Genomic DNA, 57,671 nt, shown 5'->3' on the forward strand with positions numbered 1-57,671 from the left:
AGCCCGAAAGTGTCATAAACTCACACAGTTTCACATTTGCAGCCCGTAATTTCTGGGGTTAAAGGCCAAAAATGTGAGCCTTTCCGGCGGCGTGGTTATCTGACCCAGCCTTTTCGATGCCGCCTCCTCCCCCATAGTCACTACCGAGTAGCCACCAAGCCTGCATCCGCGGACTGCAGCTTGCCGTCAACCATCTCCACGATTCGGTCGGCACCGTGGAGCTGCCCCAGGTCGTGGGTGATGTACAGGGTGGCCACACCCATCTTCCGCGTCACATCCATAATCAGTCGCGTCACCGCCCCTGCACTCTTCTGATCCAAAGCCGCGGTCGGTTCGTCGACTAGCAGCACTTCCGGCTCATTCATCAGTGCGCGCGCAACATTGACGCGTGCCTGCTGACCACCGGAAAGCTGGCTCACGCGACGTTCTCCCAGCCCAGCCAGTCCGACTGCCTCGAGCAATTCATCTGCGCGCTTCTCCGCTTCACGACGGCCACCCGCGGGCCACCCGAAAACACGGCCCAATCGCCGCATTGCGATGAGCTGCTGCTTGACCGTCAGCGCTGGCAGAAGATTCGGCTGCTGGAAAACGATGCCGATGTGTTCGCGACGAATCTTGGCAGCATCCGCGCCGCGAGCGCTCAGATCAATGGCCTTCCTTTCCGCACTCTCGTCCGCGCCTGCACCGTTCGCGTCCTGCTTGTTGGAGTACAGCGTGACATGTCCGGTATCGGCACTCTTCAAACAACCTGCGATGGTCAACAGAGTCGACTTGCCGGAACCCGATGGTCCGACCAGTCCCACTACCTCGCCTGCCCGGATCTTCAGCGAGATGTCATCCAAAATGGTGCGTTTGTTGTCGCCATCTTGGACGGTCAGCGAAATGTTCTTCAGAGCGAGTGCCACGGGAGCCTGGTTGTCGATGTAGGTAGTCATTTTGTCCTGAATTCCTCAATTCCTCAGTTGAAGGTTGTGCATGATTAACGCGATGTGAGTGTTCTGTGGGAAGCCGCCGTGCTAGGCCGTACTAACGAGCCACTACGCATTCGCCAATGCGGTGGTCGGATCGACGCGGAATACCGGCACCAGTGCCAGCAGCGCACCAACTACGCCGGTCACGGCCAGAATGAGCCCCGGCACGACGGTCGTGGAAGCATCGACCACAATTGGCATGACGTCGCCGCTCTGCAGAGCCCAGCCCGCCGCTGCAGTCACCGCAACACCGCCACCGACTCCGATTGCCAGCACGGCCAGGACCTGCGCCAGAGAGTCAGCCACCAGCACGGAGCGGGACGCACCGAGCGCCGAGGAAATGGCCACACCACGCAGTCGTTGAACGGTCCACACGGTGAAGAACGCGCCTACCACCAGCGCAGAAATCACATACAGCATCGAGGTCATCGCGTTCAGCGAGGTCTGCTCACCCTGGTAGGAAGCCGACAGGTTATTGCGCTCGCCGTCGCGCAGAATGGTTCCTTCCGAGACATTCGGCAGCTGCGCCGCGGACTCGTCGACAACCATCGCCGCTGGCACCATCTGCCCCGGCGTCAGGTCTTCCATCACGCCGCGCCCGGCATAAATGACCGCTTGGTGGTCCAACCACTTATCTCCCGCCACGCGCGCAACGGTGGCCTCGTGCTCGCCCATCGCGCCAGACAGGGTCAGCGAGTCACCTTCCGCAATGGCGGTTTCACTGACGCCGTCGGTGACGGCCACCTGGTCGTCGTTAAGCGAAAAGTCGGAGATGACGGTGACGGGCGTTTCATCGACGCGCGCACGACTGACGTAGACATCGCGGACATTTGCGCCGTTGTCGCTCGCCCATGTCTGGACGCTCTTTCGCGCCGTCTCGCCGATGCTTGACGACGACAACGACGTAGCCCCCTCGGAGACGACGACGGCATCGTTTTTGCTGTAGACCTCGTCAAGTGCGGAGACGGACTGGGCGGACAGGCCTGCAGCCAAAGCCGAGAGGAACGTGACCATCACAGCAATCATCCCGACGGTGATGGTGATCAGTGCGGCACGGCCTGGAGCGGCTCGAAGTTCTTTCATTGACTGGTACATATTCATTATGGTCGTGGATTCAAAGGCGGATTTAATCGCCATGGAGGTTGAACTTCGTCTCCAACTTTCGGTTGATGTTGACAATTCCGGCTCGTCAGCGGTGTTTTGGCAGGCGGAACTGCCCTAAGCTCGAGAGCGTGGATACTCCTGAGACTCTGAACCGCAGCTGGCAATTACTGCGGTTTGCCCTGGATGTTTTGGTGCTGGTGCTGCTGGCGGTATGCGTGGTTCCGGATCCGCAGTGGCGAATCATCACCTATGCGGCGTGCTTTCTAGCGGTGTACATCGCAGGTTCCATTGGGCCGATTGGGCGGGCTCGGCATGGCAACGTAGCCAACGAGGTCGCGCTGACTAAGCCGCGTGGCCTGCTGTTGGGCTGGCTTGTGATTCTGCTGCTGTGCTGGGCGGCGTTGGCGTTTGCAACGCTGGATGCCTCGTTCCTGGTTTTCCCACTGTTTTTCGTAATTCTGCAGGTAACCGGCGGTCTTACGGCCGTAATCATGGTAGCAGCGACAACGGCGACGGCAATTGGCGCTATCGCTATTCATACTCCGCTGACATTTGGTGGTGTCCTTGGCCCCATTCTGGGCGGGACGTTTGTACTTACGGTGGGGCTGGGGTTCCGGCTCCTGCAGAAGGAGACTATCGAAAAGACCAAGGCGCTGGAGGAGCTCTCAGCCGCCCGCGCCCACTCGGAAGCACTGTCCCGTCGTGCCGGTGAGCTGGACGAACGCGCACGCCTCGCAGCCGATATTCATGACACCGTGGCGCAGGGGCTTTCCTCCATCCAGCTGCTACTGCATTCGGTGGAGTCCCGCATGAAAAGTGCTTCCACTCAGCATGACCAGACCTCGGTGGATTCGCTACAGCTCGCCCGCAAGGTTGCGGCCGACAATCTCGCCGAGACCCGGCGCATCATCGCAGCACTTCAGCCGGCTCCCCTCGAAGGCGCAGACCTATCCGGTGCGTTGGAGAAAGTCTGCTCCTCCACGGTGCTGGGCGATGCTGTCAGCTTCTGCGTCGACGGCACACCCACGCGGCTGCCGGCCACCGTCGAAGCAACCATCATCAGGGTGGCCCAGGCGAGCTTGGCGAACGTCGTCAAGCATGCACACGCCACACGTTGCCGTGTCACCCTGACCTACCAGCCCGACGAGATTCTGCTCGACTGCGTCGACAACGGCATCGGCTTCGACCCCACCGCACCAACTAACGACGACAGCGTGGGGATCGCCAACGCGCGCCGACGCGTGGAGAAGCTCGGCGGCACCTTCACCATCGAGTCGGAACCGGGGCGTGGCTGCGGTGTCAGCGTCAGCATCCCGCACGAGCTCGCCTCTTAAAGTCCCGCGCCTGGTATGCAGGTAGGAAACGACCATTCACATCACCCGAGGAGTTAGCCAGGTGACCATGCCCATCGGAGTCCTCATCGCCGACGATCACCCCATCGTCCGCGCTGGTCTTCGCGCAGTCGTTGAATCGGCGCCGGATATCGTCGTGGTTGGCGAGGCGGCCAGCGGTGACGAGGCGGTCGAGAAGGTGCGTGCATCGCTTGACGACGACTCTTGCGACCACATCGATCTGGTACTCATGGACCTTCGCTTTGGTGAGGCCCCTGGCACTGCTACCCGCGCAGGCGGAGTTGATGCCACCGCAGCCATCCGCGCACTGGCCGGGCGCGGCGCAAAGGCTCCAGAAGTGTTGGTGGTGACCAATTATTCTTCGGACTCGGATGTGCTCGGCGCTGTCACCGCAGGCGCAGTTGGTTATCTGCTGAAGGATGCCGCTCCGGAGGAGCTCATCGATGGTATCCGTCGTGCCGTTCGCGGCGAGACCGTGCTGAACACACAAGTGGCCGGGCGCTTGATGGGTCGGATGCGCAACCCCAATACAGCACTAACCCCGCGCGAACTCGAAGTGCTCGAGTTGGTAGCGCGGGGTATGTCGAATAGAAAAATTGCAGAACAGCTGGTGCTCACCGAAGCGACTGTGAAATCGCATCTGGTACATATTTTCACCAAGCTAGACGTCAGCTCCCGCACCGCGGCTGTTGCTCGGGCGCAGGAGCTGGGAATGTTGGGTGATTAGGAAACGGACTAACCCGCGTGGCTTAAATGATGGCCTCACTTAGAGGACATGGACTACCAAGAGCTGGTCTCGTCGGCGTTGCCCTTCTTCCAGGTCTCCCACGGGATGTTCCAGTCACCTAGTCCATCAACACCGGAGAGCGTCTCACCAATCGTATTCTTCACAATCACGATGTCACCGCGCTTAGTGTTGTCCAGGAACCACTTAGCGTTGGCGTCAGTGACGTTGATGCAACCGTGAGACTGGTTGACGCTGCCCTGTGCCCACGTTGACCACGGTGCACCGTGGACGTAGATACCGGAGTAAGACATCTGCGTTGCATAGTTAACCGGCGTGACGTAGCCACCGTTTTCCAGAGACAGGCCGTAGGTACGGGAGTCCATCACCATGGTCTCGTTGCGATCACCGATGATGTACTGGCCATTCGGAGTCGGGTGAACATTCGACCCCATAGAGATAGGCATGGAGTTTACGACTTCACCGTTCTTCTTAATGACCATGGTCTTCGTCGCATCATCAGCGATAGCAATGACTTCATCACCGATAGTGAAGCTGGTTTCGGCGGACTCCGCACCGTACATATCGTCACCAAGATCCGTGCCGTAAATATCGGACTTCACAGTAACCTTGGTCCCCGGCTTCCAGTACTCCTTTGGACGCCAGCGCACCTCACTGTTATTCAGCCAGTAGAAAGCGCCTTCCACCTTAGGCTCGGTGGTCACCTTAATTGCTTCCTCAGCAGCCTTGCGGTCCGAAATACTCGCGCTGAACTTCACAGCAATAGTCTGACCGACACCCACGGTGGAACCATCCAGCGGGGACAGATAACCATTTACCTGAGAAGTCGGCTCGACGGTGGTGAAAGAAGTAGCCAGCTTTTCTGTGCCCGAGGTGGCGTTAATCTCATAGGTCTTTGAGTAGCCCAGGGGTTCTGCAGTGGTCCACTTGGTACCACTGGAGTCGAGCTTGCCCTTGACCTCTTTGCCCTCAGGGTTGGTCATAACAACCTTGTCCAGGCGATGTCCCTCTTCCACCTGAACCGAAATCGGGTCAACCACCGAAACATCGGTGGCGTCGTCCTTCACACTGGCGACAAGACCAACGTCTGGCTTCTCCGCCTCTTGCTGCTCGGCATTATCTCCGCCGACGGTACAAGCAGCTAGCGAGATGGTGGTCGCAAATGTCACCACCGCCATCGACAGGCGCTTAAAAGATTGCCGCATGATCGTGCTTCACTCCAACAGTGCAATTATTAAGTAGTAAGTCCCGGGGACACACTGCGACACACAGCGGAGTCCTGCTACAGCCCCTGGTGCGCCCTCGAAAAAGGTCAGACTACCCTGCAGCGGCACTAGCCACCGATAAAACGCTCGCCCTAACTGAAAAGCCTTATTGACTGCCCAATCGCAGTCATCAACCCCTCACAGGGCGCAGCACGCAAAGTAGCCCAACGGTTCCTACAGTTAACCCTCTGGAAAATTGCTGTGCAACCCCAAAAAACCGGGGCACTTCAACCGACCTGGGAAAACAGCGCCCCCTTGAAGCTGCGTTACCGAAAAGTAATCAGTTCGCTATTCAAAAGTGCCACCGGACGCTTCCGGACGTTACTGAACACTGTCGAACGTAACTCCGACATCTATGCACACTCCCAACGTTGATGGCATTGATACAGGCCCTACCCCACTTTGAGGATTTCCAAACTTTTTTTGAACTTTTTTCAAACGGTTGCGCAAAACCTTTCAAAAAACATGCAAAAACACCGACCAAAAAACAGGGCCTGACCAGCCGATTTTACAAACAATCAGAAACCTGGTTATATATCTTCTCGTTGCCGGCGAGGAGCTCACACAGAGAGCACCAAGCAGGAAACAGTAAGCGCCATTAGCTCAACTGGCAGAGCAGCTGACTCTTAATCAGCGGGTTCGGGGTTCGAGTCCCTGATGGCGCACAATACAGACCGGGAAGGTAGAAATACCCTCCCGGTCTTTTTGTTGCACAACAAGCGCAGGTGCCAATTTGCACCCCTCGCTCGCACCCCACGCCTGACTCAAACAAGGGTTAGATACGCAAAAGCGCACGGCCCCAGGTAACTACCCGAAGCGCGTGCGCTAACTACCGAAAAACTACTTAGCAGCAGTCTCAATCATCTCGCGAATGCGGTCGATTTCCTTGCTGCGGTTACGGTTGCGACGAATGCCCATTGCGATGCCGCCAACAACAAGTGCGGCAACGACACCCAGTGCTGCCTGCACCTTCGGCTCATTCAGAGCATCGAAAACACGGGTCTTTGCGTCATCCGCAACGTTCTTCGGATTCGTTCGCACGGTTAGCTCATCCAGAGTACGGGCGAGCTGGTTACGGTTACGCTCAATATCGCGCTGGATATCTTCAATGCTGCGAGCCACGTAAACTCCCTAAAAAGTTGAATATCTAAAGTGATTGTTCGCCTAAAAGACTAACACTTCCACTACAGCAACGTGGGCGAGCACGGGGAAAAACTCAACGCATTGCTTCAGAGTCGACACGCACCGCTCCAGAGTCGATACGATGAAGCCATGACTACTTCTTCCTCCAGCGACAAAGAATACGGCCAGAACAACATCCGTCTGGAAGCTGGCGATCCTGCCCCAGCGTTTACTCTGTTCAACGACGCCGAAGAGCAGGTTTCTCTGTCGGACTACGCGGGCAAGCCCGTGCTGATTTACTTCTACCCGCGGGCCAACACCCCAGGTTGCACCACTGAGGCATGCGACTTCCGCGATGAATCCGCTGCCCTGAACGATGCCGGCATTCCAGTCGTAGGTATTTCTCCGGACAAGCCGGCGAAACTCGCAAAGTTCCGCGAGGACCACGGCTTAAACTTCACCCTTCTGTCCGATCCGGACAAGGAAACCATGACCGCGTTCGGCGCTTTCGGCGAGAAGAAGAACTACGGCAAGATTGTCCAGGGCGTCATCCGCTCGACTTTCCTGGTCAATGCCGATGGAGAAATTGAAAAGGCCTGGTACAACGTTCGCGCCAAGGGGCACGTCCAGCGCGTACTGCGTGACTTGGGTGTGGAATCACAGGCTTCCGAAAGCTAACTAGCCGCAAGGCCTACTCTGACCCTGGCCCCAAACTCTCCTCCCACATCATCCCGATTAGACGGTTTCGTAGTAGTGACTCAATCCCAGGACGCACCGAATATTCTTCGTCCCCGTCGCACTCCGGCTCAGCAACGCAGCCGAGAGCGGTACGCACGCATGCTCAGCTCGGCACGCACAGTGCTCATCGAGCACGGGTTTGAGTCTTTCACTTTCGACGAAGTCGCTCGCATCGCAGATATCCCCATTGGCACGCTCTACCAATTCTTCGCAAACAAGTATGTGATGATCTGCGAGCTCGACCGTCAGGACACTGAGGCCGTCATCGAGGAAGTCTCACGTTTCGGAGAAACAGTCCCCACCTTGAAATGGCCGGAGTTTCTCTCGGAGTTCATCGATCACCTGGCAAAGCTCTGGCGCGAGGACGTTTCTAGAAGAGCCGTATGGTTGGCTGTTCAATCAACGCCCGCCACACGCGCAACTGCAGAAGATACGAAGTCACGCCTGGTCAACGAGATTTCAAAGGTGCTGCGCCCGCTGGTGCCGTCGTCAAGCGATGCGGAACTGAACTTCATCTCCGACCTCATGATTAACGCCACGTACGCCCTGCTGAATTATGCGGTGGACCATCCGGGAAGCGATGCTGAGCGGGAAGCTCATTACGAGCTGACGGTGCAGGAAATCAAACGCATGACAATCTCTTATCTCATGAGCGTCGCGGAGGCCGCAGACTAGAGAGCGCCCCTCGCCCACCTCGGCAGGGGCATTTATTGCCCTTATCAATACGCGGAGGGTAGGCTTGCCTTAGTTTACGCTTTACTCTGGTCAGCGCGGTGGGATTTCCTGTTTTTCGCCGCGCCTGCGCCGGAACTCCCAAACAGAATCAGAGGTTCACATGTCCACGACGCAGGGCGCTTTCCGACGGAGCCTGCTTCCCCGCTCTATTGTTCTAGCTTCGGCAATCGTAGTGAGTACGGGATTTTTACCCGCAGTCCCCGCATCGGCACAGTCACTGCCATCGATTGGACAGCTCGGCGGTTCGCTCCCCGGCATCGGCGACCTTCTCGGCGGCAGCACCGATCAGTCTGAGCGCCAGCTCTCTGTGACCCCTGCCACCGATCTGTCCGACGGCGCCACCGTGACCATCAAGGGAGTCGGCTACCCCGCTAACGCAAATATTTACCTGGCCCAGACAATCGAGAAGCCAAAGTCGGGCTACCCTTCGACCTACGGCGAAGCGGCCAAGGTGACAGTCGGCGCTGACGGAAGTTTTACGCAGGAGATGAAGGTCGCGACCAGCTTTGGCGATGTCGACTGCACCTCCACCCAGTGCTACGTAGCCTCCTTTACTGCGTTCCCTAATCTTTCTGACCGCAGCAATGACCAGTGGGTCCCCATCACCTTCAAGGCGGGTGCTACTTCCCAGGCTGCTCAATCACAGGGTTCCACCAGCGCGGCACCGAGCGGTGGCCAGAGCACTGGTTCGGGCTCCCAGTCACAGTCGGGCTCGCAGTCACCGTCGCAGTCACGGGGTAACGCATCGGTGAGCCTGTCCAAGACCTCAGACTTGAACCCGAGCGGCGACACCATTCGAGTTGAAGGCAAGGGATTCAAGACCTCTGGACCGGGCATCTACGTCGGTATCGCGCAAAATGACCAGATGGATGTGACCAACGCCGATTCCTTCGGCCCGGATACCCAGTTTGTGTCTACCTCTCGCGGCAACTTGAAGTCCGACGGCAGCTTCAGCGTGGATCTTCCGGTCAGCGCGAAGTTCGGCACGGCAGACTGCATGCAGAACGCTTGCTCGGTCTACACCATTGCTGCTCACGGTTCTTCCGACCGCAGCCAGGACACGGCGACCGCGGTATCGTTTGCCGGCGGAGCTGCCAAGCAGGACGCTACCCTGCCCTCCGGCGGTGGCTCCTCACAGTCCGCAGGCAGCGCAAGCTCCGGCACCAGTGGCAGCACAGGGTCTAGTGGAACGAGTAGCACCAGCGCTTCCAGTGGCTCCAGCAGCTCCAACGGCAGCAGCTCCTCGACCGGCACCCCGTCGGTAAGCCTCTCCACCACGGAACTGAACCCATCGGGCAGCACCGCAATTACTGTCTCCGGCAGCGGATTCAAGACCAGCGGCAACGGCATCTACGTCGCAGTGGCTGAGAAGAACAAGTTCTCCACCACCAACGCTGATGCTTTCTCCGCCGCTGAGTTTGTGCGCACCTCCCAGATGTCCTCCGACGGCAGCTTCTCTACAACGCTCAATGTCGAGGCCGTCACCTCGGCCGCCAACTGCGTCGAAAATGACTGCGCGCTCTACACCTTTGCTGCTCACGGTTCCTCCGACCGCAGCCAGGACACGGCCACGGACCTCAGCGTCGGCGGCTCCGCCAAGGAACGCGAAGAAGCTGTGAAGACCGGTGCCTCCAAGACCGGAGAGTCCAAGGCCAGCGGCTCCTCCAAGGCATCTGGCAAGGTTTCCGCAAAGTCCAACGCTTCCGGCAATGGCCTCGACGAAGTTGATGTGCAGACTCAGCAGGCCGCGACCAACTCCCCGCTCCAAACCGCCGCAGTCGCCGGAACCGGCGCAATCCTGGGCGCGCTAATCTTCGGTGCCGGCATCCTGGTCGGTCGCCGTCAGAAGTCCGTCGATTAGCGCGGTGCCGGACTAGTCCAGGCGTACGACGGCGATTGCGTAGTCGCCGTCGTGCGAGATGCTTAACGACGGCCCCAGCTGCCACTCCTGATCGTGGAAATGGCGGCTCACAGCACCGTGGAGACTGATGCTCACGCGACCGTAGGCATCCGGCTGCACCTCTATTTCCCGCCAGTCCAGCTGATCGCGCGCAATCGGCGGTTGGCTGCCGAAGAGGGTCTGCGACCAGGCCTTGATGAAGGCTTCCTTCGCAGCCCAGCGGCCCGCTAAGTGACGCGCCAGCGCGCCGCCGACTGCTCCGCGGCGCCTAGCTACCAGTAGCTCCGCAGGTGTGAAAACAGCCTGCGCGAACTGACTTCCTGGCATATTCAGCTGCTCTTCGAAGCCCGGAATATAGACGAGGTCTACGCCAATCATGGCTGGAGGACACCATCGATCAGACGGGCGCCGTCGGAAAGCAGAACTGCCTTTTCCAATGCAGCGGGTGAACCGAACCGACCACCGTCCGCCAGGTTTCGCTCGCGTGGACGCTCGTAGAGGGCTTCTCCACCGTAAATAGCCTCATCAATGCGACGCAGACCAGCCGCTTCGCGGTTGTACGCCGCGGACCGCCAACGCTCCGCAGCCTCAGCGCCATCGTGCTGCACTATCGCTTGGTAGAAAGCTTCCGGATGCACGACTGCCACCAGTGCCGAGACATGTCCGAACCCGAGCGAGGTAACAAAGCCAGCCTTCAGCGGCAACGTATTGCCGAAATTGACTGCCTTCGTTGGCCATACCAGACGCGAATGCGCAGCCAATGCGGGATCGACGCAGTCCAGCGATCGATTACCTGGCACAATGCCGCTGCGCAATACCTGGGTCAGACCAATGATCTGGAACGCTGCAGCACCACCCTTAGCGTGTCCCGTCAGCGATTTCTGAGAGACCACCAACAGCGGGTTAGAGCGCTCGCGACCGAGTTCATCTGCAATGCGTTCATGCAGTTCGGACTCATTTGGGTCGTTGGCATTGGTCGAGGTGTCGTGCTTGGACAACACCGCGACCTGATCCGCAGTGACATCGAGTACTGCAAGTGCGCGAGCCAATCGAGACTTCTCGCCGCCCTGAGCGGCCGCTAGCGCACCCAAACCCGGCGCCGGAATGGACGTGTGCGCGCCGTCGGCGAAGGACTGGGCGTATGCGACGACACCGAGCACGGGGAGCCCCATGTCACGAGCGATGTCTCCGCGAGCCAACAGCACCGTGCCACCGCCTTGCGATTCCACAAAGCCTCCGCGTCGACGATCGTTCGGCCTGGAGAAGTACGCTTGGTCGATGCCTTTGTTTTCCATGGTGGCGGAGTCAGCTGTGGCGGCCATGTCGCCGAAACCTGTAATTCCCTCTGTGGATAGGTCATCGAAGCCACCTGCGACAACGAAATCTGCCTTACCCAGGGCAATCTTGTCGACGCCCTCCTCCACCGACACCGCTGCCGTCGCACAGGCTGCGACAGGGTGAATCATCTGCCCGTAGCCACCGACATACGACTGCATAACGTGGGCGGCAATAACATTTGGCAATGCCTCTTGCAGGACGTCATTGGCTCGCGGTTGCCCCAGCAGGCCGTCGATGTAGAGACTGCGCAGCGACTCCATCGCACCAATACCTGTGCCCTGTGTCGACGACACTCGCGCCGGGTTGACCGCTTCCAGCAGTTGCGCTGGGCTGAAGCCCGATGACAAGAAGGCATCGACAGTACAGACAATGTTCCACAAGCTCACGCGGTCCAGATTGTCCATCATGTCTGCCGGAATACCGTATCGTGCCGGGTCAAAGCCCTGCGGAATTTGACCGCCAACATAGCGGCTCATCGCCATTCGGCGCGGAACCTGCACTGGTGTGCCAGCAGCCCGTGTCACAAGCCACTGCCCTGTCTCGGCATCGAAGCTCGCAGTGGTGTTGTCCGGGTTGGAACTGACAAAAGTCTCCGCTGCCGCGCGGTCACGCACAGCAAAGCTCAACGCACGATCCAGGTAGACCGTGGTCAGCTCAGTCATCGTATTATCAACCAAATCGCCATCATCGGCGTAACGACGCACACCAACTCGCGCCAGCACTTCATCGCGGTAACGCGAAGCAATGTCGCTTTCTGCCAACGGTTGCCCGTCGGCGTCGCGCCAGCCACCCTCATAGGAAATCAACCCCATTGACCAGGCTAATTCCACAATTCCTGCTGCAGAAATATCATCGACTTCAGCCTCAAAGCGCGTCCGGGAAGAACCGTACGGCCCAAGCTCACCGGCGCCCACGATGACCACCATGTCCTCCAGAGCCGCTGCGATGTCACCAAAGGTCGGTGTTGTCTGCGCAATTGGTCGGCGAGGGCTTGGCAGGCCGCTCAAAACACGGCTTGACGACGGCTCCTGCGAGCTCGCCCCGCTAGAGATCTCAGAGTTTTGAGCTGCTGGGGCAGCCGCCTGTGCAGCCTCCTGCGCCATTTGCGCAATGTTGAGGTCGACGTCACCCAATCCGCCGGTGAGATCGGCCTGAATCGGGCGGGTTTGTGCCTTCTTCCGAGCCTCCGAGCTCGCGAGCTCAATGAGTTCAGCTGCCATTTCTTCGGTGGAGAAGGTGCGTACTCCCTTTGCTTCCACTGCAGCAACCAATGGGTCGTTTCCACCCATCAGGTTGGTGCCTCGAACCCAACCAATCTGTGCATGAGCCAGAGTGGTGCGGGTGCGCCAAGCGTCCTCCACATTCCAGCGCGCCACCACTGCATCGAGTGCGGCCTTGGCTTCACCATAGGCACCATCACCGCCGAAGCGACCACGGTTCGGTGAACCCGGCAGCACCACATGCAAACGATGGTCCAGATTATTGTCCCCGCCAAGTGCTGACATCCCTGCGATGAGTCGTTCCACCGACCACAGAAGCAGACGCATTTGGGTCTCGGACGCAGGACCGGCGTCGGCAAGCGAACCCGAAACCGTAGGCGCCGCGAACGGGAATAGCAACGTCGGTGACAGTGCAGGCTTGGTCACAACCACTTCCGCACCAATCGTCGTAGTCTGCTCGGTTCCGATCCAGTCGATAAGGGAATCCAGGTCCTGGAAGCTGGACAGGTTCGCCGGTACCACCCACAGCTTCGCCTCGCCCTGCGCATGCATGCGGTAGAGCTGCTTGTAGAAGCTCAGGCGCTCATGTCCCAGGCGTGAGGTAGTGACAACAACGGTTGCTCCCTGAGACAGCAACTGTGCAGTCACAGCGGAGCCAATCGAATTTGGCGATGCACCGGTAACAACTGCGATGTCGGCATTCATCGATAGTTCGTCCACATTCGTGATGGACTCATCCGCCAGCTGTCGGTAGATACTCGCCAACTGTGTTCGCCCTGCCGCGTCTGCCTTGGCAGCCCACCACTGTGCCTGCTCGACTGCGGTTTCGTGGATACTGCCCGGCGCGGTGTCAGCCACGTCTTCATCAGCGGCTGCCCAGAGGCGTGCTAGGTCATCGCGGGAGGTGGCCCAGCGGTCGTCGAGCAGCACTGCCTTGGTGGGCGTAAACGTCGGGGTGACCAGCTTCGGCCAGTCCGCACCGAGTTCAGCAGTGACGAGATTTACCAGGTTGCTGTCGGCGTCTTCGGCATCGAAGTCAATGGCACCGGTAATCTCGTGGCCGAGTTGCTCCAGAATCGTGCGTGCAGCGGTGGCAAGAATTCCTCGTTGACCAGTCAGTTTATCTGCAAACTCAGTGAGTGCAGCCGAGTCGACCATCCCAGCACTACTGTCGCTTGCCGACGGCTTAGCGACAGATACACCTCGCTGCGAGGCGACCGCGAGGATTGCTTCATCGATCAGCTGGTTGAGTTCAGCAGTACTGGTTGGGGCGGCCGGTGCCAGATGCGCAAGATCACCGCCGCGCAGGGATGCGCCCTCGCGAGTACCGAGCATCATCTCGGCGCTAACTGCGGTTGCCCACCCCTTGCCGAGCTGCCATTCATCGACCACATAGTCATCGATGTAATTCGCGCCTGCACCGGCAGGACCGGTAATCCGGCGAATACCGTCGGCAATGGCTTCGGAGAGAATCGGACCGAATGCCGAATACCCACTGGCCAAGCTATCAATCTTGTCCTTTAGATCAGCCAGTTCCGCATCTGCGGCCCCTTCGATTGAACCGAGGTCGAATTCCACTCCGAGATCGAGCAGCAGTTGATTGCGTCGAGATGAGACTCCATCGACCAGAGTCTCAATGGAGTCGGCGGCGCCGAGCTGGTCGGGGCGCACCTTCGTCCATTGGCAAATAAGAACTTCCAGCGCTTCTGCCGGGCTGACTGCGATATCAGCAACTTCGGCAGCCGGAGTGGCAGCACTCGTGATCGTGGTTGCCTGTTCGGTCGCCGCGGATTGGTCTGCGGATACCGCCGGCGCCGCTGATCCTGCTTCTCCCGATGCTCCTGCTGCTCCAGATAGGGTCTGCGCCGCGTCCTGCTCTGGTGTCACCTCCGACTCGGGCTCAGTCTTTTCCGGCTGAATTTGGTCGCGCATAAACGCTGCATCAGCATCACGCTCGAGATTGAGCACTCGAATGTCACGGCTTCGGTGGCGGGGCAACTGGCAGGTACGGGCAGCCAGGTTTGCCAGTGTGGGCGCTGTACCTACACCGACTTCAATAATGTGGCTGACACCGAGATCCTCAAGCAACAGATCCTGAGTTTCGACCCACCTCACCGGTGAGCAGAATTGCCAGGCCAGCAACTCGACCAGCAACATGCGGGCCAGGCGCGCCGGGTTTTCAGCAGCAGTATCAAAGTCGGCAAGGATGTTTTCCAGAATGTCTGAGTCGACGACTGCAGCCATCTGGCGGACGAACTTCTCGGTCAGCTCAAAAGAGGTCGCGGTGAGATTCGGGATATAGCGTCCCACCAGGCGTTCTGGAGCGATTTCCGCTGGCAGCAGCCGCTCCAGGTGTTTACGGAAGGAATCCACACCGTCGCGTAGGACACTGGAGTGGAATGGCACATCAATACCTGGGATACGCACGTATCCCTTGCCGTCCGAGCTGCGGCGCTCGCACTGTTCAGCCAGTGCCGCAAGGCCCGCGACGGTGCCGGCGACGGCGTACTGCTTGCCTGCCAGGTTGAGATTTACGACTTCGAGGAACTCACCGGTTTCCTGCGACAACCGATTAACAAACTCAGTGACCTCGTCCTCGCGTACGCCGATCTTGTCCGGACGCAGGGCGCACAAACCATAGTTGGACCTCCCCTGCTCATCACGTTCGACCAGTTCATGCATGGTCAAACCGCGGCGGTAGACAACCTCCAACACGGCATCTGCGTCAAGCGCACCAGCGAAAGCCGCCAGCGCGTTGTACTCACCGACAGAGTGTCCCGCAAAGTGAGCTGTTTCATCCAGCAGCCCTGCTTCACGGAGCTCCGCAACCTGCGCCAGCCCCAACGTCGCCATCGCAACCTGGGTGAACTGAGTCAGATTCAGGACACCTTCTGGGTGGAAATAGCGCACACCATCCACAACCACCTCTACCGGGTTGTCCCGAACAATAGCCAGTACGGAAAAGCCAAGCTTCTCTCGGGTCATCGCATCCGCCTGGTCCCACACGCGGCGGGCCGCTACGCTGCGAGTCCGGGCAGACAGCCCCATCCCCTGTGATTGAATCCCCTGGCCAGGGAAGACATATGCAGTCGTCGGTGCGGCAATTACAGCAGTGGCAGTCAGTACCAGCTCGCCCTCTACTGTGGCCGTGACTTCACGGACTTCACCGGCGCCTGGACGGTCATCAAAACCACGGCGTTCGACAGAGAATTTCACTTCCTGACCAGGTAGAACCGGACTCAGCATAGTCGCAGTGAACTCAATCACCCGATTGCCAATGCCGGCATCCGACGTGGCAACAGCCGCATGCTCGGCCATCGCCGACAGCCACATTCCATGGACAATAACCCCTGGTAGACCAGCTAGCGCTGCTGCCCGGGAATCGACGTGGATAGGATTGCGATCGCCCGTGACACAGCTAAATGGCTCCATCGCCTTAGGCGCTTCCACGGTCAAGGCACCGCGGAAACTCCGTGGCGTATCCGTGACCGTTGGAAATGGCACAGTATTGGTCCGCGCTGTCTCGCCGCCGTTTCGGCCACGAATGGCAAAGCGTTCACTCAAGGTGGCGAGCAGCGTATCGCCATCACGAACCTCCGCGCGCACCACAACTAGTCGCCCTAAGTCCGTATCAACGGCCTCGTCGACACGCGCACTAATCCGCAACGTTGTGGTTTCCTGCAGCAGAGCTCCAATCATACGAATGTGATGCTCAAGGTGAACAAGCGCGAGCATGCCCTCAACAACATCAATGCCGGTCTCAGTACGCGCCTGCGCGACTGCCGCAAAAATCGCTGGCCAAGCATGCCCGACCAACGCGTCCGGCACCGTCGCCTGTGACTCATCGCCGGCAGCTGCAATAGTGACCGCATCGTAGTCAGCCATCGCCATCGGATCCCACACGGATTCCCACTCCGCGACCCCATCGACGATGTTTGCAAGCTCACCGCCAGCCGCGATTCGCGTCAGCTCCCGCATCGCGGCTGCCGCATCCTCATGCTTGACGACGGGCACTGCGCCCACCGCTGCACTCTGGCACAGGCGAATTCGCAGTTGCGTATTCTCCCCCGCAGCATCGGGCAGCGGAACGGTCAGCTGTGCCCAGACGAGCTCCTCCCCGCCCTCATCATTGCTGCCATCAGCTCCAATGGTCTCCAAAATGGCACCAGTACCTGGGTGCTCCAGGCGTTGTGAACGAGAGACATCACTTGCGTCAGATACACATACCCACTCATGTTCCGCGCCAAGTGCCAGCGCCGGATTCGGCTGCTGTCGACCAGCCCACCAAATCACAGGTGCTGCGAGCATCCGGCTGAGGGCGTCAACAGGTGCCTCCGGCAGGTAGCCGGTATCCGTCAATGCCTGTGCAGTAGCTTTTTCAAACCGACCCAGAATTTCCGCTACTGGCTCATTCGCGCGGGTAATGCCCGAAACAGCCTGCGGCCCTGGGATGATGCAGACTTGATCCGCATCGTAGCGAGAGTCATGCGCCTGCCATAGGGAGTCCGATCGCCACCAGCGACGAACCTCATCATCGATAACCGGAACGAATGGCACAGGTTTGCCAGGTGTGCGGCAGAGCTCAGAGATAAAGAAGGTGACATCTGCTGGGTGGAGCTGGGTATCCAGATCCAGCAGGCCGGACAGTCGCGAGATTTCGTTCTGCGGCTGGGTGTGCAAGCTGTCGCCGTCGGCAAGCGCGTCAAACGTGCCCGCGTCGACTGCATTCAGTCGTGCCTCTACGCGGTCGACGAGTGCGACGAAGCGCGTCGACCACGTTGGATCGAGGAACGTCCCTTCGGGCGCACACAGTTCGAGATAGCGGTTCAGCACCTCGGCATACGTCATGGTGCTGACATCTCCGAAGTACGGCTTCGCGGTGGCGTTAATCGCCTCGATGATCTCTGCGCGTCGTTCAGTCACCTTAGTGAGGTCACCTGCGACTTCGTCAAGCAATCTGCCTGCGCGTGCTGCGGCGTTATCAATTTCGTGGATATCAGCACCCAACTGGCTGCGCCCCGACGCCATGCCATCCATGGCGCTACCAGCGGGAATCCAGTTGTCAGTGCCGACGGTGTCGACCAACATTTGTTTCACGGACTCAGAGGCGGTCGACTCCTTGGCTGCCATCGCAGCTGTGCCGATGATGACAGCATCGACCGGCATCGGCGCCAATCCGTACCGTGTCGACCACGTGCCCATCAGATAATCACGGGCCTGTTCTGGCTTGCCGATACCGCCGCCAACAGCAAGCACCACATCTCGCTTGCGGATCTTTGCGTAGGTGTTAATTAGCAGGTCATCGAGGTCTTCCCAGGAATGGTGGCCGCCGGCACGCCCACCTTCAACCTGCATGATGATTGGATACGGTGTGCCCTGCTGCGCCAAGGTGTCTGCAATTTCGAGCACCGACTCGATTTGTGCGATTGTGCCCGGTTTGAAGGAGATATGCGGAATCCCGCCCTCACGCAGCTGCTTTACTAGCTCAACTGCCTCGTCCACCTCGGGGATTCCCGCGGAGATGGTGACTCCATCAATCGGTCGCCCCGCTGCCACTGCGCGCGGGAGCAAACGGCGGCTTCCAATGTGCAAACCCCACAGGTACGGATCCAAAAACATGGTGTTGAACTGTGCACTGCGCCCCTCCTCGAGCAGATCGGAGAGTCGCGCCACATTAGCCTCGAAGATTTCCGGCGTGACTTGGCCGCCACCGGCCAGCTCCGCCCAGAACCCCGCATTCGCAGCAGCCGCCACGATCTCAGGGTCAACGGTTGTCGGGGTCATACCGCCGAGCAGAATTGGCGAGCGCCCGGTCAACTTGGTGAACTTCGTCTCGACACGGGGCTTGTCTCCAGTGACCAGACGCGGCGCAAACTCCAGCCACGATGTCGGATGCTCAATGTCGCTCTCAGACAGGACGCCCCTACCCGCAGCTGTCGCCGCAGGAATCACCGCCACGCCATAGCCTTCAGCGTTACGTTCTGTCAGCTTGACGACGCCTGTGTTCGGCCCCAAATCCAAAATGGTGGTTGCTCCTTGGTCGATGAGCCCCCGTACCTCGGCGCTCCAGTCACTGGGGTCAACCAAGATTGCACGCGCAAGCCGGTCCGCCGTTTCCGCATCTAGCCCAATGCGCTCAGCTCGCTCCACTACCCATGCCACAGCAGGTACCAGCGCTGGGTGATGGAATGCACCACTAACTGGCAGAACTGTACATTCGACTTTCCGACCCTTCGGCTGCTGCGTTGTGAGCTGCTCTGCCAGCTGGTCTAGTTCATCCTGCTTGCCGATAACTACGCTGGTAGTCTGCGTATTCTTCAGACCGATGACACAGCCCTGGGGGAGGAAAGGCTCCAACTCCTCGACCGTCAGGCCAGAGATACTCATCATCGGCGCGCGCCCAAATCCGGCTACTCGGCTTCCGCGCGCACACGCCACACCGATGAGGCGAGCTAGCGCCAGAAGCTCTGCTGCCTTCTCTGGGCGAGCGACAATCTCAGCGGCAAGAACACCTTGCGAATGACCGGTTACCGCTACCGCTTCGGTGATATTAATTCCCTGCTTTTCCAGCAACTCGACAATGCCCAACTGTGCCAAGACGATGCCCGGGACGCTGACCGCAGGGTTGGTTGTATCTCCGGTAAATGGCTCGTCTGTAACGAGTGAGATTGCCCAGCCGAAGGGGTCGAAACCTGCGGGAAGCTGGCCGATGAGATCGTCGTCAAGCGGTGCGAGCAGTTCCTCAGCGCGAGTGAAAACTTCCCGTAGTTTCTTTGAGTTGCCACTGGCCATGACGCTGGAGAGAGTGTCCAGCCATGGTTGCGATTGACCGGCGAAAGTGACTGCAAAAGTGCCCAGGTCTGGAGCAGTTACGACGTTGGTCTGCAAAGTGGCGAGTTTTTCGTATTTCACGTGGCTGAGGTCCTTGTCTTGTGGAGTACGAAATGAAAACATCTTTTGTTTCCAAATCCTTGCCAGGACACTATGCCATAAATCATGAGGAATCCATCATGTTTTTCTCGCGCAGTTTCGCGGCGCCATCAACGCGAAGATAATTTGCAGCCCCAAAACGAGAGGCTGAACACGGCTGCGAAATCAGCGAGCACAACGCTTCGAAAGCGCAAGAACTTCGCAGGTAGGAAACAGTGTTCCCCTGTCGAGAAGTTGCTTGCGCTTCACCACCCTGGCAGCGCCGGCGGTGGAAAATAAAACCCGGAAGACCGAGCCAATTTATGCCCAATCGGTGATGAACATCACACCCGGAATGCGTGTCAATGGGCGCCGAGAACGCTCAATCTTTCCTCGATTAATCGCCTAGCATATCCAGAATTGTGGACTCCGCTTCTTCTAAGCGCCGCTCTGACTCTTCAAGGTCCTGCTGCGACTTACCATCGCGCTCGACCTTGCCGTCGAAGATTGCGCAGGGATCATCGTTGACCACAGTGTCGTCGGGAACTATGCCACGACGCGCCATGTACTCATCCAGATGCATCGAAATGCTCATGTTGCCTCCCTGCTTCCACCTTACGATTCAAGATACGATTCGATCAGCGTCATTGTATCGACAGATTCGATTGCCCTACGCAGTGGAATGAGCGGACAGAGGTTTCCCAGAATGGTACTCACGCGCGCTGTGCGGCTGCCCCGTCTTGCGTTCCCCTTATCGATGCGAAAACTGTCGCAGGTCTACGACCGGTCTGGCGGCCAGGGTTTTCCATCGGGGAAATACCGGTCAAATTTCCAGCCCAGACGGAACGGAAGCACAAACTTAGGAGGGCAGTTGTTGGCCTCCCACATTGTCTCCGGCTTAGCTGCGTGTTCAGCCACCTTACGGTCGGTGTACACCCCGTGACATATAGGGTCGTAGTAGTCTGGCTCGTCAATCTTGTGGGCGGGCGTACCACTAAATACCCCGTAGAGAATCTGGTCGCGACTATTGACCTCGACCTCGAAATCTTCCCAGGTACCAATCATGTCGCCAGGTTGTGCACGCCACCAGTCGTCTATCTTGCGGGCGGTCTCCTCGGACTCGACGAACCCGCCGAGAGGTTCAGTGTTATCCGGATAGCGGGGATAAACGACGCAGACAACAATTTTCATAGTCATGGTTCTACACCGTGCACGGGAGATTAGCGACCTTGGAATAGCTTCGGGCGGGAAATGGGCCAGATTTTGGGCACGCGGCCTAATGAGGGCGGAAAATCTGACGGGGTGGAGAACGAAGATACCCCGTGACCTGCATAGTCACGGGGTATTTATGTGTGCGCCTGGGGAGACTTGAACTCCCTGCTATCCCCTGGTGCGGGGTGACAGAACCTTACTTACCTGCGCCTATACCCATTCTAGGTCACTGCCAATCACTCCCACTACAACCCCGAGGTTGCAGTGAGGTTGTAGTGGGGTTGCAGCGGCAGTCTCCCTTATCCCACGCATAGAAAAAGGGGCCGGGAAAATTCCCGGCCCCTCCTCGGCAGTGCCTACAACTACAGCCGCCCCGCGTCGTCGGGCGCGACACCCCGCGCGGGCACAGTTGCGTAGCCGTCGCCGCTCGTATCTACCTCCCGCGCCGCGCCTGGCGGCTGCGCCGCGTCCTGCGCCCGGTACACGGCAACGGTGAGCAGCCCCGCGATAGCAAGGCAGGTCACGGCTACCAGCGCAATCACTGCGGCCAGTGGTTTGTCGAAATTCTCCATGGTTACATGCTCCTTTTCATTCGCTGCACGGTAGAGGGACTAACGCGCAAAATATCGGCGATTTCTGCCGTGCTTTTTCCTCGTTCGTCGAGCCAGCGCACAATGTCGGTGCGCTCCTCGGTTATCAGCCGCGGGCGCATTACACACCCACCTTTCCCCAACATTCGTCGCCGACTCCACGCGCCAAGCTGCGCGGGTTAGTCAGTGGCTTGCCACAGATAGAGCAGCGCGCCACGAAAGCCGTGCCATAACCGTTGGGTACCTCCTCGGCGGGGTGCCGCAGGCTATCGAGCGCCTGGGTCACCTCCTCGTCGCGGCCACGCCCCCGCAGCGCGCGACGTACGGCCCAGTAAGGAGCCAGCTCTAGCGGCACTGGCCCCTCGTCGATAACCCAGCCGCGCTGACTGCTAGGTAGGTCGAGGTCGCGGATAACGGCGGCCTGCTCGCGTACCCACTGCTGCACTGCCTCGGGCGGCGCTGTGCGGAGATAACGCAGCGTATCGTCACCGTAGGTAATCGGGGGTAATCCGGTGGTCATGGTCAAAACCTCCTGCTGTCAAACTGATTTTCGCTGTGTCAGAACTTCGCCGCTTTTACCTGCATGTTTGCCAGTGACCTGCGGAAATGTCCTGCCACAGCACCATTCTAAACCCGACCCGCTTTCTTAACAAGAAAGTTAAGTCATAACACTTGACTTTACTGCCCCGAGTGGTAGTAAAATGTAGCTAGATAACAGATGATGCAGTGAAAGGCAAACTCTAATGTCTAAACCCACCCCCTCCACCCTGTCCACGGAGCAGGCCGCCGACCTCCTGCACGTTGACCCCCGCACGTTGACACGCGCCCGACGCGTCAGCGTCGGAGACCGGGAAATCGTCGCGGTGCAGGTCGGTCGCGTACTGCGGTGGCCTGCCCGCCCACTGCGCGAGGCGCTGGGGCTGGTGACCGGGAAATGAGCAAGTCACTGAAAAAGAAACTCGGTTACGTCGGCCTGGGTTTCCTGCTGGCTGGTGGTGGCGGCGCAGCTGCGGGAATCGACCCGAGCCAGCTCCTCCACCTGCTAGGAGGCATGCTGTGAGCACACAGGGAATCGTCACAGTGACAGTTAGAGATGAGGTAGCACAGTGAAATCGGTAATCCTCGATGTACCACCGTTCCACAGCGACGGGCCGCAGCGCGAGTTTGAAGAATTTTCCTCGACGCTACCCGGCCCCGAGCCGGTCACGGCGAAATACGGCGGGGGTCGCCCGCACCCGCGTGACGTGTCGCGCCTGGCATACGCTGCCTGCACGGCGCTGGCACTGCTCACCGTGTGGCTGTGGCTGCCGCATGGTGCCGGTACCAGCCGCGAGGCGGTGACTGCTAGCCCAACCTCGGCGGCCTCCTCTACCCCGTCGCCGTCGCCGTCCACTACGTCGTCGCCGTATGAGCGCGGCCAGCAGCTCGTGGACGACCTCGGGCAGGTTCGCCCCTACCGTCCTGACATTCTGAAAGCCTGCTTCCAGTGGCTGGGCACTGGCACCCCGCCCGCGTTCCAAGTCAACGCCGACCCGACTGCTGACACCTATCTCGTGCCCGACGGGTGCGACCGTGGCTGGCGCACGGAGCTGCCACAAGAAGCATGGGTGTGCGGTGAGGTTAGCGACTCGAAGCGCTACAGCATTTACAACAAGGCACTGGACGAGGGGCGCGTGCGGCAGCCGTACGCGACGTACCTGGTGGCATACAGCATGATTTGCGGGAGTGACGATGACTGACGAAACGCGGGCTTTCTACCCAGTAGACGATACAGAGACGGCACTCATGCAGCCGGTCGCCGACCCGGATATTGATTTTGCCCAGCCACAGGAGACGGACAGCCGCGTCGGGCTGCTCGACCGGCTGGGGCTGCCCCGCCCGCAGTGGAACCTGCCGCATTTCAACACCCCGCGGTGGCTCTGGCAGCCCACCTGGCGCAGGCGGTGGCTGCGGTGGCTCGCAGTCCTCGCGGTGTTGTACGTGGTCTCGGTGCTGCTGCATAACGCCGCTGCCGGGTACACGGCAGTAGCAGCCATTGCCCTGTGGCTCGTCGCATGGTTCAAGGGTCGCCGCTACGAGGTGCAGGTGCCGCCACACAGCGCGGTGACGGTGGTATTTGACCAGAAAACCGGGCGCGGGCGCTTCGCCGATTTGGACGACGCGCTAGAGGCGGGCGGCATGGCGAAAACGACGTACGACAAGGATGGCAAGCCTTTCCGCACGGGCTGCTACACGGTGGTGCTGACCCCACTAGCAGAGTCCGGCGACGTGGAAGCTCGTATCTACGCGCCCAGCCAGTACCGCCTGGCTGACCTGGAAAAGGTCGAGGAAATCATTAGGCGACGGCTGAATGTAAAAGACCTGTTCGACTTCCACATTGACCGGGCGAACGGAAATTTTGTTTTCACTATGACCACTGCCGAGCGGCCCGACGCGGAGGTCGCAACGGAATCATGGACGAACGTTTAAGGAGTTAAAAATGGCTAAAGATTTTTTCGCCGGTCTTGGCGACGACCTCCTGCCGCAGGTTACCGGCGACACGGAGCAGGCGACAGAGACGGACGCGGTAGACGAGGGATTTTGCGACCCGGCACTTATCGAGGAGGCTGTGGCCGACCTCGCAGCATACCGGGGAAAGTACGCACAGCTAGCCCAGCATGTAAAAGGCGGCAGTTTCCATGAGCCGGGTGTGGGCAAGCTCCCCGCCGAAGCGGTGCGTGACCTGCTGCGCGTGTACGGAGCAGTGTTCTCTCCGCAACCGTGGCACGACCACGTGGTACGTCTTGAGCCTGACAGCGTGGGGCTGACACTAGAGCTGGACGCGGGCGACGCTGTGGAAGCCCTGCGCTCTGCCGGGTTCTACGACGTGACCGGCACCGGCCTCGCGGCACAGGTCGCAGGCCACGATATGCAGGCCACCCGCGGCTATCAGCTAGTCAAGCGTGACGCGCGCGGCCTCTGGGAGCTGGTGCAGGCCACGACCCTGGCACATTGGAACAAGACCATGCACAAGCTGGGTTTAGCCTACGTAACTAAACGCGCGGACGGCGTGACTAACTATCTTTGTCCTACCCCGCAGGGCTGGGGCATGACCGGCGACGGGCGCGGGTACCTCGTCGTCAAGACACCGCCGACAGTTGGGTTCGATGTGTGGAATCGAACGGTCGAGAAGCTGCGCGGTGTAGTGAAGTGCGACGTTGAACTGCGCCGCCTCGCTGCCGACCGGGTGGCTATCGTCACCCCGCCACGTGCTGCCCGCATGACTCCCTGGGTGCCGAGCGCGGACGAACAGTTACATGTGACCGGCACCGAGTCGCTGGAAGATTTTTACGCGTCGTCGATTGCCGCGTATCCGCGCCTGGCATGGGTGCAGGGCCGCACGGCAGACGGTGAAGTACTGTCTGCGGCCATGGCCAGCTCCCCGCACGCACTGGTTGGTGGCGGCACTGGTAGCGGTAAATCGTTCTGGGCCTCGTGGCTGCTCACCAGCTGCGTGCTGGCGGGTGCCGACGTGATGGTTGCGGACGGCAAGGGTAGTTCCGATTACGTACCGTTGGTGCAGCACCTACCCAATGTGCAGATGTACACGTCAACGGACGCGGAGCACGTGCGGCTTATCCAGTGGGTTCATGCGGAGATGGAGCAACGCTACTCGCAGCAGAAAGCCGCGGCTATCTCTGGTGAGGTGTACGAGCCGCGTCCGCTCGTTGTGTTGTTCGACGAGTACGGCGCTTTCGCTAAGTCCATCAATGTTAAATCTCACCCGCAGAACGCGGGTTGGGCGGGTGTGCAGGCGAAGCTCACGACCGTTCTGCAAAAGGCTCGCGCTGTGCGTATCCATGTGCTTTTCGTGGCGCAGACTTTGTACGCGGAGACTTTTCCTGGCGACATGAAAGGCAATATCAAAGCTCGTCTTTCGCTGGGCGTGCCCGAGGCCTACACGCTCGGCGTGGTAGCTGGCGACGCGGCAGAGACTGCTAAGGAACTGTCGGCGGCGATACCACACGGCACTCCGGGGCAAGGCATCGCCATGAGCACGCTGCCCAGCGGTGAAGTCACCGCGCAACGTGTTGCAGCGCCGTACGGATACGTGCCAGGTCGCTTGGAAGCGGAGAAAAACGCGGAGGTGCGCAAGGTGTGGAAGACAGTCGAAGCGGTCTACAAATCTATCCCCCGCGTGACTCCGCGCCTAGCTCCAATGTTCGACGCAGCAGTGGAACCAGCGGGGCGCAAAAAGGGCGAAGAGCTGCCCCCGCGCTGGCAGGATTACACATGCGACGAACTGGCGCAGCTTCCCTGGGTGCGGGTCACAGCCTCCGAGCTGGCCGGGAAACCGTTGCCGTGGGCTGCCGAGTACGACGTGCTCTCGGCCTCCTACCGCGGGAACGAGGCACGCGTTACGGGCGACGAGCACATCACCTATCACTAAGGAGTAACTATGAAAGATACACAGAAAATTTACAATGCAGCTGGGCGCGCACGCGCGGAGCTAGAGCACCGGCTACAGGCCGCGGCGACTGCCGCCGACGACTCCGCAATGTGGGCCGCAGCCCCCGCACTGCTCCGCGACATGGAGCACGCGGGACAGCTTGGGACGTTGCAGTGGCACCGCGACGCGCTAGGCGCGCTGCTCGATTTCGGGGTGCCACGTCGGGCGGTGGCAACACTTGCCGAGGTCTCGCAAGAGCGATTGTTTAAGTTCGTAACTACTCGCGCGCCTGGCTTGAAAACGGTGCCGGTGAAAGCCCCGCCTGCCCCTACGGAGGCTGCAACGCGCCTCATGCGGCAGGCGCTGGCGCAGCTGCGATTTACGTACGAATACCGCAAGGCGGGGCTACAGAGCAGCCAAAGCAAGTCTCATTTTGACGCGGGCGATGTGGCAGCCTGGCTCGCCTGTGAAAAGCTCACGGAGCTAGACAGGTTGAGCATTACCAAGGGGCTGGGAGCCTGTCGCATGGCAGGTCTAGCGGTGGCAGACCTCGCACGGCTCAGGGTCACCTCCGACGCGGTAATGTCGGCTCGACTGGCGGTTGTACCTGGCTCTAGGCCGCAAGACCCCCTCATTCCCCGGGTATAGACCCCAAAATCCCGCCTCATTCCTGGGAAAACAGGACTCGGGGCGGGTTTTCTGTCGCTCGGAGTCTAGGACTTTAACCCAAACTGTCTAGGGCTTTAACGCTAAGCGTCTATGCCCGTTTCCCTAGTACAAAGCGTACTTTTTATGGTCTAGACCCTGGTCTAGCACCTGGTACAAGGTACAGTCTGCCTGCCACCTGCGACCTGCCGCAGGCCACCTGTTCCCTGCTGCCTGTAGACTGCCACAGTGCCCGGCAGCGGGCGAGTTTTGACGCACGAAAAAGCCCCCAGGAAATGTCTCCTGGGAGCTAGCTACAGGCCGCTACGCAACAGCCTTTCGGTGCGTGTGGCGACGCTGCGGCAGCACCAAGCCCGCCATTTCAATCTGCGGTCGAGTGACCGTCTTCGACTCCACTTCCGTCGTGATTGTCTCCCGCCAAGTGTCCTGCGCAGCGTTGACCGATTCCACTGCCGCGTTCACCGTGCGGTCTGCCTCCGCCAGCGTCTCCGCATAGTCCGCGTCCATCTCCTCGCTAAGCGCGGCACGCTGCCGCGCCTGCTCCTCCTCAAGGGCTGCCATACGCTGCTCGCGCTCGGCCTTGACCTCGTTGTAGGTATCGGTGCGCTCGGCTACTGCCTCCTGGTACGCGTCCTCTGCGCGGTCGTAGGACTCCTGGGACTCGGCTACACGCGCCATAGCTTCCTGCTGACGCTCGAAAAACGATGTATCCATTGGGTACGCTCCTTAAATCAACTCTGGACACTTGACCTCATTCTAACACGCGTGTGCGACTACGGCTAGAGTGCAGAAGCGGAAACATTTTCGGCAGCGGGCCACATTTTCCTAGGTCATACGTAGAAACCGCCCGGCGCGATTGCACTGCTGCATGAGGCGGTGCAGAGTCGCGTCGGGCGGGGCAGCTCTCAGGCTACAAGGTGACGGGTAGCGCAGGTAATCTCCACGATGACCGCTGCATATATACCACCTACATAGTTGACAGCTCGGTATACTTAACTACAGAAAGGATTGGGGTGATTTGAGATGCTCATTTGGGAAGCAGCACGGCATCACGCGCGAATACTCCGAAAGGTACACCCTATCGGAAATAGAGGACTTCGAGACCTTACCCGTCTTGCGGAAGCCTACGAAGCTCGTGTCTTCCTAGTCCCTCTGGAACCGCATTTATCCGGCCTAGTGGTTAAGAACCAGCAAGAGGGTGCCCGTATCTATATCAGCCACACCGATTCCCCCGTACGCCAGCGGTTTACGTTAGCGCACGAGATTGGGCACCTAGTAGACAGGCTAGAGCTCGCAAATGACGATGAGTACTCATTTGTAGACCACCGTCAGCCCGGTAAGTACGACCTCCACGAGTTCTTTGCCGACGAGTTCGCAGGCGAACTCCTCATGCCCGCGGAGGAGATGCTTAAGCTTCGAGAGGACAAGGTCCCCGAAGCCGTAGTGGCCGACAAGTTTGGAGTATCTATCCCCGCAGTCAGGAAGAGATACCAGAGACTAGACAGAAGCCCTCACCGTGACGACTACCAGGTCGAAGCGCATGTCGCCTAACCGACAACCCTCCGTCGACCTAGACAAGCAAGAGGAGGCTCTCCTTCATACGAAGGCAGAGGAAGCCTCGACAGACACGGCAAAATCCCCTGAAGCTGTGAAAACAGCTAAGGCAGCAACAACTGACGCCGAAGAGATAATGGCGGTACACAAGGGCCGATTAAAGTCGGACCAGATATGGCGTACCGTTTTCCTCTGCCTCTTCACGGGCATTCTGATTTTGACGATTGTGGGAACGGGGTATGGTCTACGGGCGCTAGTTGCAGCCGACGAGTTCAAAGGCGTAGTAGCAACAGGGTTCTTTGGCTCAGTAGTCATTCAGGTAATGGGTGTAACCATTGTGATAGCTAAGTTCTTCTTCCCTGAAGGCGGAGGAAATACCGAACCTCCGTTGCCTCTCGGCGAACTGCGCTCCCAATCGTCAACCGACGACTGCAACACAGAGCACTCCTCCGAGTTCCGCCACAATTAGAGGAGATAGGTAACGAGTGGGATACGCCAGTCGCCTTGACCGACCTCGACTTGGGGTGGCCGAAAGGCACGGGTCTTTCATTGCGGCAGGAAGTGAACCATTCTATAAGTGACAGTCGCCCAGCTAATACATCGCTAAGGGGCAACCTGTCACCGACGGTTTGGTAAGCGCACTCGCGAAAGGCTCCAACCATGCACACGCGCCTAATATCCCTGCTAACAGCGGCGGCAATCAGCGTCGCCAGCCTAGGAACTGCGGCACCCGCCCAGGCCCAAGTGGACGAGAACCTCGGGTCTATCGCAATCCCCTACGTTCTATCCGACACCCCACCTGGCGAGGGCACCACCGCCGTTCGAGCCGCCAAGGAGTATGGCCCCTGCACCTTGTGGCTCGACTACATACACCTACGGAAGTCGGGTAACTGGGGAACCGTCGGCTTCAAGCCGCACACAAAGTGCAGCGTCCCGGTCACCAGTATCAAACACAGCTCCGACTTGAGGTACAAGTATTACACCGCGTGGAGGCTTGCTCTAAGCGGGGTGCGCGATTCTGCCTACAACACGAATCGTCTAGACCAGAACAATATTGCCTTTACATGTAACGGCAAGGTAGACACCCGCTTCATCGGTGTCACATTGGGAACTATCGTCTACCACGGCAAAACATACTACGCCCGAAGCTACTCCAAGGTCGCCAATCTCCCATGCAGGGTGTAGAACCATGACTATGAAAATTGTCGTCTGTGTCATTTATCCTCGCTACCCGGATAACACTGAACCTCTCGGCGGGTTCGTCGAGTCCGAGGAGGCCGCCCGCAAGATAGACGACTGGTGGCGCGCACAACCCGGCGACATGATAGGTACGTGGGAAGACTTCGAGGTCGAGGTCAATAGCCGCGACCAACTCCTCTACGGAGTGTTTAGCGGTACACCCGCCCACAAGATTGACGAGCCAGACTACTACGACCCCATCTGTCACGGGGTGTACACCGACCGCAAGGTGGCTGAACACGCGGCAAAGCCCGAAACTATGTGGGAGGCCAACAACTGCCCCCCGAAGTTCGTCCTCCCGTTCCGCCTGGGCTGGAAGTTTGACCGGTATTTCCCCGATGGAAAGCCGTGGCCACCAGACCAGCTGTGACGGCTACGCCGTCTTTCGCGCGAGGATTGGCGCGTCCGCTGCAAGGCCACCGCAGCCGACTATCAGGGTGTTCTCCACGTAGCGGGTGACCTCGCGGTCTGCCCAGTACGGAGCACCCGCGTAGTAGTCACCGAGGCGTGCGACGCGGTACACGTCCACATCGTCGGGTACGTCCGAGTATGTCAGCTCTACGCCGGTGCGGTATGCCTCCTCGACCAGCTGGCCGAGGGTCACCACGTCGCTGGTCAGCAGGTGGTAGAGGCGGCGTGTGCCTGCTCCGTGGAACCACCAGTAGCGCCAGGTGAAGTCACCTAGCGGGGAGACCTCCACCTCGGCGGGGTTTACCTCGTCGTTCATCTCGTCGAGGAGGTCAGCCACGCGCTGCTGCGCTGCCACATAGGTAGCAGGGGCGCGGCACACCCTAGACAGCGCCAGGTACAGGTCGTCCTCTGCCTCCTCCGGGTCGCCCGGTAGGCACTCGGCGGCGGCAGTGACCCTCTCCGCTGTGTCAGGAGTAAACGTTACGGAGGTGACCACACCGCTGCGTGCGGTGCATATAACGGTGACAGTACCGTTGTCGTTCTCGATAATGTGCATTGGGTTTTCCTCTCTGCCTGGTGTGGCGGGCGGGGGTTATGCGGTGGGTGGAATCTCCGCCAGTGCCGCACCCAGTCCGGGCGGGGCGGATACTGCGGTAGCCGCCATGCGACAGCCAAATGTGGGGGGCAGCGGGAGCGTGTTGCCGACACCCGCCACCTGCACCCCGTTACCACTGCGGGTCGCGTCTGCAGACACTCCCTCGATAATCAGCAGGTTGCCCCAGGTGCGGGTCGGCACTCGACCAAACCGCTCCTGCCACCACTGCTCTAAGCCGTCGCCGGTCATGGCAATGTAGCCGTCGCCCTGTTGAATCTGGGCGGCCAGGTTGGGAACTTTGCCGTCATTCTTCGCGCTCCAGTCCACTACAGCCTTATGCCAGCGCTTAGCGGTACCCACGTTGTCTGCCGGATACAGCACAGGGTCACCCGCGGCCTGTTTCTGCGCCTGCTTGCTTCTGCCGTCTACCGGCTGACCTGTCTCCGGGTCGAGTAGGTAGGTCGCCACCCCACTAAGGCACAGCGTGTACGCGGCGTAAGCTACGTCGTCCACGGTGTGCTCTGTGAGGCCGAGTAGCGGCGTGAATCGTGAGCTTGCTCCAAGCACTTTGGTTTCCTCCTTAGACTTTCTGCCAGTTGGTTGTGAGTGCGTGCGCGTCGGTACAGAACTTGTGGCCGTTAGCTCGGACGGACACCCTTGCCAGCGTGGTCATGGCACCCTGCATAAGCTGCTCGAACTCTGCTTGCGCGTCAGCGTCCACCACTAACTCGTCGTGGATAGCCAGGTGAATTTTGTGCCCGATACCCTGCTGCTCGGCGGCATAGATGGTCTCTGCCAGTACGTCGTAGGCGGAACCTTGGCACAGGTAGTTCTGTGCCGTGTAGCCGCGGTAACTGCCGTCGGGGTTCTTCACGACCCGCAGCAGTCGGCCGCTAGCTGACGCTATGTAGCCGTGCTTGTCCGCTAGGCGCTTCTGCTGCCGCAACTTCCGGTCAATCAGCGGAATCGCAGAGGTGACCCGCCACTTAAGCTGGCTCGCCGCGTCAGTGGACATACCCAGCTCCTCAGCCAGTGCAGCCAGACCCTTGCCGTACATCAGCCCCAGCAGAATGACCTTTGCCTGCTTGCGGCCTGCATGGTTACGGGCGCAAGGGAACTCTTCGGCTTCTTTGCCAGACAGCTCGGGCGGCGGGTAGTCAGGCAGTCCCTCGGGAATGAGGCCAGCTGCTCTCGCCACTGGAATGTACGGGTCGGCTCCACCCTCTACCTGCTCGACGTAGTGCCAGTCGCCCGCCAGTGCTGCAGCCGTCACAGGCTCTACAGCCGTCCAGTCGATTGACACCCAGTTGTGTGCGACAATGCAGCGGCGGCCTGGGTCGTTGAACTGCTGCAGGGGCATGTCCGTGTACGTCATTCGGCCAGTGGCGGTGTCCATGACGTGTGCGAAGGAGCGTGCCCGACCATCTGCAGCGCGGGAAGCTAGCGCCTTGCCAACGTAGTTGCGGTCAGTAGTCTGCACCTCGACGAAAGCTAGCCAATCGACAATACGCGGGTCTGTGACCTGCTTGCCGTCAACTGTCGCAGTGACGGTCTCCAGGCTGTCAGCAGAGGTGGACAGGGTGGTACCGCCCGGCGTGTACGGGTAGTCCGCGGGGTCAATCTTGCCCTCCGCCAGCAGCGTGTTGATAACCGCCTTACGGTTAGGTTTGTACCTAACCCACAGCGGCGCGTCGGCTGCAGCAGTGTTGTCTGGAACCAACCAGCCCATCTCTACAAGTGCCGGGACGGTCGCGGACAGCTTCTCGGTAGCCTCCGCGTAGTAGCGGGCGCAGTAGGCCCCGTCTATCTCGAAACCTCGCGTGTTGGCACGAGTCAGACACCTGTTCACCACCTGCTCGCGGTAGAACACGTGACACGCCTGGTCGTAGCTAGGCCTGTACTCGGTGTCCGCGTTCGTCATGTCCGCTAACGCCGAGGTCTGCAGGACGGACAGCAGCTGCGGCAAGTACACCACATCGGACATGGCACCAATCGCGTAGGCCGGAATGTCGATGTCGCCGTCGTGGTACCAGTGGTTGCCTTTGTCAGTTTTGCCGGTCGTGAAACCGTGCACCTTAGCTACCGACTGCAACGGCTTGGTCGCGGGGTCTGCACCTACGCCGAGGAACCTCCACAACAGCTGGGAGAGGCTGTTCTTCTTCTCGAAACCCGTGCCGTTCGCAGTCAGGCGCTTTACCAGGCGGGCGGCGACAATCGTGTCCCACGCTCTGTCCAGCCAAGCGAGGTCGGTCACAATCCCAGACTCGTACAGCGCGATAGAGTCAAAAGGTAGGTTGTGGAAAATGAGACCAGGCGCTTCGGCAAAGACTCGCTGAATCAGCTGCCGGTGGTCGGCGCGGCGAGGGTCTAGCAACACTGCCAGGCCACCGTGGTCGTCGTCCATGTGCCCGAAAGTTACACACTTCACCTGGCAGCGCTCGGCTACCTCCAGCCCGGCTGTTTCGGAGTCAGCGCCTAGCTTTACATTGCGGGAAAGCAGCTCCTCGACACCCTCCGCTGCCCCGTCACCGGCGTACATGCGGGTGCCGTCTACATCGAGGCAGCCGTTCCAAGGTGGAGTCTGCGGCAGTTGTGGGCTGTAGGCCAGGCGGCACTGCAGCTTGCTAGGAATCGTCATGGTTACAGTCCTCCTGTGGGTGCGGGTTGCGATACATCGGGTTGCTCTCGGCAATGTAGTGGGCGGCTAGCGCTTCTTCGTCGGAGATAGGAGCGCCCAGCTTGTGCTGAATAACTCGGGCGCGTGCGACGCGTCGCAGCCCAGGCACTCGCGCAGTCAAGGAGCGGATAGTCCACCCTTTGCGCTCAGCTAAGGCCAGTACGTCGTAGCCTGTAGCCCTGCCGTTGACTAGCGACGACCCCCACAGCTGTTTCAAAGCGCCGTAGCAGCCCGTGCCCTCGAACCTCCAACTGCCCAATAAGCAAACGTCGTTGGACAGGTCGTGCGTTGGGTAGCCCCACGTCTCCAGCTGGGCGGTTAACTCCTTAACCTGCTGGCGGTACGTGCCCTCTGCCGGTTGGTAGTTATCCACCCCCATACCCTGCCCCACACCAGGAAACGTTTTTGCGGCGTAGAGGTAATCGCCCAGTGCCTGCAGTCGGTCACCGGAGTGCCCAATCAGCTCGCCTCCCCACAGGACGGTCAACTCCATATCCAAACAATCGTGTGTGAACTCTCGCAGGTTCTTGTATGGGGTAGCTACTACTGGGTAGCTTCCGTACGCGCGGGAGTGGAGCAGGTACTGGCGAGGACACGAGAGGTCAGGTATGAACTCGTCCACAATAATCTGCCGCTGTGCCCTGTCTAGCGTCTCGAACTTCGACATTTTCAGTCTCCTGTCTCCTACGCTGCAGCCAGCTGCTGCAGCGTTACCAGTTCAGGCGCAGTCTCTCGCGCGAAGCGGGCGGCGCACACAGCGGAAGCCCACAGCCTCGGATACTCTTCCGGGTCAGCAGCCCACAGCTCGTCTACAAGCAGCTTGTACTCGCGCTTGAGGCGCGCAAGGTACCGCCTGTCCTCGGCGGCTCCTGGGCCGTCTAGGACTAGTCCGCGCGGCTTCGGCAGCTGGTAGCTAGCCGTGTCGTCTGCGACTTGGGCGAAAGCCTCCAGCACCTGCAGCTCGGTGGCCTCCTCTAGCGGAAGCAGTGCAATCAACTGCTGCACCGTTTCCTCGCGCTTAGAGGTCACCTCGATTAGCTGGTTGCCGTGGCGGTAGACGGTCAACCGCCACCCGGTGCGTTCCGAGGAGACGGTCAGGCCGTGTGCTGGAACCTGCCGCTTCACTCGGTCAGTGGTGCGCTGTGCCTGCAGCAGCTTTTCGTCGCTGTCTGCAAGCATGACCGCCAGTGCCCGCTTCGTGTAGCGGCGGCTAGATAGTCGTTGAATCTTCTGGTCGCGTGTTTCGCGGTACATGAGAAAAAGCCTCTCTGTGTGTGTTGTGTGTTAGTTACTGAACTGCGTGGACTGTCCACTGTGCCCAGCAGTCGTGTTTTCTTATGCCTCGTTAAGGTTTGCCTCTACCGCGCCGATTACGACGGCGGCTAGTACCTCGACCTCGGACAGCAGACGGTTAGCCTGTCCCAGGCCGCGCGGCTGCTGGCGGGTCAGCGTGCCGATTGTTACGAGGACTGCCCGCAGCTCGTCGTTTGACAACCGCCCGCTCCATGTCACCTGCTGCAGGCAGCCAGCCAGCTGGCACTCGGCCACTACCTCGACGACCGACAGCTCCTCCAAGGCCGGAGGAAAAGCTTCCTTTCGTGCAGCCAGTGCCTTTTTGCAATCGGCCAGCGATTTCACTTCCACCGTGAAGCGCCCCATCTCCAGCAGCGTGGACGTGCCAGGGAGCGCATCTCGGTCTACTCGGGACTGCTCAATCAGCTTGGCGGCCACTTCGTTGTTAGTGTCCGTCGTGCGTGCGTCCCGCCACGCCTCTACGTCGTCGAGACGATACATGTGTGTGCGTTCACCTGTGGTCGTGTGCCGCGGCAAGTCGCCGCCAGTGCGTCGTCGCCGTGCAATCGCGCTCGACGACATTCCCAGTAGTAGTGCCAGTTCCTGTTCGGATACCCACCGTTCTGCGGGGGTAATGTTCACGTTGTTTCTCATGTGCTCATCTTAACGTGCGCTTTTGGATTAACGCAATACCCAATATGCCCCGTGACCTGCGTAAATAGTTGACACCTGTAAACGGTTCAACGTACCGAACTCTTGCTCCACAGGCGTTTTACCTGGTCAGAAGCACCCCCGGATAGTTTGCCTTGTACCCACTCCAGTAGTAACGTGAAAGGGTTAGTACAAAGTTAACGTGACCAAGAACACACTTTCTAGGCTGCAGCTTTGCGTGTGGCGGTCGCTTTCGCTGTCGCCTGTGGCCTTTTCCTGCTACCTGCAGCATGTAGCAGGGACAAGAAAAGGGCAGGTCGCTGGAAACTGCAGCGGGTGGCCTATAGGCGCGTCGAGAGGTGGCAGTGGGCTTGATACAGCAGGGCGAGGCCAGGTGGCCGCCAGCGGGCGGCTGGCGGCTGGTTACGGGTAGCTGTGGCTGGCAGCGTGCAAGACGCACAGCTGGTTACTGGGAGCTGCTGCAGGCGGCCTGTAGGTGGGTCGGCACCGACGGGCGGCTAGTTACAGCGGTGTGTTGCTCTATGGCCCGCAGCGGGCGACTGGCGACTGTTTGCGGGTAGCTGTGGCGCGGAGCAGTTGACAAACCCGGTCATGGTGGCCGTGGTTGAGTCTGCCCACCCCTCTTGACCGTGCAGACGGGAACCGTTACGCGCAGCGTAATAGTTGGCGCGGGCGATAGTGCTCTGCCTCGTGCGTTAGGCGGCGTGCAGCAGGAGGCTTGTAGACGCGTCCAGCAGCGGCTGCGGCCTATCGCAGCAGACTAGTGCTCTGCGGCCTGTAGCGGGCAACTGGCGGCGGGTTACAGGCAGCTGTGGAGGTAATTGGCGCGGTTGCAGTTAAGGTCGTCCTGACCATACCTGCACGGCCACCTTGACCGTGCAGACGGAACCGTGGTCAATCTTGCGACGGTTGCGGCCAACTGTGTCGAGAAGCAACACAGTCGGCAGGCTACAGGTAACGGGGCTGCCTAGTGCGCTAGGCGGCGTGTAGCGGGTCGCAGCCAACTGTTGTCAACACGACAAGGGTTGCGCAGACTGCAGCGGGCAACCACAGCGGAGAATAAGCACCACACAACCTGCCGTCAGGAACTGCCCTAGGCGGCTCGTAGGCGCAACGAGGGTGGCGCGTGGCTAAGTTACAGCGGGGCGCAGCCAGGCGGCCTGTAGCGTGCGGCTAGTGGCCTGTAGTGGGTAGCTGCGACGGGTCGCGGCCTTAGTTGCCAGACTTAGTTGCCAGACTTAGTTGCCAGGCTTAGTTGCCAGGCTTAGTTGCCACTTGGCAATTAAGGTGGCAACTAAGGAAACCCGCAGGTCAGACAGCATATTTAGAGGGCGACAAGTTCCTTAGTTGCCAAATTGCCAAAGTAGCCGTATCGGGCACCCGGCTACTTACTACAAGTTGTATGTAATAAGAAGAAGAAGATGACTCTACACCCCCGTGCATTAACAAATAGGCAACTTAGTGTGTGCCTAGTTGCCGCAAGTTGGCAATTTGGCAACTAAGGAAAATTCCGGCCGAAAAAACTGCCTCTGACCTGCTAAAATGCTTAGTTGCCACGCTAATTGCCAAGTGGCAATTAAGGGTGGAAATTAAGGGTGCTTGCTACTTTTTGTACACAAAAGTACCCCTTAGCTCGCGCCAAGGGGTACTACCTGCGACTAGTTGCTGGTTACTGGTCGTCAGGTCGGGTGGCTAGGCGGTACCTAAGCGTCTCGCGTGCGCTGTCTCCGTACCCACCTCGCTTCTCCTGGACGACTGTTCCCTCGCGACAGGCCGCGTCTAGCAGGGGGCTAACTTTTCGGTGGTGCTCACGTACGGCCTCGCAAATCTCCGAGCGTGTGTGCCAGGCGTGCGGGGCTTCTCCCAGGAACGTGGTGATTGCCACCCGAATCACCTCCGTAGATTGCGCCTCGCTTTGCTCTGCAGCCCTACGCGCCTTGAGGATTACGCCTTGCCGCTTGGTCTCCTCCTTGACCTCCTCCTCGCTTAGCTCGTGGATTACCCAGTCGAGTGTGGACTCGGAAATCTCCTGCCAGCAGTCGGCCACGTCGTAGTCGGTAGCGGTTATGTGCGTGCGCCCGTTCATTACCGCGTGGACGGTTGCCATGCGCATAACGTGACCAAACCAGTGCTTGTTTGCCTCGTCCTTTCCGTCGTCGTCGATACCGGCCATGCGCTGATTCTCGCGGTCGGCCTCAACCATCTCCTCGCACCAGGTGACGCGCCCGTCGTGTGCTGTGTCTGCAATTGTGACTAGCGGGTGCAGGTCTGCGGGGCGTGCCACAATGCTCGGGGTAATCGCCGCCTCGTAGACCTGTCGCGCGGGAACTCGCAGGAACCGCTGCAGAAAACCCTGCCCTGCCGTCTCCAGTAGCCCTTGCGCTTTCTTCGTCTGCAGTGCCAGGGTGACTGCTACTCGCACCCCGCGGAAATCATCAGGTACGGGGATTACCTCGCCCTTGCCACTCGTCGAGGGGAAGCTTGGTCGCCCGTTCCAGATAGAGGACAGTGTTGTGTCCACTCCAGAGCCGGTGCCCTGGTTGTCTCCTGCTCCAAGTGCCTTGGTCATGCTGACCGCTTCGTCCCAGTAGAAGTAGCGGCGCTCGCGGTCTTTGACCCGTAGCACCTCGCGTCCGAACTCATTTTCCACTCGCTCGCACAAGAAGTCGCGCATACCTGCTGCAGTGCCGACATTCTGCCCCTCGCCTAGCGACAGGTTAATCGCCTTGTGGTTTTCTCCCGGTGCCTGCGCCTTTGCCTGCAGCTCCTTTACCTCCTCTCCTAGTTTGGTCTTTTCCTTGGTTTCAGCCTTTGTCAGCTCGCCGTCTGCCTCCAGCTTCTCCCGTAGCTTCTCCAGCGCCGCTGTCTGCTCCTGGAGCCTCTGCTGCGCCTCCTGCCGCTTGGCAGCTTCTCGTGCGCTCGCTTCTGCTACCTCGGATAGGTGCTCCTCGGCAAAGCGGAAAGTGCGCGCATTCTGCGTGACCGACTTGCCACCGCCGGACTGCGACACAAGTGCGACAAAGATGTTAGGGGGTTGTGTGTTGCCTCGGACAGAACACTCAAAGCCAACCGCAACGCGGTGCGATACTTCCTGGTACTCGCGGAGTAGCGCTCCCGTGATTGAAGCGTTGGGGTGGTTCTCGCGGACGTTCCAGAACACTGCCTGGTGAAGCGGACTCGCGTTCATTAGCTCGACGTATGTGGCAGGGTCTACCGGGAACCCGTCGTGTCCGTACTTCGCTTTTCGCTCTGCGCCAGGTACCTCCGACCAGTAGGGTGCTTTACCTGCTCGCCGCCTCCTGTCAGGCCACAGGTTAATGCGCAGCTCCAGGACGGACTTGTCAGGCAGCTTGCAGCCCCATGCCTGCTCCAGCTCCGCCACCAGGTCACCCACCCGCTCACAGTGCCGTGCCCAGACTGCCTCCAGCTTGGCTTGTTCTTCCGGCCACTTGGCAAACGTCTGCGGTACCTCGTCCAGTGCGGTCGGCTCGCCCTTGGACTTGCGGCGGTCACGGCGTGTTGCGCTCGGTGGGAACGAGGGCAGTTCTAGCTGCTCGTCGCCGTAGTCAGGTACCGGCTGCTGCTGTGCCTCCCGCTGGGCAAATGTTACAGGGGTAACTGCTGCAGCGGAGGTAGCGGCCTGCCCCGTTGCCTGCGGACTGCCGAACAGCGGCGGTAGCTGCGCCGCGTACAGTGTCGCCTCGCCAGCTGCTACCTCTACCAACTCCTCATGCTCCGTGCTGCCCACCACAGTCGCCTCAACATAGACGGTTGTCTCGCCGTCCACAGTTACAGCGTCGATGTAGCGGACGGGTGCAGGGTAGTCTGCTGCCCACTCGAAGCCTGCCGCTTGCAGGTAGTTACGTCGTAGCCGCTGCAGCTGCTGTGAGTGTTCCGCGGCTGTCTTATCCGCGTGCAGGATTGCTCCGTAGCATTTCTCCTTGGGGAATCGGGGAATCTCTATTCCCTCGCCCACGAGTGCAGCCTCCCAGTCGCCGCGGTAGATAAGCGCACAGGTTAGCTGCCAGGCTCCGTAGGACTGACCCGCGTCGTAGGGCTTCTTGCCCTCTGTCGCCCTGTAGAACGCGTCGGCTACCTCGTCGGGAACGTTCGGTGAAAAAATGTTCAGCAGTTCGTTGCCTGTCGAGTCGCTGTACCCGGTGACTGCTGACCGGTCGCTGGCGTGGACTCCCGGCGCTGTCCACTGCTGCGTGCCACTGCTGTCGGCACCTGCGTCGGTAAAGCGCCAGTCCTCGGAGATACGCGGGTCGCCCAGCACGTCTGCAACAGTGTGCTCCATCTCCCAGGCCGCAATGAAAGCTGCGGTGTTGTCGCTGTAGCCCCAGCCCACTCGACCGAACCCGCGCGGGGCGGTGTCCGCGTCCATTTCCTCCACGAGGACGGACATGTTCTGGGCTTCTGACTTCTTCTGCTCGGCTGCCCGCTTACGCTCCAGCGCCGCGCCGCCTACCTCCATGATGTAGGCGCGTAGTGCTGGCGGACAGTTGATTACCCGCCCCGTGCGGATATACCGCCCCTCGTCAAACTGACCGTTGACCCTGACGGTTGGATAGGTCAGCGCGTAGCCGCCCTCCTGTGACCGGAACAATACCTTGACTCCGGTACCCGAGTCCCAGCTCCAGCTGGTGCCTAGCGCGTCCTTGGCGGCCAGCAGCTCCGCGTCTGACTCGTCAAAGCGGAACAGGACATGTGCGCCCCTGTCGTGCGCCTCACACAGCTTTCCTTTTTCATTGACATACTCCTGGCTGCCCGGAGTCGTCTCGTAGATAGCGGACTCGTCGAGACCTAGTGCCTCGGAAATGGAGGCCCACTCCGCCTCACCGTCCGGGTCAGCGATTGCTGTCAGTCGGGTGGGCACCGCTGCGAGGTTCACGACACCGCCTCGCAGCTCCACGCCCCGGCGAATCAGCTCCAGGTCGTCAGTGCCCCGGTTATCGCGCCAGTTGATTGCCTCACCTGGCTTCTGCTCCGCGCCGACCTTGGCAACCTTGTGCTGCTGCGGCGTGTCCAGTGACTGTGGTGCTTCAATCAGCATGACGCGGAAACCTGCGGCAATCAGCTCGCGCGCGGTGGCTTTTACCTGCTCACCGTGGGCGGCAGGGTCGTCGATAGTGCAGACAACAGGAGCGTTGTCTGATACAGTTGTGTTCATAGGTTCAAATCCTTTTCAGCATTGTGTGTGAGGGGCCTCGGGTGACCGCCCGAGGCCTCTTTCTTTGTCTAGGCGGCAATCCGCGGGGTGAATTGGCGGGCGGCCCACGCTTCTACGTCCTCGCGGTCGTAGACGATGTGGCGGCCAAATCTTGTGTGCGCTGGGAGGTCTCGCCCTGCTTTTCGCCAGCGTTGCATCGTCCGTTGGGTCACGCCCAGCAGCTCCGCTACTTGCGGCTCGGTCAATGTGTCCATCATTGTGGCTCCCTGTGTTGTGCAGTGTGTTCTCCTACCCCCAAATTATATGTCGCCCTCGGTCGCTTTACAAGGTATTTTCATGTGTTGACCAGTGTCAACACGTTACTGCACGTCGCTAGCGGTCACCCCCGCCGCCAATTTTGCATTGACCCCCCTACCTACCTCGTGCTACCCCCACTCCCCCACTCCCCTGACCTGCATTTTCCTTGTCCCCTACGCGTGCCCCGCGCCACGTAACGCGGGGCTGTGGCTAGTTGGTGTGTAGCGGCACTGCGAACTCGTCTTCCGTCCAGGACACAGCCCGACGCGACGGCTGGACTATCTCGCCGTCACCGTCGATAGTCGGCCCGACGCGGCTACCCGCCTCGGAGGTGTCCACGCCGCGTCGGGCGTGAGCGGCAGCCGCCTCGGGGTTTTCCCACTCGTGCGGTACCTCGTCGCCGGGCTTCAGTGGCCCGCGGACGGCGCTCTCTGCCTCCGCTGTGTGGTCGGGTTCCGCGTCCTCCCACACGTGACTCTCGACCTGCTGGGTGAGGTCAGGGCCACGGTCAGGCTCCCGCACACTGTGCTCGACGAGATGAGTGTAGTCAGGCCCGCGGTCTGGGCTGGTCACAGTGCCCGGCTCCACGCGCCCGGCGGCTGCCACCGCGTCCGTCTCCGCTGCCTCTGCGCCGTTTGCGGTCGCGTCCAGTCCCGCGGCTGCTTTATCGAGGTTGTCAGCGTAGGCGTAGTGCGCCACGCGCCACCTCTCTAGGGCAACCTCGGCAGCGGCTAGCGGGGCGGCGAACATCGGCGAGACTCCGCCGTCCACGGAGGCCTGCGAGAAATCTGCTTTCACGGCTGCGAGCATTTCCGTCACGGTGTCGTCGGCCAGCTGCCGGAGGTCGGCGGCAATCGCCCGCGTCTCCTCCGCAGCGTGTCGTGTGGTGTCGATATTGATTGCGATGTTTTGTGTCATGTACCCCATTTTACCTGCGGTAACGGTAGAATAGGAGGCAAGTTTTGACACATGTTTTCTATGCCCAGGGAGACCCAAAATGTACGTTGTAGACCTATCTACTGGAGCCGTGAGCCGCGTCGGGCGGCCTGTGGCGGGTGCCAGTGACCCGGAGGCTGCCTATCGCCTAGCTGCCATGCTGAACGGGTACGAGCGCCCGGCTACGGCGCAGGAGGCCGCCACGGTAGCCGCGCTGCGGCGGCTGGCGGCATAAGGCCCAGGCAACCATGTCGATGTTCGACACGGTTGGTAGGGGTGGTCATAACGACCACCCCTTGCACGGTCATGGTGGCCGTGCAGGTGGCGGTCAGTTGTGCCCCTAAAGGGGACGACTGAAGCCGTGCGCCTCGACTACAGCCGCCAGCATAAGCGCCTCAGTGGGAAGTCCTGGGCAACCATGGTACGGACGACCATGGTTGGTCGCGCTGCGGCGGCTAGGGGCACGAAAGGCCCAGCCAGTTGGGGTCATCGTGCCCCTGACTGAAACCTGCACGGTCAAGGTGGCCGTGCAGGTGGCAGCATAAGCGCCCCGGCAGGGTGTCATGGACAATCGTTACGGTGACCGTAACGGTTGGTGCGGACGGCGGCGGGCGGCATGAAGAAGCCCCAGCCGACCGTTGTCAACATGACAAGGCTTGGCGACTGGTGGCATGAGAAAACCCCGGCCATGACGACCGGGGCTGTGGAGTTTAGAGGGTCACGAGCTGCTGGGGAGCTGGTAGATAGGCCTCTAGCTCGTCGAGCGTCATCTGGGGTACCGCGTCGCTGATACCCGAGGCGAAACCAAAAACCAACATGTTCAGCTTGAGCACCGCCTGCGTGTACTGCTCCCTATCCTGGTAGCAGAAAACCGCTTCCGGGAAAGTTATCATCATCGTCTGGTTGTTGCAGACCGCGCGGTCGAGGTCAATCATGGTCGTTCTCCTTGTGTCCTGGGTTTGTTACGAGGTAACAGTATCGGGCACCCCGGACTAGCACCGGACACTTTCGCACAGCCGTGCGAGACGGTAGGCTAGGTGCCAGGTCGCCCCTTACGGTCGGCCCCGGGTGCCCTCGCCGCGCGACCTAACCCAAATAGCTTTATATTCAAACATGCCCCGGGCGCAATCCCCCTCCCCCGCGCCCGGGGCGGGGAGATACGCATGGCAGACCTCGCCGCGCTTCGCGCCATTCTTGCAGGCACCGCGCCCTTGGCAGGTGTCCATGCAGCCGCGCGGGGCATTTCAACCGCAGAGGCGGAGTCGCTGCTCGGCGTGCCCGCTGGCACACTCGCCGGGGTACATGCCGCCGCGTGCGTGGAGACGGCGGCCTGGTTGCGTGCCTGTGGATAACTTGGCCCGGCCAAAGCTTTTTCCATCTGGCCTAGACAGCCACACTGTGGCCGTTTATTTTTGAGGCATGACATTTGTAGAACTTATCAAGAATGACCCAGAAGCTGCCCTAGCCCAGATTGAGCGCGCTCCACAGGAAGTAATCAAGGAACTGCTCGGTTTCGTGAAGTACAAGGGCGAGGTCGAAAACATCAAGCTCGCCGTGGACTCCGCACTCGACAAAATGCCGGACGACGGTAGCGAGTCGCGCGACAAGTAAACCCCTGCAAAACATAGAGCAAACGCCCTACCTGTCCATAGGTAGGGCGTTTAACATTTCTCACCCGTCTAGCGCCTCCTGGCTGCGGGCGTGCGGCTAGGCAACAGTGCCGACGCGCTGCCGCGTTAACCACGCGTCCAGGTCGGCAGGGTCGTAGAGGCACATTCGCCCGCAGCGGATATACGGCGGCCCTTGCCTGCGACTGCGCCAGTTCGCCAGCGTCCGCGGGTTGAGATGGAGGTGCGCGGCTGCTTGCTCGGGAGTGAGTAGCCGCTCGTGTAAACCAGTTGTTTTGTCGTTGCGTTTTGTCATGAATATGACCCTAAGCACGACCGGGCACCCGGCTTCACGGAGAATCACTGTTTCCGCAGGTCACCCTCACAGGAAGCGGTAATCCTGATAAACGCTTAGGTAAAGCTTGTGCCAATCTTAGTAAGCACACCCTCTACCGGGGGCAGGTTTTCAGTGACCCTTAACGTCCCAGTATTGTTGACAAGTGTCAACACCTGGTAAAATCGCCACTTTTACCTCACGCCCAGGAGGTCACACATGGCAAAGCGCTACCCACCCGGCAGGACACGTGTAGACCGCAACATCTACATATGGGTACCTAAGGACAAGCCCCGCGAGGCTAGATACCTCGTGATTTATAAGGCCGCCGGAGCGACGCAATACGGCCCCCACCCTTTCGACACGTTGGCGGAGGCCCGCGCCTGGCGAGACCACGAGCTACCGAAAGCCAAAGCCAGGCTCACGGGTTCAGCTATCCCCCACGCGACCGTCGCCGACTTCTACTCCCAGTGGGAGGCTGACCTCTCCACCTCAGGGGAAACCCGCCGGAAGTATCTTCGCTACTGGAAGCAGCGTATTGAGCCAGAGTGGGGCACGCGACTGTGCAGCTCCATTACCACCCCACAGGTGGTCATGTGGCGTGACCGTCTCCTCGACGACCTCACAGAGGGGTCAGCGAAAGATATAGTCGGTATCCTCGGCAATCTGCTCGAATACGCGCGAGAGGCGGGGGCTATCGACTCTAACCCCGCACGGGGTCTACGGTGGCGCGGACGTAGCTCCCGCGCCAAGCAGCAGAATATCTTGACTCCCTCACAAATTGCCTCGTTCACCGAGGAGTTGCAGCGTAGCCGTTACGACGACAAGGTTGGTTACTCCTCCCTTGTGCTGTTCCTTGTGGGAACGGGCTGCCGATATGGCGAGGCCACAGCACTCACAGTCGGCGACGTGGACTTGGTAACTGGCACTGCCGTCATTCGCCGCACTGTGACCCGCAGCGAGACAGGCAAAGTTACCGTTGGCTCGACCACCAAGACAGGCGAGACCCGCACGGTGTCTATGCCTCCGCAAGTTGTGGAGGCGTTGCGACCGCGGGTTGCAGACCGCCACCCCACCGAGTTGGTTTGGCACGCCCTACGCGGTGACGTGTACACGCCTCTCCCCATGCCCGCTACGTCTCACTCATGGTGGAGTGAGGCAGTGACGCGGTGCGTGGCCGAAGATGACACATTTCCTAAGGGGCTGGGTCGCCATGACCTCCGTCACACTGCCGCGTCGCTACTTATCTCGGCGGGGGCGAACGTGTTGCAGGTGCAGCGGCAGCTGGGTCACGCTAAGCCGTCGATTACGCTCGATACCTACTCGCACCTTTTCGACTCGGGATTGGGTGCAATCGGGGCAAAAATGGGCGAAATTTTGGACTCGGGTTGTAGTGAGGTTGTAGTGGAGAGCCGCCCTGAAAAGTAAAATACCCCGTGACCTGCATAGTCACGAGGTATATATATGTGCGCCTGGGGAGACTTGAACTCCCACGCCCTAAGGCACTGGAACCTAAATCCAGCGCGTCTGCCAATTCCGCCACAGGCGCCCGTCGCGAATCCGTGACAGTTACGTACAGTCCCCGTAAGCATGGACTACTGATAAGCCACCTACAGGCGCAACGAACTTTCACAGCTCATTTGGACTGTACACACTTTAACGGGTTTGCCGCAGATTTCCTAATGTCCTAGCTGAATTCCTAATGTCCCATCCCCTGCCTTATCCAGCGAGCGCGCTAGCTTGGCAGGTCACGGACTAGCTATGGTGGTTATGTGTCCACTTCACAGCATCCCAATACCACTGACAAGCCAGCGAAGATTCCCACTCGTACCCGCGTGGTGCAACTAATCTTCTTGGCTCTTGCAGTCGGCGCCACTCTTGTACTCGCCTACTGGCAGCTCAGCAGGTGGAACACAACCAGCTCATTCCAAAACCTGGGCTACGCACTGCAGTGGCCAGCTTTCGGCCTGTTCTTTATTTGGGCCTACCGCAAGTACATGGAGTACGAACGCGAACGCCTGAGCGGCAATAGCGAGGCCGCATTTGAGGCTAAAGACGATGTCATGACGGAAATTCCAGACGAATTCCTGCCGACCAACCCGGATGGCTCGCGAAAGGTGCAGCGTGTGGATGAGACACAATCGACGGATTCTGGCACCAACGCCTAGGCGATAACTGCTTATTCGAGAAAAGGACTTTTAGTGACCAACATCAATCCAGATCGTCAAGAGCGCGTAAGGAAGGCACTGACGTACTTCTCCGTCACCGCCTATTTCACGGGTGTGATGCTGCTCTTGCTGTGTGCCGAGATGATTTACAAGTACCTCATCCTCGACAACTCCGCCGACGCGCCGCGGTGGTTCTTCTACACCGCCCAGATTCACGGCTTCGGCTACATGGCATTCCTCATTGCCACCGTAAACCTGGGCACCAAAGCCCGCTGGGAACCAGCAAAGTGGATCATCACCGCGCTCGGTGGCGTGGTCCCGTTCCTCTCCTTCTTTGTCGAGAAGAAGCGCCGTGAGGAAGTCGAGACCGCTTTCCAGCTGAAGTAGCGGGCTCTCGGCAGCCCGAGGGCTCGCCCCAGGGCTACCCCTTAGCCTCAACCTCAGCCAGAATTTTCAGCGCCGGAGTCAAGGCACGCAGTGCACGCCCCCTGTGGCTAAAAGCGTCCTTGTCTTCGGCGCTCATTTGTGCCGCAGACAAGGCCCCCTCAGCTTCGTTGCCCTCCCCAACTGCGGGCGCGAACACCGGATCGTAGCCGAACCCATTGTCCCCAACAGGCTCGCGCAGAATGGCGCCAGGCCAGCGGCCCTCTACAACCAGCAGCAGATTACCGGCTTCATCGAGGACCGCTGGGAAACCGCCGTCGGCAAGCGCGGACGGCACCTCCTTGGCACCGGGGACGACCAACGCGCAGGCGGTACGGAAGGACGCCGTACGACGCTCATCTGGGCAGTCCCCCATCTGGGCGAGCAGCAGCTCGTAGTTAGCGACATCGTCGCCGTGAGTGCCCGACCAGCGCGCCGAGAGCACACCCGGCATGCCGTTTAGCTCATCGACGCTGAGCCCCGAATCGTCTGCCAAACACGCGTAGCCGGTGTGTTTCGCACCATCGAAAGCCTTGATGTAGGCGTTGTCCGCAAAAGTGCGACCGGTTTCGGGGCGCTCTGGGTACTCCGGGACGTCGCTAAGCGAAAGAAGTTCCACCGAATCAATACCCGCCGCACGCAGGATGCGGTCGAGCTCGACTAGTTTTTTAGAATTTCGGGTAGCGACGAGGAGCTTCACGGCAGCTCACCCGGGTACGGCGCACGCAGAACTTCCTGCTGCAGGGCAACGAGCTCACGCAGGCCCTTTTCCGCCGAGTCGAGCATGTCATTCAGCTGATCGCGGTCGAAGGTGCCTTCCTCGCCAGTGCCCTGGATTTCGACGAACTTGCCCTCTGCGGTCATCACCACGTTGAGGTCGACCTCAGCGCGGGAGTCCTCCTCGTAAGGCAGATCTAGACAGACACGGCCGTCAATAATGCCAACCGAAACAGCTGCGACTGGTGCCTTCAGCGGGGTGCCCGGAACAGCGCCCACTGCATGCAGGTAGGTCAGGGCATCAGCCAGCGCGACGTACGCACCGGTGATGGAAGCGGTTCGAGTACCACCATCCGCCTGCAGAACATCACAGTCGATGTTGATGGTGTTCTCACCGAGTTCCTTCAAGTCGATAGCAGCTCGCAAGGAGCGACCGATCAGACGGGAAATCTCGTGAGTGCGACCCTTGACCTTGCCGCGCATTGACTCGCGGGGCATGCGCTCGTGGGTAGAGGCCGGCAGCATGGAGTACTCAGCGGTCAACCAGCCCTCGCCGGAGTCACGCTTGAATCGTGGCACCGACTGTTCGACGGAAGCGGTGCACATTACACGCGTATTACCGAAAGTAACCAGCACAGAACCGGCCGGATTGTCGGTGAAGCCACGAGTGATGGTCACCTTGCGCATTTCATCAACCGCGCGTCCATCGGCACGGCGAAAATCGGAATTAGCTGTAGTCATGCCAACTACCCTACCGCCCGGCGCGAAAGCGGTGCGACAGCTGTACGGAAACCCGATAATCGCTGAGACTAGCCGCCTAGCTCCATGCCCAGGTAGGCCAATTCAACGTCACCGGCAAAGGTACTCTTCGCAGCACCCAGTGCTTCCTCACCGTCTGCGTATGGCGGAATGTGAGTCAGCACCAGCTTCTTGACCCCCGCCAGTGTCGCTGCCTTTCCGGCCTCATAGCCCGTCAGGTGCATGTCCGGCGGTGTGCCCTCTTCGTTGCTGCACCATGTGGCTTCACAGATGAAGATATCCGCATTCCGCGCCAGCTCCACCAGTTCATCGGTCCACGCAGTATCTCCGGTGTATGCAATGGTCAGACCATCTGCTTCAATGCGGTATCCAACAGCTGGCACCGGGTGGACCATGTTATACGGCGTGACGACGGCGCCTCCGTCCGCTTCGCCCCCACCGACTAACAGTGGCTCACCGGGGTTACTCACAACCTGGTCAAAAGTGTCTTCCAGGTTGGCATCTTCTTCACTTCCCAGTGCTTTGCACATGGTGCCTATCCGGTCGTGAATGTCTCCGGGGCCAACCAGGAGATTCCGGGAACTCGCCGGGGCTGTCGGGTGGAAGCGACGCCAGACGAGCAGCCCTGGAATGTCTGCAGTGTGGTCTGGGTGCACATGAGTTAGTAACAAATCACAAGCTGCAGGATCAGAGATCTTCTGCAATTCGGCGAGGACACCGGGACCCAAATCAATGACAAAGGTTCGACCGTTATCCAGCTCAATGAGGTAGCCAGATGCTGGCGCCGATGGGCCACCCATGCTGCCTGTACATCCCAGAACCTTCAATCGCATACTTCAAGCTTGCCATGTAATTGATCAAAAACGAGCAAAAAACCAATGGAGTGTCTGGATTTAATAAGAAAGGTCACATTTGGGAATGCATAGTGACCTGGCTAATACCGGGCCCGAGGAAGCGCTTTGCCAGTGATGCAAAAACTTGCGGATCTCCAGTGGATTCAAATGTGCGCACAGGGGTCGGATTACTCTCCGGGTCAGCGAGCATGTCGGTCTTTGTGAGGATGCGCAGAACGTCCTTCGACGTCTCCTCCGCCGAGGACACTAGGGCGACGTCCTCGCCCATGGCCAGCTGAATCACACCGGACAGCAGCGGATAGTGGGTGCAGCCCAGCACGAGGGTGTCCACACCATCGGCCTGCAATGGCGCGAGGTAGCCCTCTGCAAGTCCCAGAATCTGGCGACCAGAGGTAATTCCTCGCTCGACAAAGTCCACGAATCGCGGGCAGTCGACCGCGGAGACATCCACACCGGGCACTGCATCAAAGAGATCTTGGTAGGCACGGGAGCGAATCGTGGCGGCGGTACCGATCACACCGACTTTTCCGTTCCTGGTGGTCGAGACCGCACGGCGCACAGCGGGCAGAATGACCTCGACTACTGGGACTGGGTAGCGCTCGCGGGCATCACGCAAAAATGCGGCCGAAGCAGTGTTGCAGGCAATGACAATCATCTTGCAGCCGCGTGCAACCAGTTCATCGGCGATCGCTTCAGCGTGCTGACGAACCTCGGCGATGCGCAGCGGGCCGTAAGGGCCGTTGGCAGTATCGCCGATGTACATGATCGACTCGTGCGGAAGCTGATCCATGATGGCACGCGCCACTGTCAGCCCACCGACACCGGAGTCGAAGATGCCAATCGGCGCTGTTCGGTCGGGGAAGCCGCTATCCTGCGCCGTCAGCTGATTGACTGCCTGAGTTCCTGCTTCTGCTCCCACCGCTATCTGGACTCCTCATATCGTTGGTCAAACACCGAAGCTCCTATTCTAGGCCGTTTCCGCCAGGAGTTGATGCCGCTTACCTCGGGCTCTTAGCGACGTGCACTCTTAGCCACGTGCGCGACCGCGCTTAAACATCACCGCAGCCCAGATGCCCGCAAGCCCACCGAAGAGGTGCATCTGCCAACTAACAGCCATCTGTGTTGGCAGCACTCCCCAGATAAGACCCGAGTACATCGATGCCAGAATCACGCCCAAAATAATCTGCATCACCCGACGGTTCACAAAACCGCGCACGACCAAAAACGCCAGCCAGCCGTAAATCAGGCCGGACGCACCGATGTGGACGGTATTTACACCGCCGACCAACCATGTCAGACCGCCACCAACGACCGTAATCAAGAGTGTGACCTGCCAAAATAGCCGCTTCGACGACATTGCAATCAAACCGGCAAACAACGCCCCGGGCAGAGAATTCGCCACAATGTGCCCGTAATCTGCATGCAACAGCGGTGCGGTCAAAATTCCCCATAGCGTCGAGGTTTCGCGTGGGCGCACTCCGAAGTTGTTCAGCGCCCCACCAAAGATGAAATCGTTGACAAGAAATACCGTCCAGATAAGTACCAGGTACCCAATAGCCGTACTGATGGCCGCACCGAGCCCGCCGTCGCGATCCTGTGGAACGATCTGATTATTCCGCCGCGTCTGCACGGGACCGCCCATCGGGTACTGCGCATAGTTCTGGTAATTCTGCTGTTGCCCCGAGCTCCATTGCGGATTCATTGGCGAACTTCCCTCACTACTTGTCCAGCATCTCTGACAGCGCGGCTACTCCCGCGCGTCCCGTTGCACTCATCACGGCATCGACAATAGCCATCTGCACCGCATCGGCCGCCATCGCAGCCAACAGGGCCACCACATCCGAGCCCACGGGTTCAGCGTTTTCGCTATCCGCTGCCTCGGCCGAGCTGAGCGCAAACAGCGTGTCACCGTCCATCGGTGCATGAGCCGGCCGAATCGCTCGTGCCAGCCCATCATGACCGCACATCGCCAACCGCTTCAACTGCGCAGTTGTCACCGGCGCATTGGTTATCAACGTGCCAATCGTCGTGTTTCGTGTGCTTGCCGACGACTCCCCGTCGCCAGCCGCATCTGCGAGAATCTTGGTTCTACCGACGAAAACCTGGTCCAACTGGGCCAATGCCTCCTTGCTGGCACCGGCAGCCGCCGGCATTCCGTAAAGGCGTCCCTCCGGGTCAATGACTGCACCAAAGGAGTTAACCACCATTGCGGCAGCCACAAAGTACTTACCATCGGCGGAGGTCACACGGGCTTGTCCAAAACCGCCCTTGATTGCCCCGGCCATAGCGCCGACACCGGCACCTACTGTTCCGGAGGGAGTGTCCTCCGGGACGTCGTCAAGCGCGTGCGACAGCGCCTCGCGTCCGAGTTCAGCGGTGGGCAGCGTCGGCTCACCTAACAGCAGGTCGAAGATGACAGCACCGGGAACGATGGGCACGAGGATATCTGGACGAGTTGGAGTGACCTCAAAGCCAATGCCGCGGTCACGCAGTTCACGCATAACTCCGTCGGCAGCTGCGAGGCCGTATGCGGAGCCGCCAGCCAAAACGACAGCGTGGGCGCGTTCGACGGTATTCTCCGGTGCGAGCAGGTCGGTCTCGCGAGTGCCAGGACCGCCACCGCGGACATCGACAGCGCCGACAGCACCGCCTGGAGCGGCGATGACGGTGACTCCGGTGTCCCCCTCAGCAGCATGGCCGATGGAGATGCCGTCGATGGAGTCGAGACATCCTGCGCCAATGTCGATGCTCGTGCCCAGCGCAGCACTGCTGGCTTGGTGTCGAATGTCGGTGGGGCTGATTGCGAAAATCTCAGAATTCATTGTCGACTACGGCACCTTTCACCACAGTTCATGGCAGTTAGCCTCAGTTGATTACTGCATCTTTTCGGGGTTTTGCTCGGATTCGCTACTCACCCATGAGCTGATCCAGCAGTGACTCTTGGTTGTAGGACAGCCACTGGTACATCGCGTCGGTCTGCTCAATCTGCTCGATGGAGCCATTGAGGTTCTCCATGGAAACGTGCAGGTAAATACGTAGGTCATTGATACCTGCAACCCAGGCATGGGCATCGCTTTCCGAAATGGATACCTGCCCCGACTCGGCGGGCTCCAGGGCGTCGATAATCGCACGCAGGGAATGGAGCTTGCTCTCTACAATCTCCGACTCATGCAGCTGGCGCATGAGGGCGTTTTCCCCCTCCACGCTCTCCTCACCCGGCTTGGTGAAGTCCGGCAACAGTCGCGCAAGCTTAGGATCGGCTGGGGCCTCGGAGTGTCCGACGGGCATTCCCGTCATTTCCGCGAGCTCATCCTTCGGCGCCGACCGGGCTCGCTCCATCAGCGAGTCCGCCACAGTAGCAGCCAGATTCAGCAGCAAATCCCGCTCCGTGCCTTCAAAAGCCGTGACGTACTTGACGCCACCGCCGAGAAGGGATCGCTTGCGCTTCCAAGGACGCATGTAAATTCTCTCCCGCTGTCGAATATCGGCTTAGTCAGCCTGCTCCATTGTTGCCCACAAGCCCGCCTTGTGGAGCTTCTTCACATCAGCCTCCACCTTGTCACGCTCACCGGAAGACACGATTGCCTTACCCTCCGTGTGAACCGTCATCATCAGCGCGTGCGCCTTCTTTCGGTCCATGCCGAAGAGCATCTGGAACACGTAGGTGACATAACTCATCGAATTAACCTGGTCATCCCACACAATGCACTGCCAGGGTCGGTTCGATTCCGTCACGACATCGGCATCCATAGTGGGCATCGGTGTTGCTGCTGGCATGCTCATAGGCACCAGGATAGTACGGAGTGGCGCGCGCTCGCCGGAACCGACTGCCCCGGCCAGCTTCAGCCGACTAGACTATTGACCGTGATTGATAAGCATTCCTCCACCGCCCTTCTCACCGATAAGTACGAGCTGACGATGCTGCAGGCATCGCTTGCCGACGGATCCGGCGAGCGCCAGGTCGCCTTCGAGGTGTTCGGCCGCCGCCTACCGAATGAGCGCCGCTATGGTGTTGTCGCAGGTACAGCGCGTGTGTTGGATGCTATCCGCAACTTCCGCTTCACCGAGGAACAGCTGGCTTCACTGGACTTCCTCGATGACCGGACGCTGGATTACCTGCGTAACTATTCCTTCAGTGGCCAAGTCGACGGCTACCGCGAAGGAGAGCTCTACTTCCCCGCCTCGCCAATTTTGACGGTGCGAGGCACTTTCGCCGAGTGTGTCATTTTGGAGACTGTTATTCTCTCCATTCTCAATGCGGACTCCGCCATTGCCTCGGCAGCGACCCGAATGGTCACGGCTGCCGGTGGGCGCCCGATTATTGAAATGGGTTCGCGTCGTACTCATGAAGAAGCAGCTGTGACCGCTGCCCGCGCCGCCTACCTGGCAGGTTTTAGCGCCACCTCCAACTTGGAGGCGGCGGCACGGTACAACATCCCAGCCTCCGGTACCGCTGCGCACGCGTGGACTCTGTTACACACCAACCCAGATGGCACGACAAACGAGGCTGCAGCCTTCAAAGCTCAGATTGACACGCTGGGGACCGACACCACTTTGTTGGTGGATACCTACGACATCACCGAGGGCGTCAATACGGCCATTGAGGTCGCGGGTCCGGAACTCGGCGGTGTACGTATTGACTCCGGTGACCTTGGAGTTCTCGCTCGCCAGGTGCGTCAGCAGCTGGACTCGCTGGGCGCACACAACACCAACATCGTAGTGTCCTCTGACCTCGACGAGTTCGCCATTGCGGCGCTGAGGGCCGAGCCGGTCGATGTCTACGGTGTGGGCACCTCTGTAGTCACTGGCTCCGGCGCACCGACTGCGGGACTGGTCTACAAGATGGTCGAAGTTGATGGGGTGCCCGTCGCCAAGCGCTCGTTGGACAAGCGAAGCCACGGTGGCGTGAAGGCGGCGATTCGTACCTGCCGCCGTTCCGGTACCGCCGTGGAGGAAATCGCTTTCCCGCTCGGCTCGGAAATCCCGGATGTGGGCAACCTGCACTACCGCGATCTAACCATTCCGATGATGCGCGATGGCGAGGTCGTCGATGGTCTACCGACCTTGGAGGAGTCCCGCGATCACTTGGTTAAGGCACTGGTCAGCCTCCCGTGGGAGGGGCTCGCACTTTCCCGTGACGAGCCGGTACTGTCCGTCCGTTTTCACGGCGTTTAGGCGGCGGGGGAACTGTGTCGGATACTCCCGAGCACGCAGATTTTGCTGAGCTATCGGACGGCTTTGAGGACGTTGACGATGCTGACGAGCTAGCTTCACCGAGAGCCAGCGTCCATGACTCGGATAGCATCGAAGCTCTTCTCGATGCAGCAGTGAAGGGACTCGGCGGAACAACTCGCCCGAATCAGGTCAAGATGTCCCGCGCGGTTGCCTCAGCCTTTGCACGCGAGCGGCACCTGGCGGTGCAAGCCGGTACCGGTACGGGTAAGTCACTGGCCTACCTGGTGCCCGCCATTGTGCAGGCAATGGAGTCCGACGAGTCCGTAATCGTTTCCACGGCGACCATTGCGCTACAGCGTCAGCTGGTCGAACGCGACTTGCCGCGGCTAGTCAGTTCGCTAGAACCGCACTTGTCCCGCACGCCGACCTTCGCAATCCTCAAAGGGCGTTCGAACTACCTGTGCAAATCCAAGGTCGGAAATGTCATCAAAGATCCCGTCATGGACGGTGACGAATCCGAGCAGGCCAGTATGGGCGGCCCAACTGCTCTACTCAGCGAAGCGCAGCTCAGCCGAACCGCTGCCGAGGTCATGCGGCTACGCGAGTGGGCCAATGACACCGACACCGGCGACCGCGACAGCCTGGACAAGGGTGTCTCCAACGAAGCCTGGCGGCAGGTCTCCGTCACGGCCCGCGAATGCGTCGGCTCTATTTCCTGCCCTTTCGGCGAGGAGTGTTTCGCCGAACAAGCCCGCCGCGAGGCATCCAACGTCGACATCGTTGTCACCAATCACGCACTGTTGGCCATCGATGCGCTCTCCGACGCCATGATCTTGCCGCAGCACGACTGCGTCGTCATTGACGAGGCTCACGAGCTCGACGGTCGAATCACCTCCGTTGCCACCGACGAGCTCTCCCCTGCCGGTATCACCATGATGGCCCGGCGCGCCCGCAAATTCGGCGCCGCAGAGCAGGTCGATGATGTCACCGATGCCACGGATCTACTCGGCGAGACCGTCGCATTGCTTGCCGACGCCTACAGCGGCGCACTCGAAGAAATTCCCGGTGAGCTGGGAGCGGCACTAGCTTCGCTCCGCGATAGCCTGTGGCAACTGCAAACCACGCTGGGCACCTCTGGCTCAGGCGGCTCTGGCGGGTCGGGCTCCGGTGGTTCGGGTTCCGACTCTGACAGCACGGAGCGCCAGACCGTGCGCGCAGCCGTGGAGAATATGCACGATACTGTCGTCCGGATTCTCGAGTTCAGCAGCGACGATGTCGTATGGCTTGGCGAGAACAAGACAGTTTATGTCGCTCCCCTGTCCATCGCAGCGCTGCTTCGCGAACGCCTCTTCGGCGAATCCACCGTCGTCTTGACTTCAGCAACGCTGGCTCTTGGTGGCAAGTTCGATGCCATGGCCGCTGCCTGGGGGCTTCCCTCCGGAGAGTGGGATGGCTTGGACGTCGGCACGCCCTTTGACCCGCAAAAATCTGGCATCCTCTACGTTTCACGCGACCTGCCTCGTCCGGGACGCGACGGCGCCACACCAGAGCAGTTCGCGATCATGGAACGCCTCATCCGCGCCGCTGGTGGGCGAACGCTGGGGCTGTTTTCCTCCCGCCGAGGTGCCGAGGCAGCGGCCGAGGAAATGCGCAAGCGCCTGCCTTACGACGTCCTGTGCCAAGGCGATGACTCTATCGGCGCTCTGGTTGATCGCTTCGCAGCTAATCCACAGACATGTTTGTTTGGCACGCTGACGCTGTGGCAAGGCGTCGATGTTCCTGGCCCATCGCTATCGTGTGTCATCATCGATCGTATCCCGTTCCCCCGACCCGACGACCCGCTACTGTCCGCACGCTCCGATGCGGCTAATGCCGCTGGCCGAAACGGTTTTATGGAGGTCTCAGCGACACATGCGGCGCTGCTGATGGCGCAGGGTTCTGGTCGTCTGCTACGTCAAGTCGATGACCGCGGGGTTGTTGCGGTGTTGGATTCACGGTTGGCGACTGCGCGCTATGGATCCTGGATTGCCGCGTCGATGCCGGACTTCTGGAGGACGACCAACCTGGATACTGCGGCTGGAGCGTTGCGGCGGCTGACCCAAACCTGATTCAGAGGGGGGCTGTCCGGGCTCACGAAGTAATGCTGGATCAGGCATAGTTTCTGGAAAAACTTCCACGCTTTTTCATCCAATACATTATTGTGATGTGTAACACAGCACTGCTGCAGCGACCTAGCTAATGATGCAGGGCACTTGGCAGCCGTGCGCGAGATTAGAAAGGCGATTTCCTGCATGCCCCTTTCCAGCAACCTCCCCGACATCGACATCCCGGAGACCTCGCTCTTTGAGTTCCTCTTCGGAGAAATTGAGCCGCGCCACCAGGACAAGCTTGCAATCGTTGACTCAGGCTCCGAGGTCACCTTCGGTGATCTGAAGGCCAGCATTGAGAAGTTCGCGGGTGCGCTGGCAGCACGTGGGATTAAGAAGGGCGACGTTGTGGCTCTTCACTGCCCCAACTCGACAACCTTCGCAGTCGCTCTTCACGGTGTCCTGCGCGCGGGGGCTGTCTGCACGACGGTTGCATCGCTGGCAACTGCTGAGGACGTTGAAAAGCAGCTGCGTATTTCTGACGCCAAGATGATGCTAACGACTTCGTCGATTGGTTGGGCCGGTGCTAACGGCGCTGAGGCCGCTGGTCTCCCGGAAGAGATGATTATCGGCCTGACGGGTCTCCACGGCATGGGCGAGCTGCTTGCAGAGGGACACGCAGCCCCGGACGTCGAGGTATCACCCGATGACGTTGCCGTGATTCCGTTTTCCTCCGGAACCACCGGTGTGCCGAAGGGCGTCCAGCTCACCCACCGCAACCTGGTGGCCAACGTCGCTCAGGCAGGCGGAGCCACAGTCAACGCGCTGACTGAGGACACCCCGGCCGTCACTATCCTGCCGTTCTTCCACATCTACGGCCTGACTGCACTCCTGAACCTGTCCCTGTGGCGTCGCACGACTCAGTACACCATGGGCAAGTTCGACCTCCTGGACTTCCTCTCCATCATCGCTGAGCACAAGGTCAAGTTCGCATTCATCGCACCGCCTGTTGCTGTCGGCTTGGCTAAGCACCCGGCTGTCGATTCCTTCGATTTGTCCAGCCTGGAGACTGTTTTCTCCGGCGCAGCATCCCTGCAGCTCGATCTCGCGGAACAGGTGGAAAAGCGCCTCGACTGCGTCGTCGCTCAGGGCTACGGCATGACCGAGTCCTCTCCCGCCGCCCACATCCGTATCGGTCACGATAGCCCGCTGGATTCCATCGGCCGCGCGGTGCCGAATACCCAATACAAAATCGTGGACCTCGAGGCCGACGGCTTCGAGGAGATTCCAGTCCCCTCCCAGGGGCGCTCGAAGCCAGGCGAACTGTGGGTTTACGGTCCGCAGGTCATGAAGGGCTACCTCAACAACCCAGAAGCTACGGCAGAAACGCTTGTCGACGGTTGGTTGCGTACCGGCGACGTTGCGGAACTCGACGAACACGGCAATGCGTACATCGTCGACCGCTTTAAGGAACTGATTAAGTACAAGGGCTACCAGGTTCCGCCGGCTGAGCTCGAGTCCGTGCTGCTCAGCCACCCGGGTATTGCCGATGCCGCCTGCAGCGGTGTCATTCGCTCCGACGGCGAGGAGATTCCAAAGGCTTACGTCGTCCTCAAGGCAGGCAAGCAGGTGACTGAAGACGAAATTATGGACTACGTCGCCGACCGCGTCGCACCGTACAAAAAGGTGCGGGTCGTCGAATTCATGGAGGAAATCCCGAAGTCAGCAACGGGCAAGATTCTGCGGAAGGACCTCAAGGCCATGGAGGCAGCACGCGCTCAGCTTTAAGCTGCCGCCCCAGGAGTCACAGCGACAGTCACTGAGCCGGGTGCAATCTCAGTAAACCCGGCATCCTGAACCTCAACCGCGCGGAGCTCTGGCGCTGGCCACTGCTCCCGGGGTGTTTCCTTAACATCTAACGCATAGCCACTTTGCGCCCACGCCCACGCTTCCTCGACCGACAGGCTGGCCGCATAGAGCATTGAGCCGTGTCCAACTTGTGCGGCCACCTTTCCAACGGACATATTCAGGTTTTTGTCCACCCAAATCACTGGCGGAGCAAAGGTGTCAGCTCTCCCATGGTTGCCCGAGTCGTCGGGAGGTGTGGTCTCCGGGTCGTCGTAAGGCAAATCGGTGCCGGAAATTTGTAGTTTGGCAATCTCCGGGTAGGTATCGTCGACAGGAGTTGGCACTAGTGCGCGAGCTTGCGCGCCGTCGACGTCCACGGTGACACCCGGTGCAAGCTGAGCGCGTTGCCAGCCGATATTGCGAGCGCGACGTGTGAGCTTGCGGATGCGCGCACCGTACCAAGACACCAGACCTTGTTGATAGGCCGAAGTGTCATCGCCTGCACGCTCGTCGAGGCAACAAGCAACAACAGCCATCGCGGCGGCGCGGAGCAGCG

Annotated in this window: 53 protein-coding genes and 2 tRNA genes (1 of these 55 running past the window's edge); 24 read left to right on the plus strand and 31 right to left on the minus strand. The window is 59.9% G+C overall.

Translation table 11 applies throughout. The features are described from left to right. Nucleotides 1-140: 140 nt before the first annotated feature. Both QKE19_RS08190 and QKE19_RS08195 read right to left on the minus strand, forming a co-directional pair. Nucleotides 141-935, minus strand: coding sequence for an ABC transporter ATP-binding protein (locus tag QKE19_RS08190; RefSeq protein WP_049172923.1), 795 nt, complete (start codon nt 933-935; stop codon nt 141-143). 102 nt (nt 936-1,037) lie between these two features. Continuing rightward, nucleotides 1,038-2,054 carry an ABC transporter permease gene (locus QKE19_RS08195; RefSeq protein WP_242458717.1) on the minus strand — a complete coding sequence of 339 codons (1,017 nt, stop codon included), beginning with the start codon at nt 2,052-2,054 and terminating at the stop codon, nt 1,038-1,040. A gap of 149 nt (nt 2,055-2,203) precedes the next feature. On the opposite strand from QKE19_RS08195, the gene QKE19_RS08200 reads away from it, so the two are divergent. Both QKE19_RS08200 and QKE19_RS08205 read left to right on the plus strand, forming a co-directional pair. Then, complete coding sequence (locus QKE19_RS08200; protein WP_070827483.1) at nt 2,204-3,409, plus strand: sensor histidine kinase; 1,206 nt, start codon at nt 2,204-2,206, stop codon at nt 3,407-3,409. Between the two features lie 67 nt (nt 3,410-3,476). Next, nucleotides 3,477-4,154, plus strand: a complete 678-nt coding sequence (locus QKE19_RS08205; RefSeq protein WP_070827487.1) for a response regulator transcription factor — start codon at nt 3,477-3,479, stop codon at nt 4,152-4,154. A gap of 53 nt (nt 4,155-4,207) precedes the next feature. On the opposite strand, the gene QKE19_RS08210 is transcribed toward QKE19_RS08205, so the two are convergent. After that, on the minus strand, nt 4,208-5,377 hold the full coding sequence (locus QKE19_RS08210) for an Ig-like domain-containing protein (RefSeq protein WP_016422276.1): 1,170 nt from the start codon (nt 5,375-5,377) through the stop codon (nt 4,208-4,210). A 652-nt stretch (nt 5,378-6,029) separates the two neighbouring features. Between QKE19_RS08210 and QKE19_RS08215 the strand changes: the two genes are divergently transcribed. Further along, nucleotides 6,030-6,102, plus strand: a tRNA-Lys gene (locus QKE19_RS08215). A gap of 175 nt (nt 6,103-6,277) precedes the next feature. Here the strand turns inward: QKE19_RS08215 and QKE19_RS08220 are convergent. Then, nucleotides 6,278-6,559, minus strand: a complete 282-nt coding sequence (locus tag QKE19_RS08220; protein ID WP_038628049.1) for a DUF3618 domain-containing protein — start codon at nt 6,557-6,559, stop codon at nt 6,278-6,280. 150 nt (nt 6,560-6,709) lie between these two features. Here QKE19_RS08220 and bcp point away from each other — a divergent pair, with 150 nt between their 5' ends. The 3 genes from bcp to QKE19_RS08235 all read left to right on the plus strand — a co-directional run bounded on the left by bcp (nt 6,710) and on the right by QKE19_RS08235 (nt 9,893). Further along, nucleotides 6,710-7,237, plus strand: a complete 528-nt coding sequence (gene bcp / locus QKE19_RS08225; RefSeq protein ID WP_070603394.1) for a thioredoxin-dependent thiol peroxidase — start codon at nt 6,710-6,712, stop codon at nt 7,235-7,237. A gap of 75 nt (nt 7,238-7,312) precedes the next feature. Then, on the plus strand, nt 7,313-7,972 hold the full coding sequence (locus tag QKE19_RS08230) for a TetR/AcrR family transcriptional regulator (protein WP_070429773.1): 660 nt from the start codon (nt 7,313-7,315) through the stop codon (nt 7,970-7,972). Between the two features lie 160 nt (nt 7,973-8,132). After that, nucleotides 8,133-9,893: a neocarzinostatin apoprotein domain-containing protein gene (locus tag QKE19_RS08235; protein WP_070549690.1), complete on the plus strand. Its 1,761-nt coding sequence runs from the start codon at nt 8,133-8,135 to the stop codon at nt 9,891-9,893. A 12-nt stretch (nt 9,894-9,905) separates the two neighbouring features. Here QKE19_RS08235 and QKE19_RS08240 read toward each other — a convergent pair whose 3' ends face one another. The 6 genes from QKE19_RS08240 to QKE19_RS08265 form a co-directional block, all read right to left on the minus strand. Next, complete coding sequence (locus QKE19_RS08240) at nt 9,906-10,310, minus strand: holo-ACP synthase (protein WP_016422272.1); 405 nt, start codon at nt 10,308-10,310, stop codon at nt 9,906-9,908. Beyond that, nucleotides 10,307-19,444 carry a fatty acid synthase subunit beta domain-containing protein gene (locus QKE19_RS08245; RefSeq protein WP_347890772.1) on the minus strand — a complete coding sequence of 3,046 codons (9,138 nt, stop codon included), beginning with the start codon at nt 19,442-19,444 and terminating at the stop codon, nt 10,307-10,309. Before QKE19_RS08245 ends, QKE19_RS08240 begins: the two co-directional genes overlap by 4 nt. Before the next feature lie 352 nt (nt 19,445-19,796). Continuing rightward, a complete protein-coding gene (locus tag QKE19_RS08250; RefSeq protein ID WP_016422270.1) occupies nt 19,797-19,994 on the minus strand; it encodes a hypothetical protein in 198 nt (65 codons plus the stop codon). 182 nt (nt 19,995-20,176) lie between these two features. Continuing rightward, the gene (locus QKE19_RS08255) at nt 20,177-20,596 is read right to left on the minus strand and encodes a hypothetical protein (RefSeq protein ID WP_069359087.1); all 420 of its coding nucleotides are present in this window, start codon (nt 20,594-20,596) and stop codon (nt 20,177-20,179) included. A gap of 377 nt (nt 20,597-20,973) precedes the next feature. Next, nucleotides 20,974-21,183 (minus strand): hypothetical protein, encoded by a 210-nt coding sequence (locus tag QKE19_RS08260; RefSeq protein ID WP_347890773.1) that lies wholly within the window; start codon nt 21,181-21,183, stop codon nt 20,974-20,976. A 139-nt stretch (nt 21,184-21,322) separates the two neighbouring features. Further along, nucleotides 21,323-21,721: a DUF6011 domain-containing protein gene (locus QKE19_RS08265; protein ID WP_347890774.1), complete on the minus strand. Its 399-nt coding sequence runs from the start codon at nt 21,719-21,721 to the stop codon at nt 21,323-21,325. A gap of 223 nt (nt 21,722-21,944) precedes the next feature. Between QKE19_RS08265 and QKE19_RS08270 the strand changes: the two genes are divergently transcribed. From QKE19_RS08270 to QKE19_RS08295, 6 genes are read left to right on the plus strand one after another with little or no spacing between them, the layout of a single operon-like run. Continuing rightward, complete coding sequence (locus tag QKE19_RS08270; protein ID WP_347890775.1) at nt 21,945-22,139, plus strand: hypothetical protein; 195 nt, start codon at nt 21,945-21,947, stop codon at nt 22,137-22,139. Further along, complete coding sequence (locus tag QKE19_RS08275) at nt 22,136-22,261, plus strand: hypothetical protein (protein WP_347890776.1); 126 nt, start codon at nt 22,136-22,138, stop codon at nt 22,259-22,261. Before QKE19_RS08270 ends, QKE19_RS08275 begins: the two co-directional genes overlap by 4 nt. A 46-nt stretch (nt 22,262-22,307) precedes the next feature. Further along, a complete protein-coding gene (locus QKE19_RS08280; protein WP_347890777.1) occupies nt 22,308-22,940 on the plus strand; it encodes a hypothetical protein in 633 nt (210 codons plus the stop codon). Further along, nucleotides 22,933-23,670, plus strand: coding sequence for a hypothetical protein (locus QKE19_RS08285; protein WP_347890778.1), 738 nt, complete (start codon nt 22,933-22,935; stop codon nt 23,668-23,670). Before QKE19_RS08280 ends, QKE19_RS08285 begins: the two co-directional genes overlap by 8 nt. 10 nt (nt 23,671-23,680) lie before the next feature. After that, the gene (locus tag QKE19_RS08290; protein WP_347890779.1) at nt 23,681-25,630 is read left to right on the plus strand and encodes an FtsK/SpoIIIE domain-containing protein; all 1,950 of its coding nucleotides are present in this window, start codon (nt 23,681-23,683) and stop codon (nt 25,628-25,630) included. A 9-nt stretch (nt 25,631-25,639) separates the two neighbouring features. Next, on the plus strand, nt 25,640-26,278 hold the full coding sequence (locus tag QKE19_RS08295; RefSeq protein ID WP_347890780.1) for a hypothetical protein: 639 nt from the start codon (nt 25,640-25,642) through the stop codon (nt 26,276-26,278). A 321-nt stretch (nt 26,279-26,599) separates the two neighbouring features. Here QKE19_RS08295 and QKE19_RS08300 read toward each other — a convergent pair whose 3' ends face one another. After that, entirely contained in the window at nt 26,600-27,010 is a 411-nt protein-coding gene (locus QKE19_RS08300; protein WP_347890781.1) for a hypothetical protein, read from the minus strand. Nucleotides 27,011-27,319: 309 nt separating this feature from the next. Between QKE19_RS08300 and QKE19_RS08305 the strand changes: the two genes are divergently transcribed. From QKE19_RS08305 to QKE19_RS08320, 4 genes are all read left to right on the plus strand, one after another. Beyond that, nucleotides 27,320-27,847: an ImmA/IrrE family metallo-endopeptidase gene (locus tag QKE19_RS08305; RefSeq protein ID WP_347890782.1), complete on the plus strand. Its 528-nt coding sequence runs from the start codon at nt 27,320-27,322 to the stop codon at nt 27,845-27,847. After that, on the plus strand, nt 27,837-28,319 hold the full coding sequence (locus QKE19_RS08310; RefSeq protein ID WP_347890783.1) for a hypothetical protein: 483 nt from the start codon (nt 27,837-27,839) through the stop codon (nt 28,317-28,319). The genes QKE19_RS08305 and QKE19_RS08310 overlap by 11 nt, the downstream gene beginning before the upstream one ends. 191 nt (nt 28,320-28,510) lie before the next feature. Continuing rightward, the gene (locus tag QKE19_RS08315) at nt 28,511-29,035 is read left to right on the plus strand and encodes a hypothetical protein (protein WP_347890784.1); all 525 of its coding nucleotides are present in this window, start codon (nt 28,511-28,513) and stop codon (nt 29,033-29,035) included. Nucleotides 29,036-29,039: 4 nt separating this feature from the next. Continuing rightward, nucleotides 29,040-29,459 (plus strand): hypothetical protein, encoded by a 420-nt coding sequence (locus QKE19_RS08320; RefSeq protein ID WP_347890786.1) that lies wholly within the window; start codon nt 29,040-29,042, stop codon nt 29,457-29,459. A 3-nt stretch (nt 29,460-29,462) separates the two neighbouring features. Here the strand turns inward: QKE19_RS08320 and QKE19_RS08325 are convergent, their stop codons facing one another. From QKE19_RS08325 to QKE19_RS08365, 9 genes are all read right to left on the minus strand, one after another. Then, nucleotides 29,463-30,056 (minus strand): hypothetical protein, encoded by a 594-nt coding sequence (locus QKE19_RS08325; RefSeq protein WP_347890788.1) that lies wholly within the window; start codon nt 30,054-30,056, stop codon nt 29,463-29,465. A gap of 36 nt (nt 30,057-30,092) precedes the next feature. Then, nucleotides 30,093-30,662 (minus strand): hypothetical protein, encoded by a 570-nt coding sequence (locus tag QKE19_RS08330; protein WP_347890789.1) that lies wholly within the window; start codon nt 30,660-30,662, stop codon nt 30,093-30,095. A gap of 13 nt (nt 30,663-30,675) precedes the next feature. Next, nucleotides 30,676-32,733, minus strand: coding sequence for a DNA polymerase (locus QKE19_RS08335; RefSeq protein ID WP_347890791.1), 2,058 nt, complete (start codon nt 32,731-32,733; stop codon nt 30,676-30,678). Next, nucleotides 32,720-33,439 (minus strand): hypothetical protein, encoded by a 720-nt coding sequence (locus QKE19_RS08340; protein ID WP_347890793.1) that lies wholly within the window; start codon nt 33,437-33,439, stop codon nt 32,720-32,722. Before QKE19_RS08340 ends, QKE19_RS08335 begins: the two co-directional genes overlap by 14 nt. Nucleotides 33,440-33,456: 17 nt before the next feature. Beyond that, nucleotides 33,457-34,026, minus strand: coding sequence for a hypothetical protein (locus QKE19_RS08345; protein WP_347890795.1), 570 nt, complete (start codon nt 34,024-34,026; stop codon nt 33,457-33,459). Between the two features lie 81 nt (nt 34,027-34,107). Further along, nucleotides 34,108-34,719 carry a hypothetical protein gene (locus QKE19_RS08350; protein WP_347890797.1) on the minus strand — a complete coding sequence of 204 codons (612 nt, stop codon included), beginning with the start codon at nt 34,717-34,719 and terminating at the stop codon, nt 34,108-34,110. 1,687 nt (nt 34,720-36,406) lie between these two features. Next, nucleotides 36,407-39,910, minus strand: a complete 3,504-nt coding sequence (locus QKE19_RS08355; protein WP_347890799.1) for a hypothetical protein — start codon at nt 39,908-39,910, stop codon at nt 36,407-36,409. 68 nt (nt 39,911-39,978) lie between these two features. Beyond that, complete coding sequence (locus QKE19_RS08360) at nt 39,979-40,167, minus strand: helix-turn-helix domain-containing protein (protein WP_347890801.1); 189 nt, start codon at nt 40,165-40,167, stop codon at nt 39,979-39,981. A gap of 250 nt (nt 40,168-40,417) precedes the next feature. After that, nucleotides 40,418-41,125, minus strand: a complete 708-nt coding sequence (locus QKE19_RS08365) for a hypothetical protein (RefSeq protein WP_347890803.1) — start codon at nt 41,123-41,125, stop codon at nt 40,418-40,420. 79 nt (nt 41,126-41,204) lie between these two features. Between QKE19_RS08365 and QKE19_RS08370 the strand changes: the two genes are divergently transcribed. After that, complete coding sequence (locus QKE19_RS08370) at nt 41,205-41,378, plus strand: hypothetical protein (protein WP_347890805.1); 174 nt, start codon at nt 41,205-41,207, stop codon at nt 41,376-41,378. A gap of 475 nt (nt 41,379-41,853) precedes the next feature. Here QKE19_RS08370 and QKE19_RS08375 read toward each other — a convergent pair whose 3' ends face one another. Further along, complete coding sequence (locus tag QKE19_RS08375) at nt 41,854-42,078, minus strand: hypothetical protein (RefSeq protein ID WP_347890807.1); 225 nt, start codon at nt 42,076-42,078, stop codon at nt 41,854-41,856. A 484-nt stretch (nt 42,079-42,562) separates the two neighbouring features. Here QKE19_RS08375 and QKE19_RS08380 point away from each other — a divergent pair, with 484 nt between their 5' ends. Continuing rightward, the gene (locus tag QKE19_RS08380) at nt 42,563-42,754 is read left to right on the plus strand and encodes a hypothetical protein (protein ID WP_347890809.1); all 192 of its coding nucleotides are present in this window, start codon (nt 42,563-42,565) and stop codon (nt 42,752-42,754) included. Between the two features lie 549 nt (nt 42,755-43,303). Beyond that, nucleotides 43,304-44,512, plus strand: coding sequence for a site-specific integrase (locus QKE19_RS08385; RefSeq protein WP_347890810.1), 1,209 nt, complete (start codon nt 43,304-43,306; stop codon nt 44,510-44,512). A gap of 39 nt (nt 44,513-44,551) precedes the next feature. On the opposite strand, the gene QKE19_RS08390 is transcribed toward QKE19_RS08385, so the two are convergent. Beyond that, nucleotides 44,552-44,633, minus strand: a tRNA-Leu gene (locus tag QKE19_RS08390). A 223-nt stretch (nt 44,634-44,856) separates the two neighbouring features. Here QKE19_RS08390 and QKE19_RS08395 point away from each other — a divergent pair. Beyond that, nucleotides 44,857-45,252, plus strand: coding sequence for a hypothetical protein (locus QKE19_RS08395; RefSeq protein ID WP_049172873.1), 396 nt, complete (start codon nt 44,857-44,859; stop codon nt 45,250-45,252). A 33-nt stretch (nt 45,253-45,285) separates the two neighbouring features. Continuing rightward, a complete protein-coding gene (locus QKE19_RS08400; protein WP_005511118.1) occupies nt 45,286-45,639 on the plus strand; it encodes a DUF3817 domain-containing protein in 354 nt (117 codons plus the stop codon). Nucleotides 45,640-45,673: 34 nt separating this feature from the next. Here QKE19_RS08400 and QKE19_RS08405 read toward each other — a convergent pair whose 3' ends face one another. The 8 genes from QKE19_RS08405 to clpS form a co-directional block, all read right to left on the minus strand. Beyond that, the gene (locus QKE19_RS08405; RefSeq protein WP_049172870.1) at nt 45,674-46,375 is read right to left on the minus strand and encodes a non-canonical purine NTP pyrophosphatase; all 702 of its coding nucleotides are present in this window, start codon (nt 46,373-46,375) and stop codon (nt 45,674-45,676) included. After that, entirely contained in the window at nt 46,372-47,133 is a 762-nt protein-coding gene (rph, locus tag QKE19_RS08410) for a ribonuclease PH (RefSeq protein WP_016422266.1), read from the minus strand. The genes QKE19_RS08405 and rph overlap by 4 nt, the downstream gene beginning before the upstream one ends. A 68-nt stretch (nt 47,134-47,201) precedes the next feature. Continuing rightward, entirely contained in the window at nt 47,202-47,984 is a 783-nt protein-coding gene (locus QKE19_RS08415; RefSeq protein ID WP_347890811.1) for an MBL fold metallo-hydrolase, read from the minus strand. A 73-nt stretch (nt 47,985-48,057) separates the two neighbouring features. Further along, nucleotides 48,058-48,888 carry a glutamate racemase gene (murI, locus tag QKE19_RS08420; RefSeq protein ID WP_049182076.1) on the minus strand — a complete coding sequence of 277 codons (831 nt, stop codon included), beginning with the start codon at nt 48,886-48,888 and terminating at the stop codon, nt 48,058-48,060. Between the two features lie 144 nt (nt 48,889-49,032). Beyond that, nucleotides 49,033-49,707 carry a rhomboid family intramembrane serine protease gene (locus QKE19_RS08425; RefSeq protein WP_070851998.1) on the minus strand — a complete coding sequence of 225 codons (675 nt, stop codon included), beginning with the start codon at nt 49,705-49,707 and terminating at the stop codon, nt 49,033-49,035. A gap of 16 nt (nt 49,708-49,723) precedes the next feature. Next, nucleotides 49,724-50,827: a P1 family peptidase gene (locus tag QKE19_RS08430; protein WP_070857111.1), complete on the minus strand. Its 1,104-nt coding sequence runs from the start codon at nt 50,825-50,827 to the stop codon at nt 49,724-49,726. Nucleotides 50,828-50,912: 85 nt separating this feature from the next. Further along, nucleotides 50,913-51,464: a DUF2017 domain-containing protein gene (locus QKE19_RS08435; RefSeq protein ID WP_070833878.1), complete on the minus strand. Its 552-nt coding sequence runs from the start codon at nt 51,462-51,464 to the stop codon at nt 50,913-50,915. Between the two features lie 30 nt (nt 51,465-51,494). Next, nucleotides 51,495-51,788 carry an ATP-dependent Clp protease adapter ClpS gene (gene clpS / locus QKE19_RS08440; protein ID WP_005511165.1) on the minus strand — a complete coding sequence of 98 codons (294 nt, stop codon included), beginning with the start codon at nt 51,786-51,788 and terminating at the stop codon, nt 51,495-51,497. 81 nt (nt 51,789-51,869) lie between these two features. On the opposite strand from clpS, the gene QKE19_RS08445 reads away from it, so the two are divergent. From QKE19_RS08445 to QKE19_RS08455, 3 genes are all read left to right on the plus strand, one after another. Next, the gene (locus QKE19_RS08445; protein WP_016422259.1) at nt 51,870-53,180 is read left to right on the plus strand and encodes a nicotinate phosphoribosyltransferase; all 1,311 of its coding nucleotides are present in this window, start codon (nt 51,870-51,872) and stop codon (nt 53,178-53,180) included. 128 nt (nt 53,181-53,308) lie between these two features. Further along, nucleotides 53,309-55,288 (plus strand): ATP-dependent DNA helicase, encoded by a 1,980-nt coding sequence (locus QKE19_RS08450; RefSeq protein ID WP_347890815.1) that lies wholly within the window; start codon nt 53,309-53,311, stop codon nt 55,286-55,288. 183 nt (nt 55,289-55,471) lie between these two features. After that, a complete protein-coding gene (locus QKE19_RS08455) occupies nt 55,472-57,055 on the plus strand; it encodes an AMP-binding protein (RefSeq protein WP_070601158.1) in 1,584 nt (527 codons plus the stop codon). Here the strand turns inward: QKE19_RS08455 and QKE19_RS08460 are convergent. Beyond that, nucleotides 57,052-57,671 carry the 3' portion of an aminoacyl-tRNA hydrolase gene (locus QKE19_RS08460; RefSeq protein WP_070601159.1) on the minus strand. The gene runs 178 nt beyond the window's last position, so only the last 620 of its 798 coding nucleotides appear in the window; the start codon falls outside the window, past its right edge; the stop codon is at nt 57,052-57,054. The two genes, QKE19_RS08455 and QKE19_RS08460, sit on opposite strands and share 4 nt — an antisense overlap.

This window comes from Corynebacterium sp. c8Ua_99 (assembly GCF_039907185.1).
In the GTDB taxonomy this organism is placed as follows: Bacteria; Actinomycetota; Actinomycetes; order Mycobacteriales; family Mycobacteriaceae; genus Corynebacterium; species Corynebacterium jeikeium_D.

Bases quoted from the DNA above. Each gene is read 5' to 3' on its own strand.
- QKE19_RS08190 (WP_049172923.1), bottom strand. From the start codon at position 935: ATGACTACCTACATCGACAACCAGGCTCCCGTGGCACTCGCTCTGAAG.
- QKE19_RS08195 (WP_242458717.1), bottom strand. From the start codon at position 2,054: ATGAAAGAACTTCGAGCCGCTCCAGGCCGTGCCGCACTGATCACCATC.
- QKE19_RS08205 (WP_070827487.1), top strand. From the start codon at position 3,477: ATGCCCATCGGAGTCCTCATCGCCGACGATCACCCCATCGTCCGCGCT.
- QKE19_RS08210 (WP_016422276.1), bottom strand. From the start codon at position 5,377: ATGCGGCAATCTTTTAAGCGCCTGTCGATGGCGGTGGTGACATTTGCG.
- bcp (WP_070603394.1), top strand. From the start codon at position 6,710: ATGACTACTTCTTCCTCCAGCGACAAAGAATACGGCCAGAACAACATC.
- QKE19_RS08235 (WP_070549690.1), top strand. From the start codon at position 8,133: ATGTCCACGACGCAGGGCGCTTTCCGACGGAGCCTGCTTCCCCGCTCT.
- QKE19_RS08240 (WP_016422272.1), bottom strand. From the start codon at position 10,310: ATGATTGGCGTAGACCTCGTCTATATTCCGGGCTTCGAAGAGCAGCTG.
- QKE19_RS08245 (WP_347890772.1), bottom strand. From the start codon at position 19,444: ATGTTTTCATTTCGTACTCCACAAGACAAGGACCTCAGCCACGTGAAA.
- QKE19_RS08250 (WP_016422270.1), bottom strand. From the start codon at position 19,994: ATGAGCATTTCGATGCATCTGGATGAGTACATGGCGCGTCGTGGCATA.
- QKE19_RS08255 (WP_069359087.1), bottom strand. From the start codon at position 20,596: ATGACTATGAAAATTGTTGTCTGCGTCGTTTATCCCCGCTATCCGGAT.
- QKE19_RS08260 (WP_347890773.1), bottom strand. From the start codon at position 21,183: ATGGAGAATTTCGACAAACCACTGGCCGCAGTGATTGCGCTGGTAGCC.
- QKE19_RS08265 (WP_347890774.1), bottom strand. From the start codon at position 21,721: ATGACCACCGGATTACCCCCGATTACCTACGGTGACGATACGCTGCGT.
- QKE19_RS08270 (WP_347890775.1), top strand. From the start codon at position 21,945: ATGTCTAAACCCACCCCCTCCACCCTGTCCACGGAGCAGGCCGCCGAC.
- QKE19_RS08275 (WP_347890776.1), top strand. From the start codon at position 22,136: ATGAGCAAGTCACTGAAAAAGAAACTCGGTTACGTCGGCCTGGGTTTC.
- QKE19_RS08285 (WP_347890778.1), top strand. From the start codon at position 22,933: ATGACTGACGAAACGCGGGCTTTCTACCCAGTAGACGATACAGAGACG.
- QKE19_RS08290 (WP_347890779.1), top strand. From the start codon at position 23,681: ATGGCTAAAGATTTTTTCGCCGGTCTTGGCGACGACCTCCTGCCGCAG.
- QKE19_RS08295 (WP_347890780.1), top strand. From the start codon at position 25,640: ATGAAAGATACACAGAAAATTTACAATGCAGCTGGGCGCGCACGCGCG.
- QKE19_RS08300 (WP_347890781.1), bottom strand. From the start codon at position 27,010: ATGGATACATCGTTTTTCGAGCGTCAGCAGGAAGCTATGGCGCGTGTA.
- QKE19_RS08305 (WP_347890782.1), top strand. From the start codon at position 27,320: ATGCTCATTTGGGAAGCAGCACGGCATCACGCGCGAATACTCCGAAAG.
- QKE19_RS08310 (WP_347890783.1), top strand. From the start codon at position 27,837: ATGTCGCCTAACCGACAACCCTCCGTCGACCTAGACAAGCAAGAGGAG.
- QKE19_RS08315 (WP_347890784.1), top strand. From the start codon at position 28,511: ATGCACACGCGCCTAATATCCCTGCTAACAGCGGCGGCAATCAGCGTC.
- QKE19_RS08320 (WP_347890786.1), top strand. From the start codon at position 29,040: ATGACTATGAAAATTGTCGTCTGTGTCATTTATCCTCGCTACCCGGAT.
- QKE19_RS08325 (WP_347890788.1), bottom strand. From the start codon at position 30,056: ATGCACATTATCGAGAACGACAACGGTACTGTCACCGTTATATGCACC.
- QKE19_RS08335 (WP_347890791.1), bottom strand. From the start codon at position 32,733: ATGACGATTCCTAGCAAGCTGCAGTGCCGCCTGGCCTACAGCCCACAA.
- QKE19_RS08340 (WP_347890793.1), bottom strand. From the start codon at position 33,439: ATGTCGAAGTTCGAGACGCTAGACAGGGCACAGCGGCAGATTATTGTG.
- QKE19_RS08345 (WP_347890795.1), bottom strand. From the start codon at position 34,026: ATGTACCGCGAAACACGCGACCAGAAGATTCAACGACTATCTAGCCGC.
- QKE19_RS08350 (WP_347890797.1), bottom strand. From the start codon at position 34,719: ATGAGAAACAACGTGAACATTACCCCCGCAGAACGGTGGGTATCCGAA.
- QKE19_RS08355 (WP_347890799.1), bottom strand. From the start codon at position 39,910: ATGAACACAACTGTATCAGACAACGCTCCTGTTGTCTGCACTATCGAC.
- QKE19_RS08360 (WP_347890801.1), bottom strand. From the start codon at position 40,167: ATGATGGACACATTGACCGAGCCGCAAGTAGCGGAGCTGCTGGGCGTG.
- QKE19_RS08365 (WP_347890803.1), bottom strand. From the start codon at position 41,125: ATGACACAAAACATCGCAATCAATATCGACACCACACGACACGCTGCG.
- QKE19_RS08370 (WP_347890805.1), top strand. From the start codon at position 41,205: ATGTACGTTGTAGACCTATCTACTGGAGCCGTGAGCCGCGTCGGGCGG.
- QKE19_RS08375 (WP_347890807.1), bottom strand. From the start codon at position 42,078: ATGATTGACCTCGACCGCGCGGTCTGCAACAACCAGACGATGATGATA.
- QKE19_RS08380 (WP_347890809.1), top strand. From the start codon at position 42,563: ATGACATTTGTAGAACTTATCAAGAATGACCCAGAAGCTGCCCTAGCC.
- QKE19_RS08385 (WP_347890810.1), top strand. From the start codon at position 43,304: ATGGCAAAGCGCTACCCACCCGGCAGGACACGTGTAGACCGCAACATC.
- rph (WP_016422266.1), bottom strand. From the start codon at position 47,133: ATGACTACAGCTAATTCCGATTTTCGCCGTGCCGATGGACGCGCGGTT.
- QKE19_RS08415 (WP_347890811.1), bottom strand. From the start codon at position 47,984: ATGCGATTGAAGGTTCTGGGATGTACAGGCAGCATGGGTGGCCCATCG.
- QKE19_RS08425 (WP_070851998.1), bottom strand. From the start codon at position 49,707: ATGAATCCGCAATGGAGCTCGGGGCAACAGCAGAATTACCAGAACTAT.
- QKE19_RS08430 (WP_070857111.1), bottom strand. From the start codon at position 50,827: ATGAATTCTGAGATTTTCGCAATCAGCCCCACCGACATTCGACACCAA.
- QKE19_RS08435 (WP_070833878.1), bottom strand. From the start codon at position 51,464: ATGCGTCCTTGGAAGCGCAAGCGATCCCTTCTCGGCGGTGGCGTCAAG.
- clpS (WP_005511165.1), bottom strand. From the start codon at position 51,788: ATGAGCATGCCAGCAGCAACACCGATGCCCACTATGGATGCCGATGTC.
- QKE19_RS08455 (WP_070601158.1), top strand. From the start codon at position 55,472: ATGCCCCTTTCCAGCAACCTCCCCGACATCGACATCCCGGAGACCTCG.